The sequence below is a fragment of the Sphingomonas sp. YR710 genome (genome assembly GCF_900101455.1).
Classification (GTDB): Bacteria; Pseudomonadota; Alphaproteobacteria; order Sphingomonadales; family Sphingomonadaceae; genus Rhizorhabdus.
Map to the genome: position 1 here is coordinate 113693 of NZ_FMZJ01000011.1, position 50106 is coordinate 163798.

At 63.7% G+C, this 50106-nt stretch carries 41 protein-coding genes (1 of these 41 running past the window's edge); 28 read left to right on the forward strand and 13 right to left on the reverse strand.

Annotation, left to right across the window (positions count from 1 at the left end):
- The 10 genes from BLS13_RS14055 to BLS13_RS14100 form a co-directional block, all read left to right on the forward strand.
- Positions 1-1182: the 3' portion of a 4-hydroxyphenylacetate 3-hydroxylase family protein gene (locus tag BLS13_RS14055; protein ID WP_305367252.1), read on the forward strand. Its footprint begins 336 nt before the window's first position; the window shows 1182 of its 1518 coding nt (coding positions 337-1518); the start codon falls outside the window, past its left edge; its stop codon occupies positions 1180-1182.
- Between the two features lie 43 nt (positions 1183-1225).
- Positions 1226-2005 (forward strand): ImuA family protein, encoded by a 780-nt coding sequence (locus BLS13_RS14060; protein WP_093453008.1) that lies wholly within the window; start codon positions 1226-1228, stop codon positions 2003-2005.
- Positions 1905-3563, forward strand: coding sequence for a Y-family DNA polymerase (locus BLS13_RS14065; protein ID WP_371128208.1), 1659 nt, complete (start codon positions 1905-1907; stop codon positions 3561-3563). The genes BLS13_RS14060 and BLS13_RS14065 overlap by 101 nt, the downstream gene beginning before the upstream one ends.
- Complete coding sequence (locus BLS13_RS14070; RefSeq protein ID WP_093453012.1) at positions 3560-7093, forward strand: error-prone DNA polymerase; 3534 nt, start codon at positions 3560-3562, stop codon at positions 7091-7093. The genes BLS13_RS14065 and BLS13_RS14070 overlap by 4 nt, the downstream gene beginning before the upstream one ends.
- Before the next feature lie 85 nt (positions 7094-7178).
- Positions 7179-8150 carry a prolyl aminopeptidase gene (pip, locus tag BLS13_RS14075; RefSeq protein WP_093453014.1) on the forward strand — a complete coding sequence of 324 codons (972 nt, stop codon included), beginning with the start codon at positions 7179-7181 and terminating at the stop codon, positions 8148-8150.
- A gap of 204 nt (positions 8151-8354) precedes the next feature.
- The gene (locus BLS13_RS14080) at positions 8355-9839 is read left to right on the forward strand and encodes an MFS transporter (RefSeq protein WP_143011962.1); all 1485 of its coding nucleotides are present in this window, start codon (positions 8355-8357) and stop codon (positions 9837-9839) included.
- A 194-nt stretch (positions 9840-10033) separates the two neighbouring features.
- Positions 10034-10687 (forward strand): FABP family protein, encoded by a 654-nt coding sequence (locus BLS13_RS14085; RefSeq protein WP_093453018.1) that lies wholly within the window; start codon positions 10034-10036, stop codon positions 10685-10687.
- Between the two features lie 84 nt (positions 10688-10771).
- A complete protein-coding gene (locus tag BLS13_RS14090) occupies positions 10772-11707 on the forward strand; it encodes an ABC transporter ATP-binding protein (protein WP_093453020.1) in 936 nt (311 codons plus the stop codon).
- A 144-nt stretch (positions 11708-11851) separates the two neighbouring features.
- Positions 11852-13438: an L-aspartate oxidase gene (nadB, locus tag BLS13_RS14095; RefSeq protein ID WP_093453022.1), complete on the forward strand. Its 1587-nt coding sequence runs from the start codon at positions 11852-11854 to the stop codon at positions 13436-13438.
- A 112-nt stretch (positions 13439-13550) separates the two neighbouring features.
- On the forward strand, positions 13551-15152 hold the full coding sequence (locus tag BLS13_RS14100) for an FMN-binding glutamate synthase family protein (protein WP_093453024.1): 1602 nt from the start codon (positions 13551-13553) through the stop codon (positions 15150-15152).
- Between the two features lie 147 nt (positions 15153-15299).
- Here the strand turns inward: BLS13_RS14100 and BLS13_RS14105 are convergent, their stop codons facing one another.
- Positions 15300-15668, reverse strand: a complete 369-nt coding sequence (locus BLS13_RS14105) for a hypothetical protein (protein ID WP_256325880.1) — start codon at positions 15666-15668, stop codon at positions 15300-15302.
- A gap of 69 nt (positions 15669-15737) precedes the next feature.
- A complete protein-coding gene (locus BLS13_RS14110) occupies positions 15738-16496 on the reverse strand; it encodes a class I SAM-dependent methyltransferase (RefSeq protein ID WP_093453026.1) in 759 nt (252 codons plus the stop codon).
- A 358-nt stretch (positions 16497-16854) separates the two neighbouring features.
- On the opposite strand from BLS13_RS14110, the gene BLS13_RS14115 reads away from it, so the two are divergent.
- The 4 genes from BLS13_RS14115 to BLS13_RS14130 all read left to right on the forward strand — a co-directional run bounded on the left by BLS13_RS14115 (position 16855) and on the right by BLS13_RS14130 (position 19957).
- On the forward strand, positions 16855-17286 hold the full coding sequence (locus tag BLS13_RS14115; protein WP_093453028.1) for an RcnB family protein: 432 nt from the start codon (positions 16855-16857) through the stop codon (positions 17284-17286).
- An 83-nt stretch (positions 17287-17369) separates the two neighbouring features.
- Positions 17370-18092, forward strand: a complete 723-nt coding sequence (locus BLS13_RS14120; protein WP_093453030.1) for a response regulator — start codon at positions 17370-17372, stop codon at positions 18090-18092.
- Positions 18093-18219: 127 nt separating this feature from the next.
- Positions 18220-19581, forward strand: coding sequence for an ATP-binding protein (locus BLS13_RS14125; RefSeq protein WP_093453032.1), 1362 nt, complete (start codon positions 18220-18222; stop codon positions 19579-19581).
- Between the two features lie 115 nt (positions 19582-19696).
- Positions 19697-19957, forward strand: coding sequence for a hypothetical protein (locus BLS13_RS14130; protein WP_143011963.1), 261 nt, complete (start codon positions 19697-19699; stop codon positions 19955-19957).
- Between the two features lie 299 nt (positions 19958-20256).
- On the opposite strand, the gene BLS13_RS14135 is transcribed toward BLS13_RS14130, so the two are convergent.
- The 4 genes from BLS13_RS14135 to BLS13_RS14150 form a co-directional block, all read right to left on the reverse strand.
- Positions 20257-21687, reverse strand: a complete 1431-nt coding sequence (locus BLS13_RS14135; RefSeq protein WP_093453035.1) for an efflux transporter outer membrane subunit — start codon at positions 21685-21687, stop codon at positions 20257-20259.
- Between the two features lie 12 nt (positions 21688-21699).
- On the reverse strand, positions 21700-24873 hold the full coding sequence (locus tag BLS13_RS14140) for an efflux RND transporter permease subunit (protein ID WP_093453037.1): 3174 nt from the start codon (positions 24871-24873) through the stop codon (positions 21700-21702).
- Positions 24874-25036: 163 nt separating this feature from the next.
- Positions 25037-26302: an efflux RND transporter periplasmic adaptor subunit gene (locus tag BLS13_RS14145; protein WP_093453039.1), complete on the reverse strand. Its 1266-nt coding sequence runs from the start codon at positions 26300-26302 to the stop codon at positions 25037-25039.
- Between the two features lie 18 nt (positions 26303-26320).
- Positions 26321-26710 (reverse strand): hypothetical protein, encoded by a 390-nt coding sequence (locus BLS13_RS14150; RefSeq protein WP_256325881.1) that lies wholly within the window; start codon positions 26708-26710, stop codon positions 26321-26323.
- A gap of 101 nt (positions 26711-26811) precedes the next feature.
- On the opposite strand from BLS13_RS14150, the gene BLS13_RS14155 reads away from it, so the two are divergent.
- Positions 26812-27435 carry a TetR/AcrR family transcriptional regulator gene (locus BLS13_RS14155; RefSeq protein WP_218123294.1) on the forward strand — a complete coding sequence of 208 codons (624 nt, stop codon included), beginning with the start codon at positions 26812-26814 and terminating at the stop codon, positions 27433-27435.
- Positions 27436-27519: 84 nt separating this feature from the next.
- Here the strand turns inward: BLS13_RS14155 and BLS13_RS14160 are convergent, their stop codons facing one another.
- Positions 27520-27876 (reverse strand): hypothetical protein, encoded by a 357-nt coding sequence (locus BLS13_RS14160; RefSeq protein WP_093453041.1) that lies wholly within the window; start codon positions 27874-27876, stop codon positions 27520-27522.
- 209 nt (positions 27877-28085) lie between these two features.
- Between BLS13_RS14160 and BLS13_RS14165 the strand changes: the two genes are divergently transcribed.
- The 3 genes from BLS13_RS14165 to BLS13_RS14175 are packed head-to-tail and all read left to right on the forward strand — an operon-like array spanning position 28086 to position 31039.
- Positions 28086-28613 (forward strand): Ros/MucR family transcriptional regulator, encoded by a 528-nt coding sequence (locus tag BLS13_RS14165; RefSeq protein WP_093453043.1) that lies wholly within the window; start codon positions 28086-28088, stop codon positions 28611-28613.
- Positions 28614-28625: 12 nt separating this feature from the next.
- Positions 28626-29705 carry an AI-2E family transporter gene (locus tag BLS13_RS14170; RefSeq protein WP_093453045.1) on the forward strand — a complete coding sequence of 360 codons (1080 nt, stop codon included), beginning with the start codon at positions 28626-28628 and terminating at the stop codon, positions 29703-29705.
- 59 nt (positions 29706-29764) lie between these two features.
- Positions 29765-31039, forward strand: coding sequence for a Xaa-Pro dipeptidase (locus tag BLS13_RS14175; protein WP_093453047.1), 1275 nt, complete (start codon positions 29765-29767; stop codon positions 31037-31039).
- Positions 31040-31099: 60 nt separating this feature from the next.
- On the opposite strand, the gene BLS13_RS14180 is transcribed toward BLS13_RS14175, so the two are convergent.
- Together BLS13_RS14180 and BLS13_RS14185 are read right to left on the reverse strand one after the other, a co-directional pair.
- A complete protein-coding gene (locus BLS13_RS14180; RefSeq protein WP_093453048.1) occupies positions 31100-31570 on the reverse strand; it encodes an NUDIX hydrolase in 471 nt (156 codons plus the stop codon).
- Positions 31571-31575: 5 nt separating this feature from the next.
- Positions 31576-33126, reverse strand: a complete 1551-nt coding sequence (locus BLS13_RS14185) for a S10 family peptidase (RefSeq protein ID WP_093453050.1) — start codon at positions 33124-33126, stop codon at positions 31576-31578.
- Between the two features lie 200 nt (positions 33127-33326).
- Here BLS13_RS14185 and BLS13_RS14190 point away from each other — a divergent pair, with 200 nt between their 5' ends.
- From BLS13_RS14190 to BLS13_RS14215, 6 genes are all read left to right on the forward strand, one after another.
- Positions 33327-33647, forward strand: coding sequence for a DUF6481 family protein (locus BLS13_RS14190; protein WP_093453102.1), 321 nt, complete (start codon positions 33327-33329; stop codon positions 33645-33647).
- 25 nt (positions 33648-33672) lie between these two features.
- Positions 33673-34626: an oxygen-dependent tRNA uridine(34) hydroxylase TrhO gene (locus BLS13_RS14195; protein WP_093453052.1), complete on the forward strand. Its 954-nt coding sequence runs from the start codon at positions 33673-33675 to the stop codon at positions 34624-34626.
- A complete protein-coding gene (locus BLS13_RS14200) occupies positions 34619-35260 on the forward strand; it encodes a glutathione S-transferase (protein ID WP_093453104.1) in 642 nt (213 codons plus the stop codon). Before BLS13_RS14195 ends, BLS13_RS14200 begins: the two co-directional genes overlap by 8 nt.
- Before the next feature lie 3 nt (positions 35261-35263).
- Entirely contained in the window at positions 35264-36082 is an 819-nt protein-coding gene (locus BLS13_RS14205; protein WP_093453054.1) for a TrmH family RNA methyltransferase, read from the forward strand.
- A complete protein-coding gene (locus BLS13_RS14210) occupies positions 36083-36550 on the forward strand; it encodes a YbaK/EbsC family protein (RefSeq protein ID WP_093453056.1) in 468 nt (155 codons plus the stop codon).
- Between the two features lie 272 nt (positions 36551-36822).
- Positions 36823-37527: an Npun_F0296 family exosortase-dependent surface protein gene (locus BLS13_RS14215; RefSeq protein WP_093453058.1), complete on the forward strand. Its 705-nt coding sequence runs from the start codon at positions 36823-36825 to the stop codon at positions 37525-37527.
- Positions 37528-37531: 4 nt separating this feature from the next.
- On the opposite strand, the gene BLS13_RS21100 is transcribed toward BLS13_RS14215, so the two are convergent.
- Positions 37532-38218, reverse strand: coding sequence for a phosphatase PAP2 family protein (locus BLS13_RS21100; protein WP_256325882.1), 687 nt, complete (start codon positions 38216-38218; stop codon positions 37532-37534).
- Positions 38218-40506, reverse strand: coding sequence for a TonB-dependent receptor (locus tag BLS13_RS14225; RefSeq protein WP_256325883.1), 2289 nt, complete (start codon positions 40504-40506; stop codon positions 38218-38220). Before BLS13_RS14225 ends, BLS13_RS21100 begins: the two co-directional genes overlap by 1 nt.
- A 272-nt stretch (positions 40507-40778) precedes the next feature.
- Here BLS13_RS14225 and BLS13_RS14230 point away from each other — a divergent pair, with 272 nt between their 5' ends.
- The 4 genes from BLS13_RS14230 to BLS13_RS14245 all read left to right on the forward strand — a co-directional run bounded on the left by BLS13_RS14230 (position 40779) and on the right by BLS13_RS14245 (position 47999).
- Positions 40779-43301, forward strand: a complete 2523-nt coding sequence (locus BLS13_RS14230) for a TonB-dependent receptor (protein ID WP_256325884.1) — start codon at positions 40779-40781, stop codon at positions 43299-43301.
- 139 nt (positions 43302-43440) lie between these two features.
- A complete protein-coding gene (locus BLS13_RS14235; RefSeq protein ID WP_093453061.1) occupies positions 43441-45825 on the forward strand; it encodes a TonB-dependent receptor in 2385 nt (794 codons plus the stop codon).
- Positions 45826-45961: 136 nt separating this feature from the next.
- Entirely contained in the window at positions 45962-47071 is a 1110-nt protein-coding gene (locus BLS13_RS14240; RefSeq protein WP_093453063.1) for a glycerophosphodiester phosphodiesterase, read from the forward strand.
- 61 nt (positions 47072-47132) lie between these two features.
- Entirely contained in the window at positions 47133-47999 is an 867-nt protein-coding gene (locus tag BLS13_RS14245) for a kinase (RefSeq protein ID WP_256325885.1), read from the forward strand.
- 146 nt (positions 48000-48145) lie between these two features.
- Here the strand turns inward: BLS13_RS14245 and BLS13_RS14250 are convergent, their stop codons facing one another.
- A complete protein-coding gene (locus tag BLS13_RS14250) occupies positions 48146-48994 on the reverse strand; it encodes a dienelactone hydrolase family protein (protein ID WP_143011965.1) in 849 nt (282 codons plus the stop codon).
- A gap of 54 nt (positions 48995-49048) precedes the next feature.
- Positions 49049-49729: a GntR family transcriptional regulator gene (locus BLS13_RS14255; protein WP_256325888.1), complete on the reverse strand. Its 681-nt coding sequence runs from the start codon at positions 49727-49729 to the stop codon at positions 49049-49051.
- Positions 49730-50106: the final 377 nt, after the last annotated feature.

Consider the following 50106-nt stretch of genomic DNA (forward strand, 5'->3'; position numbering starts at 1 on the left):
GGCCAGTTGACCGGCACCTGTTTCCAGCGCTGCGCCGGGCTCGACACCATCAGCGTGCTGCATTCGATCACCTATGACATCGATGCCAGCCACGGGACGTCCTATCACGCGCGCTACCTCGAATTCATGCGGCATGCCCAGCGCAACAACGTGATCATCGGTGCCGGCATGACCGATCCCAAGGGCGATCGATCGAAGCGGCCAAGCGAACAAGCCGATCCCGACCTGTTCATGCATGTCACGCGCCGCACCGAGCACGGTCTCTATGTCAAAGGTGCCAAGGCGCACATGACGGGCGGGCTGAACTCGCACTGGATCTGCGTCATGCCGACGATGAATATGGGCCCGAACGATCGCGATTATGCGGTGGTGGGCATGGTGCCTGGCGACGCCCCGGGCCTGACCTACATCTATGGCCGCCAGTCATGCGACACGCGGGCGATGGAAAAGGGCGATATCGACAAGGGCAATGCCCGGTTCGGCGGACAGGAAACGCTCGTCGTGTTCGACGATGTGTTCATCCCGTGGGAGCACGTGTTCATGGACGGCGAATATGAATTCGCGCAGGACATGGTTGCGCGCTTCACCGCCTATCACCGGGCGAGCTATGTCTGCAAAACCGGCCTGGGCGACGTGATGGTCGGCGCCGCGGCCGCGATCGCCCACTATAATGGCGCGGATCAGGCCAGCCACGTCAAGGACAAGCTCGTCGAGATGACGCATCTGAACGAGACGATCTATTCATCGGCGATCGCGTCCAGCCATGAAGCGAAACCGTTGCCGTCGGGGATCTTCATGAACGATGCGATGCTCGCGAATGTCTGCAAGCACAATGTCACGCGATTTCCCTATGAGATCAGCCGGCTCGCGCAGGATCTGGCCGGCGGCCTGATGGTGACATTGCCGTCGCAGGCCGATTTCGAGAATGAGGTGACCGGCCCGATCCTCCAAAAATATCTCCAGGGGCGTTCGAACGTCCCGGTCGAACATCGCCAGCGGATGTTGCGGTTGATCGAGAATATGACGCTGGGGCGTAATGCGGTCGGCTATCTCACCGAATCGCTGCATGGCGCGGGCAGCCCGCAGGCGCAGCGCATCCAGATTTTGCGCGGCATGGAGGTCGAGCGGAAGAAGGGATATGCGGAGGCGCTGGCGGGAATAGAACGGGAGGGCAGCGATTGACTCCCCCCGGGGGAAAGGGTGTATAAGAACAAAACAGGAACATATGGATGAGTCGCACGCCATAATCGCCGCCCTGCGGCAGCGCATCGGCGCGATCGAAGGGGTGAAGCCGCACGGCCTGACCGATCGATTCGCGATCGGCGATGCCCGGCTCGATGCGCACCTCGGCGGCGGGTTGCTGCGCGGACGGCTGCACGAGCTGTTCGCGGCGGAACCGGATGATGCGGCGAGTGCGGCGGGCTTTGCGCTGATGCTGGCGATGCGGGTGGGCGATGGCCCGATTGTGTGGCTGCGCGAGGAACGGGCCGAGCGGCGGCAGGGGCAGCTCCACGGGCCGGGGCTGATCGAGCTCGGGATCGATCCCGGGCGGATCATCTCGTGCCTCGTGCCCGACGAGACGGCACTGCTGCGGGCTGCAGGCGATGTCGTGCGCTGTGCCGAGGTGGCGATGCTGATCGTCGAGCCGTGGAAGGCGGCGCGGGCGCTCGATCTCACCGCGAGCCGGCGGCTGGCGGTCGCGGCCGAAAAATCGGGCGTCACCACCTTGCTGCTGCGGGTGGATGCCGATCCGCAGCCAAGCGCGGCGCAAACCCGGTGGGAAATACGCGCCGTCGCCTCGACCGCGCTGGAGGCGGATGCCCCGGGGCCGCCCGCCATCGACCTCAGCCTGTTGCGGCATCGCGGGGGGCTGGCGGGGGTGCGCTATCGATTGGAATGGGATCGTGACACACGCAGCTTCCGAGACTCGCCGCTATCTGGCGCTCTGGTTTCCGTTCCTGCCGGCGGATCGCTGGCGGCGGGAGAGGGGAAGCGGGTGGCGTAATTCCCCCTCGCCCCCTTTAGGGGGAGAGGGACGGGGAGAGGGGGCAGAGCGGGAGACTTTGCTGCGCCCTTATTCCCACGTGGCCCCCCTCTCCCAACCCTCTCCCCCTAAAGGGGGCGAGGGCTTTAGCGCCCCCTTCGCCTTCGTCGAAAAACAAAAGGGCGCGATGCGGCTCGTCGCTGTCGACCCTCATGCTCTCGCCCTCGGTATCGTACCCGGTCTGAGCCTTGCCGACGCCCGCGCCCGTGTGCCGGAACTGGAAGCGATCGATTACGACCCGCAAGCGGACAAAACCTGGTTGGAGCGCATCGCCGACGGCTGTGATCGCTATACGCCGATGGTGGCGATCGATCCGCCCGATGGGCTGTTGCTCGATATCAGCGGCTGCGCGCATCTGTTCGGCGGCGAACAGGCGCTGGTCGATGATATCCAGACCCGGCTGGACCGGCTGGGCATGACGGTGCGCATCGCCTGCGCGGCCACGCCCGATGCGGCGCATGCGCTTGCCCGTCATGGCGGCAAGGAAGACGGGATCGGGGCGCTGCCGGTATCGGCCTTGCGATTGTCGTCGGAGGAGACAGTCGCGCTGCGGCGCGCGGGCCTCAAGCGGATCGGCGATCTGACCGCGCGCGCATCCGCGCCGCTGGCCGCGCGCTTCGGCGAATCGGCACCCGAATTGCTCGCGCGGCTGGCGGGCGGGCGCGATATCCGCATCACGCCACGCCGGCCCGAACCCGCGCTCGTCGTCGAACGGCGTTTCGCCGAGCCGATCGGCCATGTCGATGCGGCGCTTGCCGCGATCGAGTATCTGGCACGGCAGGCGGCGCAGCGGATGCAGCAAGCCTGGCGCGGCGGGCGCCGGTTCGAGGTGCTTTTGTTTCGCACCGACGGGCTGGTGCGGCGGCTACGGATCGAGACCAGCCTGCCCAATCGCGATGTACCGTTGCTGATGCGCCTGTTCCGCGAGCGGATCGAGGCGCTCGACGATCCGATCGATCCGGGCTTCGGCTTCGATCTGGTGCGGCTGGCGGTGCCTGTGTTCGAAGACCTCGCGCCGGTGCAATTGCCGCTGGACGGCGGATCGATCGCCGAGGGGGAAATGGCGGCGCTGATCGATCGGCTGTCGACCCGGCTTGGCCGCGGGCGGGTGCGGCGGCTGGCGGCGCGCGACACCCATTGTCCCGAACAGGCGGTGCTGGCCTTCCCGGCGGTGGAGGCGGCCCCTGACACGCACTGGCCGGCGCCCGAACCCGGCGAGCCGCCGCTCCGTCCAATCCATCTGTTCGATCCGCCGCAGCGGATCGAGGTGATGGCGCAGGTGCCCGATGGGCCGCCCTTGCGCTTTCGCTGGCGCCACGTCCTGCACGAGGTGGCGCGACATGAGGGCCCCGAGCGGATCGGCGCGCTCTGGTGGCGCCGCGCCGACAATAAGGGTCTGACGCGCGATTATTATCGGATCGAGGATCTGGCCGGCCACCGCTTCTGGATCTTCCGGCACGGGCTTTATGGCGCCGAAGCCATCAATCCCGACTGGTACATGCACGGCCTGTTCGCATGACCGCTTTTGCCGGGTTCGCCTTTGCCGAACTGGTCGCGGCCAGCAACTATTCGTTCCTGCGCGGCGCCTCGCATCCGGCCGATATGGTCGCGGCGGCGATTGCGGCTGGCCACAGGGGTATCGGCATCGCCGATCGCAACACCGTGGCCGGGGTGGTGCGTGCGCATGTCGCGCTGAAGGAGGCGCAGGAGAAAGCAAGCGAACCGATCCCGTTCCGGCTGATCGTCGGCGCGCGGCTGGTCTTCGCCGACGGCACGCCGGATATCGTCGCTTATCCGGCGACGCGCTTCGGCTGGGGACGGCTGACGCGGCTGCTGAGCGTTGGGAATTTGCGGACGAAGAAGGGCGATTGCGAGCTGCGGTTTGACGATCTGCTGGAGCATATCGAGGATCTGCTGCTGATCGTGATGCCGGATGTGAGTGAGGGATTCGTCCGTCATCCCGTCTCATATCGTCATCCCGGCGAAGACGGTGCTTCTCTCTCTCCTGCGCCCGTATCCATGGGTCCCGGCTTTCGCCGGGATGACGAGGGGGGGAGTGGCCCCCGCCTCATCGTCGACAACACCCTTTCCCGTCATCCCCGCGACGATTTTGGGGAGAGACTCGCCAAACTCACCGAAGCTGCCCCCAACCGCGTCTGGCTCGGCGCCACGATGGCGCGGAGCGGGCGCGACCGGCGGCGGCTGGCACGGCTTGCCCGGATGGCCGAGGCGGCGGGCGTGCCGATGATCGCCACCAACGACGCGCTGTATGCCACGCCCGAGCAGCGCCCGCTCCACGACATCGTCACCTGCATCCGTGAAGGCGTGACGATCGCCGAGGCCGGGCGCCGGCTGGAGGCCAATGCCGAGCGCCACGTGAAGAGCGGGGCCGAGATGGCGCGGCTGTTCGCCGATCATCCCGAAGCCATCGCCGAGACTGTGGCGTTCCTCGATCGGATCGGCTTCACGCTCGATCAGCTCCGCTACGAATATCCCCATGAGCCTGTGCCCGATGGCTGGACCCCGCAGGCGTGGCTCGAGCATCTGGTTGAGGAGGGCATAAAAGAGCGCTATCCGGCCGGTGAGCCTGACGGGTTGCGCCGCATCCTCGACGAGGAACTGCACCTCGTCCGGAAGGTCAAATACGCTTATTATTTTCTGACCGTCCATGACATCGTCCGCTTCGCCCGCAGCAAGGACATCCTTTGTCAGGGGCGCGGATCGGCGGCCAATTCGATCATCTGCTATCTGCTGAACATCACCGCGGTCGATCCGCTGCATCACAAGTTGCTCTTCTCGCGCTTCATCTCCGAGGATCGCCGCGAGCCGCCCGATATCGATGTCGATTTTGAACATGAGCGGCGCGAGGAGGTGATGCAATATATCTATGAACGCTATGGCCGTGAGCGCGCGGGCATCGCTGCCACCGTGATCCATTATCGCCCGCGCAGTGCGGTGCGCGAAGTGGGCAAGGTGCTGGGGCTGAGCGAGGATGTGACGGCGCGGATCAGCTCGACCGTCTGGGGCAGCTATGCATCGCACATGGAGGAGGGCCGCTTCCACGAGAGCGGCTTCGATCCCGCCAATCCCGATATCGCCCGGCTGGGCATGCTGGTCGCGCAACTGCTCGAATTTCCGCGCCATCTGTCGCAGCATGTCGGCGGCTTCGTGCTGACCGAGGACCGGCTCGACGAGACCGTGCCGATCCACAATGCGGCGATGGAGGATCGCACCTTCATCGAATGGGACAAGGACGATATCGATGCGCTCGGCCTGATGAAGGTCGATATACTGGCGCTCGGCATGCTCACCTGCATTCGCAAGGCGTTCGACCTGATCGATACGCATCTCGGCATCCGCTACGACCTCGCGAACGTGCCGGGCGAAGACAGGGCGGTCTATGACATGCTCTGCAAAGGCGACAGCATTGGCGTGTTCCAGGTCGAAAGCCGCGCGCAGATCAACATGCTGCCCCGCCTGAAACCGCGCACCTTCTACGATCTCGTCATCCAGGTGGCGATCGTGCGGCCGGGGCCGATCCAGGGCGGTATGGTTCATCCCTATCTGCGCCGGCGGCAGGGGATCGAGGCGGTCTGTTTTCCGTCGCCATCGCCCGCATGCGGGCCGGCGGACGAACTGGTGGGCGTGCTGGGCAAGACCCTGGGCGTGCCCTTGTTTCAGGAGCAGGCGATGAAGCTGGCGATCGTGGCCGCTGGCTTCACGCCGGCGGATGCGAACCGGCTGCGCCGGGCGATGGCGACCTTTCGTAACGTCGGCACGATGCCGCAATTCGAGGCGCAGATGGTCGGCGGGATGGTCGGGCGCGGCTATGATCCCGATTTCGCGCGGCGCTGTTTCGATCAGATCAAGGGTTTCGGCAGCTATGGCTTTCCCGAAAGCCACGCCTTGTCGTTCGCGCGGCTCGTTTATGTGTCGTCTTACCTCAAGCAATATTATCCGGCGGTGTTCGCCTGCGCCTTGCTCAATTCGCAGCCGATGGGTTTCTATGCGCCGGCGCAGATCGTCCGTGACGCCCGCGAACATGGGGTGGAGGTGCTGCCGGCCGATGTGAATGCGAGCGGGTGGGATAATTCACTGGAGTGGAAGGGCGATGTGCTCGCGCTGCGCATAGGCTTGCGCCAGATCGATGGATTCCGGGAGGAGTGGGCCGACGCCATTAAGCCCTCGCCCCCTTTAGGGGGAGAGGGTTGGGAGAGGGGGAAGTCGGGCGAATCGGAGCGCGCGCTTGCCTCCAGCACTGCCCCCTCTCCCCGACCCTCTCCCCCTAAAGGGGGCGAGGGAGGATTCTGTACCATCGAATCGCTCGCCCGCCGCGCCAATCTCCCGCCGCGCGCGTTGCGGCTGCTGGCCGATGCCGATGCGTTTCGCTCCATCGGGCTCGATCGGCGCCAGGCGCTGTGGGAGGTACGGCGCACGCCGACCGGTGCGCTGCCCTTGTTCGCGGCGGCGCGCGCGCGCGAACTGGGCGAGGAGCCCGATGCCGCTTTGCCCGCGATGCCGCTCTCCGAACATGTCGCCGCCGATTATCAGACGACCCGGCTGTCGCTGAAGGATCATCCGATGGCCTTCCTGCGCAGCCTGTTCCGCAGCGAGAATGTGGCCAGTTGCAGGGAGGTGTCGGAGGCGCACAACGGGCGCCGCATCCGCGTGGCCGGGATCGTGCTCGTCCGCCAGCGACCGGGCGAGGGCAAGGCGATCTTCATCACGCTGGAGGATGAGACCGGCATCACCAACGTCCTGTTATGGGCGCGGCTGTTCAGGATACAGCGGCGCGAGGTGATGGCGGCGCGGCTGATGGAGGTGGAGGGCGAAGTCCAGCGCAGCCCCGAGGGCGTCGTCCATCTGATGGGCGTGCGCGTCCATGATCGCACCGCCGAACTCGATCGCCTGTCGGAGGATCACCAGCCGACGATCGCCTTGTCGCGCGCCGACGTCTTCGAACATCCGCAGCCGCCGCGCGATCATGTTCCCCGCGGCAGCCATCCGCGCGACGTGCGGATTTTGCCCAGGTCGCGCGATTTCCATTAGCGCTTTTCCGTAGGATCGCGGCAGCCGAACGGATATCATTGCAGTTGAAAATGCAGCGCCTGCACAGGTGACGACGGAGGACCACATGCCGCAAACGGAGGCGGGCGCATTGCGCACACTCTACCCCCCGATCGAACCTTATGCCTCGGCGATGCTCGATGTCGGCGACGGCCACAGCATCTATTATGAACGTGCGGGCACGGCCGGCGCGAAGCCCGCGATCTTCCTGCATGGCGGACCCGGCGGCGGCATTGCGCCCGAACATCGCCGCCTGTTCGATCCGGCGCTCTATGACGTGATGCTGTTCGATCAGCGCGGCTGCGGGCGATCGACGCCGCATGCCGGGCTGGAGGCGAACACCACCTGGCACCTCGTGGCCGATATCGAGCGGTTGCGGCAGATCATGGGCGTTGAAAAATGGCTGGTGTTCGGCGGCTCCTGGGGATCGACGCTGGGCCTCGCTTATGCCGAAACCCATCCCGAGCGGGTCAGCGCGCTGATCCTGCGCGGCGTCTATACGGCGACGCGGCCCGAACTCGACTGGTATTATCAGTTCGGCGTGTCGGAGATGTTTCCCGACAAATATGAAGCGTTCCAGGCGCCGATCCCTGAGGCCGAACGCGGCGCGATGATGGCCGCCTATCGCAAATTGCTGACCGGTGACGATCGGAATACGCAGATAGAAGCCGCCAAGGCATGGAGCCTGTGGGAAGGCGAGACGATCACGCTGCTACCCAGTCCGGGGCTGACCACCGCGCATGGCGACGATCATTTCGCGCTCGCCTTCGCGCGGATCGAAAATCACTATTTCGTCCATGACTGCTGGCTCGAACCCGAGCAGCTGCTGCGCAATGCGGGCCGCCTGCGCGGCATTCCCGGTACGATCGTGCATGGCCGCTACGACATGCCGTGCCCCGCGCGTTATGCGTGGGCGCTGCACAAGGCCTGGCCCGATGCGGACTTCCACCTGATCGAGGGCGCCGGCCACGCTTATTCGGAGCCGGGCATCCTCGATCAGCTGATCAGGGCGACCGACCGTTTTGCCGCGTCCGCGTGAACGTCCAGCCCGATCCGTCCCAATGCGGCAGATCGGGCAGTTTCAGGAAGATCCGGCATGCACCAACGGCGCTTTTAAGGCGGCTTTCAACAGGGTGATTTTTGGCCGCGAACGGCGGCGTTGTTCGCGCGAGCCAACATGTCGCGCGTCCGTCGATCATTCCTGCGAGGATTAGTTCCCGCTCCGCGATAACGCGTACCTGCGTTGACTGGCCTGTCAGCCGTCTGCCACCATGACAGCGAATATACTGGGGATGACAACGATATGGCGCGGGGCGAGGGCAAAGCGGCGGACTTTCAGGCGGACGGACTGCCTACGCCGCGCCGATGGTTCGCGATCATATCGGTCTCGCTGGGCACGCTTGCCTCATGCCTCGATTCGGGCATGCTCAACGTGGCGCTGCCGACGCTTTCACGGGAACTTCATGCCCCGCCGTCTTCGGTCGTCCTGCTCGTCACCGTCTATCAACTCGTGATGATCATGGCGGTTCTGCCCTTCTCCGCGCTTGGAGAACGGATCGGTTTGCGCCCGCTCTATAGGATGGGTTTGGTCGCATATGCCGGCGCAACGTTGCTGTTTTTTGTCGCCGATTCGCTGCCTGCCTTGATCGCAGTACGCACGTGTCAGGCGCTCGGTGCAGCGGCGACGTTCAGCGTCGCATCGGCGATTGTGCGGTCGATCTATCCGCAGGCCACGCTCGGTCGCGGCATCGCGTTCAACGGCGCGCTCGGCACGATCTCAGCCTCATTGGCGCCGGGCTTGGGCGGCATCTTGCTGACCTACATGGACTGGCGCTGGCTGTTCATGGTCGGTTTGCCGATCAGCCTGCTCTCGCTCGCCTTCGGGCGACGGGCTCTGCCCGACCCCCATGGACACAGCGAACCTTATGACTTTGTGGCCGCGGGGCTTTGCGCGCTCACGTTCGGCACCACTGTGGTCGGGCTTGAGAGCGCTGTTCACGGGGGTTCGCGAGTTGCCGCCGCCGGGCTGGTCGCGATCGGTGTTGTGATCGGCACATTCTTCATCCGCCGGGAGAGCCGGCAGGCGAAGCCGGTATTCCCGGTCGACATCCTGAAATACCGGCCGGTGGCGCTGACAACGCTGGCATGGTTTGCTTCCGCGGTGGTTAGCATGGTGGTGCTCGTCACCCTGCCGTTCCGGCTTCAGCATCAGTATCACTACTCGCCGCTCGATGTCGGCATCGTGCTTGCCGCCTGGCCGTTTGCCATGGCGGTCGCGGCGCTCGTCTCCGGATCGCTTTCGGACCGTATCAGCGCAGGCATTCTCGGCGCCGTCGGCTTGGCGATTACGGCAATCGGTACGATGCTGCTCGCCTTCCTCCCACCCGATCCGTCGCAATTCGATTTTGTCTGGAGGATGATGCTCGCATCGATCGGCATCGGTATATTCAACTCACCGACCTCGCGGTTTATCGTTCTTTCCGCCCCGCGACCGCGCGCCGCTGCCGCTGGCGGTCTGAGCCAGACCTCCCGTCTGGCCGGCCAGACGGTAGGTGCCACACTCTCTGCCGCGCTGCTCGCGATGGGAGTCGGCGAGGGAAGCGTGCCGCCGCTGATCTCTTGCGCGCTGAGCATGTTCGCCTTGCTGTGCTGCCTCCTGGCCTGGCGGGCGGCGGCCCGCGGCCCGGCAACGGACGAGGCAGTCGCCACCGAACTCACAGTGGCCTAATCGGATATATCGCGCGCGGCAGGTCCGATCCTTTCTGATCCTCACCCGCCAGGGAGAGGAGTCGGCCGCAGCCCATCGCTTTCCCCGCGATTCACCCGATTGGCCTGTGTCGGCGCGGTTCCGCTATTTCCCATCCCGCGCAACATGGCTATCCCGAAACGATCGGCCAAAGGCGGACATAGGGAGATAAAAGCGTGAGCGATTTTCCGGATGATATTTTCACCGAACCCGAGGATGTCGATCCCGATGCCTTGTCCAATCTCGGTCCGCTGCGGCGCCTGGCCGGGGTCTGGGAAGGCCAGCGCGGGGTCGATATCAATCCGAAGGCGGATGGGCCGGAACAGCGCGAATATTTCGAGCGGATCGAGTTCCACCCGATCGATCCGCAAGCGAATGGGCCGCAACTGCTCTACGGGCTGCGCTACCATGTTCATGTCAACACGCGCGAGGAAGACGCAACCTTCCACGATCAGGTCGGCTATTGGCTGTGGGAGCCGGCGACCGGGCTGGTCCTGCAGACGATCGCCATCCCGCGGGGCCAGGTGGCGATCGCCGCCGGCCATGCCGATGCCGATGCGCGATCGCTGGTGCTGACGGCGGAACGCGGCCAGACCGAATATGGCATATGTTCGACCACCTTCCTCGAACAGGCGTTTCGCACCGATAGCTATCGGATCGAGGTCATATTCAACGACGATGGTTCGTGGAGCTATGTCTCCGACGTCACCTTGATGGTGCGCGGTCAGGCGGAGCCGTTCCTGCACCGCGATCGCAACACCTTGTTCAAGGTCGCCGAGCCGGAGCCGAATCCGCTCGCGCAGATTGTGGCGGCATCCGGCGCGAACTGAGCCGTTGCCTCCCCCTTTGGCGTCGGCCGGCGCGCGCAGGATCGCCCTTTGCACGCCGGCCGGCACCCGCTATGCCGCAGGACCATGAGCGACGCAGCCATCAGCATTTCCGGCCTCTCGAAAATCTACAAGGGCGGCAAACAGGCCCTTTTCGACGTCGATCTCGAAATTCCGCAGGGCCAGATCTTCGGTCTGCTCGGGCCGAATGGTGCGGGCAAGTCGACGATGATCAACATCATGGCGGGCCTCGTCAACAAGACCGCCGGCAAGATGGTGATCTGGGGCTTCGATATCGACAAGGATCCGCGCAACGCCAAGGCGTCGATTGGGATCGTGCCGCAGGAGATCGTGTTCGATCCCTTCTTCACGCCGCGCGAGACGCTGGAAAATCAGGCCGGCTTCTATGGCGTCCCCAAGGGGCGGCGCCGGACCGAGGAATTGCTGCGCGCGGTGCATCTGATGGACAAGGCCGATGCCTATGCGCGCTCGCTGTCGGGCGGCATGAAGCGCCGGCTGCTCGTTGCCAAGGCGATGGTGCACAGCCCGGCGGTGCTGGTGCTCGACGAGCCCACGGCCGGTGTCGACGTCGAATTGCGTCAGCAATTATGGGCCTATGTCCGCGAACTCAACGCAGCCGGGGTGACGGTCGTGCTGACCACGCACTATCTCGAGGAAGCCGAGGAACTGTGCGATCGCATCGCGATCATCAACCATGGCAAGGTGATCGCCAATGAGCCCACCCGAGAGCTCGTCAATAAGGCGCATGAAAAGGCGGTCGAGGTGATTGTCGATCGCGACCTGGAAGCCGCACCGCAGGCGACCTGCTTCGACAAGGTTGAACTGACCGGGCCCCGCACGATCCTGATCACCTATTCGAAGGACAAGGTGAATGCCGGCGAGGTGCTGGCGGCAGTGACGCGCGACGGGCTGGGAATCGTCGATGTGTCGACCCGCGAGGCTGATCTGGAAGATGTGTTCCTGAGTCTTACGCGGGCTAATGATGGTCGGGCGACGGCATAAGATCAAAACATCATTCCTGTTTCAATTTCCACTCTTCAACGCCTACAGGCTTACTTGTGGCGCAGTGAATACTGGACAGCGGAGCAGTCGGCTGACCAGCATGACGACAGAGAGTTATAATGACGGTTTGGAGAGTGAGTGGGAATGGCTGAATACAGCTTCGACATTGTCGTGATCGGTTCCGGCGCCGCGGGGCTTACCGCGGCGCTGAACCTCGCCGATCGCTACAAGGTCGCCGTACTCGCCAAGGCCGGAATCTCGGATGGATCGACCGCCTGGGCACAAGGCGGAATCGCGGCGGTGCTCGAGGAAGGCGATACGTTCGAATCGCATATCGAAGACACGATGGTCGCCGGCGCCGGCCTGAACAATCGCGCGACCGTGGAATTCGTCGTTGAAAACGCGCCGAAGGCGATCGAGAAGCTGGCGGCGCTGGGCGTGCCCTTCAATCCCGGCGGTGACGAGCGCTGGCACCTGACGCGCGAGGGCGGGCACAGCCACAGGCGGATCGTCCATGTCGACGATGCGACCGGCCAGGCGGTGCAGCGCGCGCTCGAGCAGGCGGCGGTGGCTCACCCCAACATCAGCCTTTTTCCGGATCGGGCGGCGATCGACCTGATCACCGGCAAGCATTGCGCGCGTTATTCGGGCGATGGCCATGTCTGGGGTGTCTATGCGGTCGATCGGGCGACGGGCACGATCGAGACGTTCACCGGCCGTGCGACGATTCTCGCCACCGGCGGCGCGAGCCGCGCCTATCTGTTTTCGACCAGCCCGCGCGGATCGACCGGCGATGGCATCGCGATGGCGTGGCGCGCCGGCTGTCGGGTATCGAACATGGAATTCAACCAGTTCCATCCGACCTGCCTGTTCAACACCGAGGTCAAGAATTTCCTGATCACCGAAGCGATGCGCGGCGAGGGCGGCCTGCTCAAGCTGCCGACCAACGGGCGTCGCTTCATGCCCCGCTTCGACAAGCGCGCCGAACTCGCGCCGCGCGACATCGTCGCGCGGGCGATCGATCATGAGATCAAGCGGCTGGGCCTCGATTATGTTCACCTCGATATCAGCCACAAGCCGGCCGAATTCATCGAGGCGCATTTTCCGACGATCCATGCCCGGCTGCTGGCGATCGGCATCGACATCACCAAGGAGCCGATCCCGATCGTGCCTGCGGCCCATTACACATGCGGCGGCGTGCTGATCGACATGAAGGGCCGGACCGACCTGCCGGGGCTCTATGCGGCGGGAGAGGTCACCCAGTCGGGCCTCCACGGTGCGAACCGCCTCGCCTCCAATTCGCTACTCGAATGTTTCGTGTTCGGCGATGCGGCGGCGGAACATATCAAGCGCCACTTCGACGAAATGCCGACGCCGCCGGCAATTCGGCCCTGGGACGAAAGCCGGGTCACCGATTCGGACGAAGAGGTGATCGTCCAGCACAACTGGCGCGAGATCCGCCGCTTCATGTGGGACTATGTCGGTATCGTCCGCACTACCAAGCGGCTCGAACGTGCGCAGCACCGTGTGGCCCTGCTCCGGCAGGAGGTCGCCGATTATTATGGCAATTTCCGCGTAACGCCGGACCTGATCGAGCTGCGCAATCTGGTCGATGTCGCCGATCTGATCGTGCGTTCGGCGCTCCATCGCAAGGAAAGCCGCGGGCTGCATTATACGATCGACTATCCCGACATGCTCGATGAGGCGGTCGACACCATTTTGGTGCCATAAGGATCGGGCGATCGCTGGCGTCGTGGGGGATTGACCGAAGCGCCGGCATGGCGTCCAACGCGGGCGATGAGGCCGGGTTTTGCGTCCGGCCGCCAGCGGAGAAGATCGCAACATGCCCGTCCATGTGAGCCGTTTCTCGACGTTATATTTGTGTGCGTTGATCACTTTGGTGGCGGTCGCACTGTTCCCCTTCCACCACTGGCTTTGGGTGCCCGCGCTGATCGCGTTGCTCCTCACGATGGTGGGCGTTCGCGATCTGGCGCAGGTCCATCATTCGATCCAGCGCAACTATCCGATCATCGGCCATATCCGCTGGTTTGCCGAGCTGGTACGGCCCGAGCTTCGCCAATATCTGTTCGAGGCGGATGAGGAGGCGGCGCCGTTTTCGCGGTCGCAGCGGTCGCTCGTCTATCGCCGTGCCAAGGGCGAATCGGGCGAGCATCCGTTCGGGACATTGCTCGACGTCTATCGCGAGGGTTACGAATTCATCGGCCATTCGACCCGCCCGGTCACGGCTAGCGATCCGACGACCTTCCGCATCACGATCGGCGGCGATCAGTGCAGCCAGCCTTATTCGTCGTCGGTGTTCAACATTTCGGCGATGAGCTTCGGCTCATTGTCCGCCAACGCGATCCGCGCGCTCAACAAGGGTGCGGAGATGGGCGGTTTCAGCCATGATACCGGCGAAGGCAGCATCAGCCCGCACCACCGCGAATTTGGCGGCGACATCGTGTGGGAGATCGCCAGCGGCTATTTCGGCTGCCGCGACGAGGATGGTCATTTCGATCCGGCCCGCTTCGCCGCGCAGGCGATCAGCCCGCAGGTCAAGATGATCGAGATCAAGATGAGCCAGGGCGCCAAGCCGGGCCATGGCGGAATATTGCCTGCGGCCAAGGTGACTCGCGAGATTTCGGAGACGCGCGGCGTGCCGATGGGCCGTGACTGCGTATCGCCCGCGACGCACAGCGCCTTTTCCACGCCGCTCGAAATGATGGCGTTCATCGCGCAGTTGCGCGCGCTTTCGGGTGGCAAGCCGGTGGGCTTCAAGCTCTGCCTCGGCCATCCTTGGGAATTCATGGGGATCGTCAAGGCGATGCTGGCGACCGGCATCTATCCCGATTTCATCGTCGTCGACGGGGCCGAGGGCGGGACCGGCGCGGCTCCCGTCGAATTCAGCGACCATATCGGCGTGCCGATGCGCGAGGGGCTATTGTTTGTCCATAATGTGCTGACCGGCACCAATTTGCGCGACCGGATCAGGATCGGCGCGGCCGGCCGGATCGTCAGCGCCTTCGATATCGCCAGCGTGCTCGCAATCGGCGCCGACTGGGCGAATGCCGCGCGCGGCTTCATGTTCGCGATCGGTTGTGTCCAGTCCCTGTCGTGCAACACCAATCGCTGCCCGACCGGTGTGGCGACGCAGGACCAAAGGCGGCAGCGCGCTCTGGTGGTGCCTGACAAGGCGGATCGCGTCCGCAATTTCCATGCGAACACGTTGCGGGCTTTGTCCGACATGCTGGCGGCGGCGGGCTTGCGCCATCCGTCGGACCTTGGCCCGCACCACCTCGTGCGGCGCGTCAGCGCGACCGAGGTTCGGCTGTTTGCGGATCTCCATGTTTTCCTGAAGCCGGGCGAACTGCTGACCGGCGAGACGGATAACGCCTTTTACCAGCGCAATTGGGACATGGCGCGGGCCGAGACGTTCGGGGATTGAACGAAATTCCTCCCCGAGCTTGCTAGGGGAGGGGGGCCGCCCGCGTAGCGGGTGGTGGTGGGGCCGGCGGAACCGTCCCGCGTACCCCTCCGTCAGCGCTTCGCGCTGCCACCTCCCCGAGCAATCTCGGGGAGGAATTGAACTACATCAAGCCTTGCCGACGCTCAGCGTGGGCCCTTCATATTTCGGATTGGCCGGATCGAACACGGTGTTCGCGGTAAAGGATTGCGGCGTCAGCGAGATGCCGGAGAGGCCGGCCAGCTTGAAGGTGCTGAGTTTAACCTCCTTCGGTGGCTTACCTTCGCGTTCGATGACGACCGCGTCGATGAACAGATCGTCATGCTTGGTGTAGGCGATCTGGGGGGCGAGCGTCATTGGCGTCTTGTTGTAGACCACGGCGATGCAGATCTTGCGCGTGATCGCTTCCACGATCATCGGCGGCAAGTCGGCAAGCGGGCCGGTCAGGTCTTCGGTGCGCGCGAGACGGGCGCTGAGGGTTTTACGAGGCTGTTGCATTGCAGCGCGCCTTATCGATATGCGCGGCCGGTGGCAATGCCCTCGCCTATGCAGGCGAGGGCGGCGGGGCTATTTCGGCTTGCGGAACTTGAAGACGAAGCGGTCGGTCTTGCCGCGCACTGCGGCATCGAACACCAATTTGCTATGATCGTCCTGCCCGGTCATCAGCAACGGCGATTCCCCAACCAGTTCGAATCCCGCGCGCTTGAAGTCGGCTTTCACGACGGTCGGGTCGATGCGATGCAGCTTTTCGACGGCCGCGCGGGTATCGGCGTTCGGTTCGGCGACATGATCGACGACACCGACGATCGCGCCCGGCTTCATCGCCGCATAAAGCCGTTTGAGCACCTCGTCCGGGTCGCAATGCGGATAATGATATTGAGCGCTCTCCCAATAGAGGTCGTGATAGATCAGGTGGAGCAAGGCGAAGTCGAAGCTCGCCGGGGCGAAGGCGGGATGCGCGATGTCCCCTCCCACGAAATGGACGTTAGGATTGCGTTCCTGCAATTTCTTCCAGGATTCGCGCTCCTTGGTGGCGCTGCCATCCTCGCCGATCGGCAGATCAAACGCGATCACGCTGCCCTTGGGGCCGACGGCCTTGCCGATCAGCTCGGAATAATAGCCGCCGCCGGCCATCAGATCGAGCACGCGCTCGCCGGGCTTCACGTCGTAGAAATTGAGTAGCTCGATCGGCCGCCGGCCGGCATCGGCGGCATGCGCGGCATCGGATCGGCCTTGCGATTGCAGGATGTCGGGCGAGACCGCGGCGAATGCGGTAGAGGAGAGGGCAAGCAAGGCGGTGAGGGCTGGCACCAACAGGTAGCGCATGTGCTTTCCTTTATAGCGAAACGCCGAAGCTAACCGGGCGCTGTTTACACGAATAGTGTCGCTGGTCGAAGTTCGCGTGCCGTTCGTCGAAAGAAATGATCTGGTGCTGAGCTTTACGCGGGCGACTTTCAACCCCACCGTCATCCCCGCGAAAAGCGGCGACCCACGGTTACGGGGCGAATGAAGCTGGCGGTGCCGCCCTCCATGGGTCCCCACTTTTCGCGGGGATGACGAATGGGGGACGGGAATTTCCGATACAATTTGCGACAATTTCCCGCCTCCATCGACAAACATAAGCGACAGCCAGGCTCCATCTTCCCATCAACGCCAGAAACGGCGCTGACCAAGGAGATCTAAAATGAAGAAGTTCATCATCGCGACGCTCGCCGCAACGGTTGTCGCCACCCCGGTGCTGGCAGCCCCCAATCAGGGCCAGAACGACAATGGCCGTTACGAACAGAATCGTGGCGATCAGGGCGGTCGTGGTGACCGCAACGATCGCGGTCAGATCGACCAGCGCCATGACGACCACCGCAACGAGCGCGGCAATTCCGATCGGCGCGATTATCGCGGCGCCTATGGCCATCAGGTCCAGCATCGCAACTGGGCGCGCGGCGAACGCTTCGACTATCGCTATGCGCCGAACTACCGGGTGATCTACAATCCCGGCCAGTATCGCCTGCACGCTGCACCGCGCGGCTATCGCTGGGTCCAGTCGGGCAATGATGCGGTGCTGATCGGCCTGACCAGCGGACTGATCGCGACGGTGCTCGTGAACAGCATCCACTGACAAGATGCGAGGCCCCGGACGAAGGTTCGGGGCCTTGCCATGCCCGCCATTTGCCAGTCACCCGAAATCGCCTAGGAAACAGCATGGCCGACGACCCCCATATCCTGATCGTCGATGACGAGCGCGACATTCGCGATCCGCTGGCATCCTATCTCGGCAAGAATGGGGTGAGGATCACCAAGGCCGAAAGCGCGGCGGCGGCGCGGGCGATCCTGGCGGTGCACGCGATCGATCTGGTGCTGCTTGATATCATGATGCCGGGCGAGGACGGGCTGGCACTGGCCGGCTTCATCCGGGCGACGACAACGATCCCCGTGATCCTGCTGACGGCGAAGTCGGAAGAGATGGACCGCATCCTCGGGCTCGAAATCGGCGCCGACGACTATGTGACCAAGCCCTTTTCCCCGCGCGAACTGCTCGCGCGGATCAAGGCGGTGCTGCGCCGGACTGCGGCCGGGCCGGCAAGTCCGGTCCATGCGCCCGATGCGGCGGGCTTTGCTTTTGCCAACTGGATCCTGCGGACGGGGGAGCGCGAACTGGTCGATGCCGATGGCGTCGCGGTGCCGCTGTCGACCGGCGAATATAATCTGCTCCACGCCTTCGTGACCCATCCGAAGCGCGTGCTGACCCGCGATCAGTTGCTCGATCTCAGCCAGGGCCGCGAACTGGCGGCGTTCGAACGCAGCATCGACAATCATATCAGCCGCCTGCGCCGCAAGGTCGAGGTCGATCCGTCCGATCCCAAGCTGGTCAAGACGGTGTGGGGCGGCGGCTATATGCTCGCGGCGGATGTGCGGCGGATATGAGCGTGGTGCACTTGGATAGGCCCCACCCCAACCCCTCCCCTAAAGGGGAGGGGTATTTCGATCTTAAGCCCCTCCCCTTTAGGGGAGGGGTTGGGGTGGGGCCTATCCTCCTCGCTGACCGAATCTCATGAAGCGCTTCCTCCCGCACAGCCTCGCGGGCCAGATGGCCCTGCTGGTCGGATTGGCGCTGCTGATCGCGCAAATCGCCAATTTCGCTTTGATCCTCAACGAGCGTCAGAAGCTGAGCCTCGCCCAGAATGAGGGGCCGGCGATCACCCGTTTCGCCGGCGTCGCGGCCGATCTCGCACAAGCGGCACCCGAGTTTCGGGCGGATCTGATTGCCGACAATTCGCACCGCGGCGCGCGCTTCGCGTTGGCGGCCGATAGCGGCGTCGCCGCCAACGACCGCGATACGGCGATCGAAGCGAAGCTGAACGACGCGCTCACCGATCTGGCTTTGCCCGCGAGCGCGGTGCGCGCGGCGATCGGCGGCGGCACTGCCGATTTCGGGCGCGATCGCGGTCGCAACCCGCCATCGGACATGCAGGTGGTGCGGCTCGCGGTGCAGGGTGCCGATCACCAATGGCTGACCGGTCGCATATTGACGCCACGCCGCGATCCCTGGCTCACCATGCGGCTCGGTGCGGCAACGCTTTTGCTCTATCTGATCGTGCTGGGTGCATCGCTGTGGCTGACACTGCGGATCGCCAGGCCGCTGCGCGACCTGACCCGCGCCGCAGAACGCTTCCAGGGCCGTGCCGATCCGATCGTCGTCGAACCGAGCGGCCCTGATGACCTGCGACTGGCGATCGAGGCGTTCAACGCTATGAACCGCCGTGTCGTCATGCTGATCGACGAGAAGGATCATATGCTGGGCGCGATCGGCCATGATCTGCGCACGCCTTTGGCGTCGCTGCGCATCCGGATCGAAAGCATGGAGCCCGAGGACGAGCGCGATGCTGCCATCGTTAAGATCGGCGAGATGGCTGCGATGCTCGAAGACATCCTCGTCCTCGCCCGCTCGGGCCGGGCGCGCGAGGAGCTGCGGCGGATCGATGTGAGCGCGCTCGCCGAGGCGGTGACCGAGGATTATGTCGAGCTGGGCAGGCCGGTGACGTTCGAACCGTCGGAACGGTACGTGCTGGAGGTGCAGCCCAATCTGCTGCGGCGGGCGCTGCGCAATTTGCTCGACAATGCGGTGAGCTATGGTGGTTCGGCGCGGGTTGATGTGGTGGCGGTGGATGGCGGTGTCGAGATCCGGGTGATGGACGCCGGGCCGGGGATCGCGGTGGAGGATTTGGAGCGGGTGCTGCAGCCCTTCCACCGTCTCGAATCGTCGCGCAATCGCGATACGGGGGGAACAGGGCTCGGCCTCGCCATTGCTCAGAGTATCGTCGAGAACCACGGCGGGCGGCTGCGCTTGTCGCAAGCGGAGCCAATGGGGTTGGTGGCTGCAATATTCCTGCCGTTCGTTGTCGAGAACGCGTAAATGCTCGATAGGTAAATCTTGCCCATAATATTATATATTTACTGAGCATGAACTATACCGGTCGTTCCTCGTTGGTGTCTCAAGAAGATTGGAAACGCCGATCAGGAGCCCGATAATGAAGAAATTAATGGCAGCGGCCTTGCTTGTTGTAATGCCAGCAGGCGTATTCGCTCAAATATTGCCAGCACTGACGCGTGATGCAGGCAATGCGCAATCCTACACCGTGGATCATCCAATGGCGCGGCCTCACATGATCGGCAATATCCAGGCGCGCTCGGTGCGCGTGGGCGGTCATACGTTGATGCTGGTCGATGGTATCGCTCCGAAGCCCAACAACGTTGTCGCCGCGACCGAGTTTGTTGCTTCGGGGAGCTGATTCCCCCTCCGGGTTCTTGTAAGTTTGCTGGGCTAATCGGGCGAACCGCCAAAGCCAATGGGGGCTCTGCATTGCGCAGCAACCCGCCACGCCTTCTGGTTCCGATGGCGCACAGCTTGCAGTGGGCCGTCGGAGACCTTCTCAAATAGCGGCCCGCTATCTCCTCGGAAGAAGTGGGCTATCTGCTTGGAATATCGGTCGGTCACGCATCTAAATTGCTACGGAAAGTGGATCGGCCACGGATCAAGTGGCCATTTTTGAAACCTCGAAACAACCATTAGCAACAATCGAGGGCTCGATTACCGCGCCGCCACCTCTACCCCCTGCGTCTGCCACCCGCCGCCGAGCGCCCGGAACAGATCGACCTGCGCCGTCGTCACACGCGCGTCGGACTCCGCCAGATCGGCCTCCGTATTCGCCAAGGTCCGCTCCGCATCGAGCACGACGAGAAAGTCGGTCCGTCCTTCGCGCAGTTGCGCGCGGCTGATGTTCGCCGCCGTCCGCGCCTCGTCGCGCGCCGACGTCAGCGCTTGCCGCCGTTCCAGCTCGTGTTGATAGGCCGACAAGGCCGTCTCGGTCTCCTGCAACGCGCGCAAAACGGTGCCGTCGAAGGTCGCGAGTGCCGCCTGCGCCGAGGCGTTGGCGCCGGCGATGCGGGCGCGGCCGGCCTCCTGGTTGGGGAAGTTCCAGCTGATCAGCGATCCGAACAGCCAGCGGAATGGGCCGCCGCCGAACATGTCGGCGATCGACGTGCCGGTCGATCCGATCGATCCGCCCAATGTGATGCGCGGATAGAGATCGGCAATCGCGACTCCGACCCGCGCGGTCTCCGCCGCCAAGGTGCGCTCCGCCTCGCGCACGTCGGGGCGCCGTGCCAGTAGCGCGCGACCATCGCCGACCGGGATAGGGCGGTCCAGTCGAAGCGTGGTCGCGCGCTGGCCGACCTCGGGGGGAAGGTCGGCCGGGGTCCGTCCGGTCAGGGTCGCCAGACGGAACAGGGCTGCGTCGCGGTCTGCGCGCAAGGGGGGAAGGGTGGCGCGCTGCTGATCGCGCAGCGCGGCCGAGCGGGATACGTCGAGCTTGGTCGACCGGCCCGCGTCGAAGCGCTTGGTCGTCAAGGTGACGGTCTGATCGAGCAGGTCGACCGTATGCTGGGCGACGGTCAGCCGCTCGGCCGCCGCCGACGCATCGGCATAAGCCCGCGCGGTTTCGGCGGCGACCCCGACGCGCGCGACATCCAGCGCGGCGGCGGCTGCATCGGCATCGCCACGCGCGGCCTCGACCGAGCGGCGGACCCGGCCGAACAGATCGACCTCATAGGATATGCTCAGCCCCGCATCGATCGACCAGGCCTGCTTGTCGGCGCCCGGCGCGCGCTGGCTTTCCGGCAGGCGGCCATAGGTCGGGTTGGCCGTCAATTGCGTTTGCGGCAGCCGATCGGACCGGCTGAGCCGCAAGGAGGCGCGTGCCTTGGCGAGATTGGCCTGCGCCACCGCCAGATCCTTGTTCGCCGCGAGCGCATCGCCGACGAGCCGGTCGAGCACCGGATCCTGGTAGAGCTGCCACCAATTGTCGTTCGGTGCCTCGGCGGTCACCACCGGCGATTGCCCACCGATAAAGGGCGCGGCCGCGCTCGCCGCGGTTTGCGGGCGGACATAATCGGGGCCGGCGGCGCCGCACGCGGCGAGCGTCAGCAGGCTTGCGAAACCGAGCAGGGCTTTGCGGATCATCTTCTGTCTCCCTTATTCAGCGGGAACGAGTGCGGGCGTCGATGCCGGTCCGTCGCGCAGGCGCGCGATGCGCCCCGACAGCGAACGGGCGGCGACGTAGAAGGTCGGCGTGAAGACCAGTCCGAAGAAGGTCACCCCGATCATGCCGGAGAAGACCGCGGTGCCGAGTGCCTGGCGCAGTTCGGCGCCGGGGCCGGTCGCGATCACCAACGGCACCACGCCGAGGATGAACGCGAATGAGGTCATCAGGATCGGCCGCAGCCGGGTCTGGGCTGCGCGGACCGCGGCCTCGATCGGCGACAGCCCTTCGTCTTCGGCCTGCCGGGCGAATTCGACGATCAGGATCGCGTTCTTGGCAGCCAGGCCGATCAGCACGACGAGGCCGATCTGCGTCAGGATATTATTGTCCATGCCGCGCAGGTTCACGCCGGCCATCGCCGCGAGCAACGTCATCGGCACGATCAGGATGATCGCCAATGGCAGCATCAGGCTTTCGAACTGGGCGGCGAGCACCAGGAAGACGAACAGCACGGCCGCCGCGAACACGATCAGCGCCGCACTGCCCGCCGCCTTCTGCTGGAAGGCGATCTCGGTCCATTCGGCCGAGAAGCCCGCCGGGAGTTTCGCGGCCAGCATATCCATCGCCGCCAGCGCCTGACCCGACGAATGACCCGGCGCCGTCTCGCCCTCGACCTCGATCGACGGGTAGAGATTGTAGCGCACGACCCGATACGGCCCGGTCTTGTTGCTGAAGTTGGCCACCGCCCCCACCGGCACCATCGCGCCGCTGTTCGAACGGGTCTTGAGCTGGGCGATGTCGGCCGGATCGCTGCGATATTGCGTGTCGGCCTGCGCAGTCACCCGATAGGTGCGACCCAACAGATTGAAGTCGTTGACATAGGCCGATCCCAGATAGACCTGCAGCGCCTCGAAGATGCGCGCCGGCGGCACGCCCAGCATGTCGGCCTTGGCGCGATCGATGTCGGCAAAGATGCGCGGCGTCTTGTCGTTGAACAAGGTATAGACGCGGGCGACGTTCGGGTTTCTGTTGGCCTCGCCGATCAACTGGCCGGCCGCGGCGGTCAGCGCCGGGAAGCCTTGGCCCGAGCGATCCTGCACCATCAGCTTGAAGCCGCCGCCGGTGCCGATGCCGCGGATCAGCGGCGGCGGCAGCACGAAGGTCTGCGCCTGATCATAATGGCTGGCGATCTTGCGTAGCTCGCCCATGATCTGCGCCTCGGTCTGCCCCTTTTTGGCGCGGACGTCGAACGGATCGAACACCATGAACGCGGCGGCGGAGTTGGGGGCGCTGGTGCCGGTGGGGCCATGGAAGCCAGCGAGCATCACCGCACCCTGGACACCAGGAACCTTGAGCATCTCCTTTGCTTCCTTGCGCAGGATCGCATCGGTCTGCGGCAGCGAGGTGCCGGGCGGCGTGAAGATCGCCGCGAGCGCATAGCCCTGATCCTGCGCCGGCACGAAGCCGGTGGGGGTGGCCGCGAACACGGCGACAGCAAGTGCGATCAGTCCGGCATAGCCGAACAGCATCCGCTTCGGCCGCGCGAGCAGGCGGCGGGTCGTGCTCGCATAGAAGGTACTCAGCCGGTCGAAGCCCTGGTTGAAGCGGCGCCCGCCGATCGCGACCATCCGCCGCCAGCCATTGGCCGGCAGTTCATCGTCCTTGGGGCGCAGCAGCAGGGCCGCTAGGGCGGGCGACAAGGTGAGTGACAGCAACAGCGAGATGATCGTTGCGCTGGTGATGGTCACCGCGAACTGGCGATAGAATTCGCCGGTCAGGCCGGTCAGGAACACGGTCGGGATGAACACCGCGCACAGCACCAGCACGATCGCCACCAGCGCGGTCGAAACCTCGTCCATAGATCGGTACGCGGCCTCGGCCGGGCTCAGTCCATGTTCCAGATTGCGCTCGACATTTTCGACCACGACGATCGCGTCGTCGACGACGATGCCGATCGCGAGCACCAGCCCGAACAGCGACAGGTTGTTGAGCGAATAGCCGAAGGCGGCAAGCACCGCGAAGGTGCCGATCAGCGAGACCGGGATCGCGACCACCGGGATGATCGCCGCGCGCCAGCTCTGCAGGAACAGCAGGATCACGAGTACGACGAGCACGACCGCTTCGAGCAGGGTGTGCTGGACGGCGGTGATCGATTCGCTGATGAACTGGGTGGGGTTGTAGATCACCCGATATTCGAGGCCCTTGGGGAAGCTCTTCGACATCGTCGAGAGTTCCTTCAGTACCGCGTCGGCCGAGGCGAGTGCGTTCGATCCGGGCCGCTGGAAGATCGCGATGCCCAGCGACTCCTGGCCGCTCAGATACATGTTGATGCCATAATCCTGCGCGCCCAATTCGACGCGGGCGACGTCGGACAGCCGGGTGAGCCGGCCCTGAAGATCGGTCTTGATCACGATATTGGCGAACTGTTCGGGCTGGGTCAGCCGGCCCTGCGTTTCGACATTGAGTTCGAACGCGGGTCCGGTCGTCTGCGGCGGCTGGCCGACCGCACCGGCGGCAACCTGGACGTTTTCAGCACGCAGCGCGGAGACGATTTCGCCGGCGGTCAGGCCGCGTTCGGCGGCGCGGCCGGGATCGATCCAGATCCGCATCGAATAGTCCCGCGCGCCGAACAGCCGCACCTCGCCGACGCCATCGATCCGCGACAGCCGATCGCGCATCTGGGTCAACGCATAGTTCGAGATATAGCCGCGATCGAGCGAATGATCGGGTGAGATCAGATTGGCGACGAGCAGGAAGTCAGGCGAAGTCTTGCGGGTGACGACCCCCTGCCGGCGCACCTCTTCTGGCAGCCGCGCTTCGGCGATCGCGACCCGGTTCTGGACGAGCACCTGCGCCTTGTCGAGATCGGTGCCGAGCTTGAAGGTCGCGGTGATGACGAGGCCGCCATTGCCGGTCGACTGGCTCGACAGATAGAGCATGTTGTCGACGCCGTTGATCTCCTGCTCCAGCGGGGCGGCGACCGTGTCGGCGACGGTTTCGGCCGACGCGCCGGGATAGGTGGCGCTGACCGTGACGGTGGGCGGCACGACTTCGGGATATTGCGACACGGGCAACCCGAAAAAGGCCAGCGCGCCGACGATAGTGATGATCACCGCGATCACACCCGCGAAGATCGGGCGTGCGATAAAAACATGGCTCAGACGCATGACGGTTTTCCTCGTCGCAAATATTCGGCGGACGGCGCGCAGCACCCGCCGTCATTCCCGTAGCGGTACCAGTTCCTCCCCGAGCAAGCTCGGGGAGGAATTAGGTGTCTCTTGTCGGACGCATCTTTCGTTCAAAATCAGCGCTTATGAATCGCGGCCCGCCCTAGCGTGTGGCGATCGTCGCCTGGCTGGCGACCGGGGCCTGTGCCTCGACCGTCGGCGCCGGGCCCGCTTCGGCAATCGCGCCATTGCGTGCCATCACCGGCGTGCCGGGCGGCGCATATTGGACGCCCTGGATCACCACCTTGTCGTGGCGGTCGAGGCCGCCCCGGATTACGCGCAACCCGTTGACCAGCGGGCCGATCTGCACCGGCTTTGCGGCGACCACGCCGTCCTTGTCGACGACATAGACGACCTTGCGGGTCTGATCGACCTGCACCGCCGCATCCGGGATCAGCAGGGCATCGTGCGGTGCGCCGGCGGTGAGCCGCATATTGCCGAACATGCCGGGCTTCAGGAAATAGCCGGGATTGGACACCACCGCGCGGGCGCGCATCGTGCCCGATCCGGTATCGAGCGCATTGTCGGTGAAATCCATCCGGCCCGACCATTTATAGCCGGCTTCGTCCTGCAGGCGGATCTGCACCTGCCGCGCCTGTCCCTGATTTTCGCGCAACTGCTTGAGGTAGAGCGCTTCGGATCCCTCGAACGCGAAGTAGATCGGATCGAGCGCGTTGACCGTCGTGAGCAGCGTGGCACCCCCGGCCGCTTCTGCCGCGACCAGATTGCCGATATCAACCTTGCGATCGGAGATGCGCCCGGCGATCGGCGATCGCACCTGCGTGAATTCGACGTCGAGCGCACGCGCCTGCACCTGTGCCTTTGCCGCGGCGAGCGCGGCCTCGGCCGAACGGGCGGCCGCGCGCAGGCTGTCCACTTCCTCCTGGCTCACGGCCTGATCGGCGACGAGGCGATTGGCGCGCGCGAGTTCGCTGCGGGCGAGGGCCAGTGCCGTCGCGGCGCTGGCCTGCTTCGCGCGCGCTTCGGCCAGCGCCGCCTGAAACGGGCGCGGGTCAATCGTGAACAGCAATTGGCCCTTGCGGACGATGTCGCCATCCTTGAAGTGGATCGCCTGCAATGCGCCGGAAACGCGCGGCCGGATCTCGACTGCCTGGCTCGCCTGGAACCGGCCGACATAGTCGTCCCATTCGGCGATATGCCGGACCAACGGTTCGCTGACGGTGACGGATGGCGTGGGCGGGGTATCGGCATGGGCCTTGTCAGGAGCGCCAAGGCTCTTCAGTCCGAACGCCGCGACCGCCAGTAGCGGGAGCGCGACATAGGCAGCCTTGCGGGTCCACCGTCGCGGCGGCACGGGCGCGGAGTGGGGGGGCGCTGCGGGCGCGACCTCGATGGGTGAATGAAGCATGGTGGTATTTCCTGAATTTCAAGCGGCGATCAGCGGCGCACTGCGCTGGCGATCGGAAAAATAGCCAAGCAGGCCATAGGTCTGGCCAGTTGTGAAGCCGGCCGAAAGCAGGGCTTCGATCTCGTCTTCGCTGAGCCGGTCGGGATGGTAGCGGGCCAGCGAGGCGAAGCGCCGCAGATGCTCGAGCCGTGGGTTAGCAAGCGGGCGGGTCGGCTTGATCCCGAACACCCGTTCCAGCAAGCGGGCGGTGCGGGACTGCGCGGCGACTTCATGTGCGATATCGCTCCGCTCGCCGAGCGCGATGACGCGCAGCTCGAGTGGCGAGAAATTGGCGGCATCCTCGACGGTCGCTTCAGGCCGCGTGATTGCCCCGGCGGTTTCCCAAGGCGCGAATGACATATAGGCCATGATCGGCCTCCCTGCTATAAATGTGACTGAACGGTACGTCCTTGATGTTCACGTACCGATCTGTTACATGGAGGTCAAGTGGCGTATGAGGACGATCGTCGGTGGGACTGAAAAAAATTCTGTCAGGGTGTGAAGCAGAGGCTTCCGGGCCACGGAAGACTGCCGCCGAACGCGTATTCGAGACGGCACGTGATCTCTTTTATCATCGTGGCATCCGCGCTGTCGGCGTCGACGAGATCGTGTCGCAGGCAGGGGTCACCAAGCCCAGTTTGTATCGTGCCTTTGCCTCGAAGGACGATCTTGTCGCGGCCTGCCTCGAGCAAAGCGGTCGCGAAGGCCGGGCGGAACTCGATGCCTTGGTTGCGGTAGCTCCGGACGATCCCGGAGAGCAGTTGCGCGTTATCGTCCGTTACTTTGCCGAAAAAATGGCCAAACCCGATTTTCGCGGCTGCCCCATGAGCAATACTGCGGTAGAATTTCCCGAACCCGGACATCCCGGACGTATCGTTCTCGAAGCCTGCAAGACCGAATTGCGAGCGCGACTGGGCGAACTCGCGCGAAAGCTGGATGTTGGCGAACCGGAAGGGCTTGCCGATGGACTTGTGCTCATCATCGAGGGCGCGATGGCCAGCCATCATATCTTTGGAAGCCAGGGGCCGTCGGCGGCGATGCTGGTGACGGCGGATGCGCTAATTAATGCTTATAAGGCGATGGACAGAGACTGAGAGTCTGTTTGGAAATGCGCTCTTTCGCGCATTTCCAAACAGACTCTGAAGGCCGGGAAGACTATTCGCACCTGGCTTCTTCTTTCAGCGAGGCCTGCCGAACCTTGTGTTTTCGAAGGCGATCGCGGCCTCGCCATTCTCGCCTAAAGGAATTTGGGCGGTCCCGTAGACGCCGCGAGATCCCGCGGTTCCAATCATCATGCCGACGCTGCCATGAATTTGGCGATCGCCGCCCGCCGTTGCCTGCGCGAGCGCCATATCGACCTTTTCTTCTGTGCCAGCCGCCGCCAATTCGGCTTTCTGCTCGGGCGTAAGGCGAACAATTTGCGCAGTATTGGGTTCGGCGATCTGCGCCATCACCGTTGTCGGCACGAACAGCATGGCGCCGAATACGGCCGCACCTTTGAGAAAAATCGCAGAATTCAGCTGTCTTGATGTCATGGCAGGGTTTTGCCGGCCTCTTTCTGAAGCGGAGATGAATGAAGTCGAAGTGCGTTCGTCACGACCGGAATCGCGATGGACAATTTGTTAACACTCTATCTTTCTATTTACGTAATGACAAAACCCTTTTAGGGGCGCTCTTCACATTTGTTTCATGCGTGCTAAAAGTAGTTATCTCGCAAAGAGTCGATCATCCCGAAAGGTTAACAATGTCAGAACCGCTCGATAATTCAACAGATCTGCTGGAGCTTACGGCAGATATCGTCGCTGCCCATGTTTCGAACAATAGCGTGTCTGTCACCGATCTTCCCGGGCTGATTTCAGCCGTACATCAGTCTTTATCCGGATTGGGTACGGTCGCACAGCCCGTAGAGGAGGAACAGGCACCTGCGGTTCCGATCCGCTCATCGATAAAGCCGGCATATATTATTTGCCTCGAAGATGGCAAAAAGTTGAAAATGCTGAAGCGTCATTTGATGACGCATTACAAGCTGACTCCGGATGCCTATCGCGCCAAGTGGAAGCTGCCTGCCGATTATCCGATGGTCGCTCCCAATTATGCCGAGCTGCGGCGTTCACTTGCGCACAAGATCGGTCTCGGTCGCAAGGCTGCGGCACCGGCGCTTGTAGCGGCGCCTGCCGCGGCCGCCGCGATATCGGCTGCCCCGGCCAGGAAGCCGCGCGCAACCACCAAGAAAGCGGCTGCGCCGAAGGTAGCAAAGAAGCCTGCCGCCTGATAACAGGCGCCCATGTTTGACGCGCAAAGTCCGGCGAAGGTTGCCATCGCCAAGGCAGTATTGGCGACCGCGCTGGGCCTGCTTGGTCTATGGGTAGCGTCGAGTTTCATTCCCGCGCTGATCTGGTCGATCGTGATCGCGGTCGCGATCGACCCGCTCTATGCCCGGGCCGAAAAGAAGTGGGCGAGCAGCACTGGCCGGAACTGGCTGGCCGCGTTCGTCACACTCGCTGTTGCCTTGCTGGTGGTCGTGCCGATCGTGATCGGTATTACGCAGATCGCCGGTGAGGCCTATTCGGTTGCGACTTGGCTCTCGTCCGCCCGGGCCAACGGCATCCCGGTGCCGGACTGGTTGAAGCAATTGCCATTCGGCCGCGAAGCGCTGACCGAATGGTGGCAGTTCAATCTCACCACGCCGGAAGGCGCGGCCCAACATCTCCACCATCTGAGTGGATCGGCATTGATCGCGAACTCGCGACTGATCGGCAGCGGGCTGATTCACCGCGTCGTGATCTTCGCCTTCACCTTGATTAGCCTGTTCTTCATGCTGCGCGATCGCGGCGCCTTGCTCGAGCAATATCATGTTGCCAGCAGCCGACTGCTCGGCCCGGCCGGCAAAAGGATCGGTTATCAGGCGATCCGATCGGTGCGCGGGACCATCGACGGACTGGTGCTCGTCGGGCTTGGCGAAGGCGTGGTGATGACGTTGGTCTATGCGTTGTTCAGTGCGCCGCACGCGTTGTTATTGGGGGCGATTACCGGCGTTGCTGCGATCATTCCGTTCGGAGCCGCCCTGCTGTTCGCGGTGGCAGCGATCCTCCTCGTCGGTAAGGGCGCAGTCCTTTCGGCGATCGCGGTCGTTGTCATCGGCCTGGCGGTGGTCGGCATCGCCGATCATTTCGTGCGACCCGTGCTGATCGGCAGCGCGACACGCCTGCCCTTCTTGTGGGTGCTGATCGGCATCTTGGGAGGCGTGGAAACGCTGGGTCTGCTGGGCTTGTTCGTCGGGCCGGCAACGATGGCGGTCCTGGTGATGCTATGGCGTGAATTTCTTGAGGATGGGCCTGACGCAACCGATTGCGCGACCGGATGATTGATATAGGCTCGCGCTGTTCTGGCCGATGAGGCGGCCGGACGGCGAAGGGCAGGTGTATGCGAAAGATCGTGATTGTTGCCGGCCTGATATCGGCCGTTCTGGCACCGCCGGTTTGCGCGGCTACGGTGGTGGTGACGGCGGCCCACATGATCGATGTGATCGGCGGCAAGACGGTCGATCGGCCGCAGGTGACGATCGTCGACGGGCGCATCGCGGCGGTGGGGCATATCGGCGATGCGGTGCCGTCAGATGCCCGGAAGATCGAGCTGGGCGCTCGCACAATCCTGCCCGGCCTGATCGACATGCACGTCCATCTGACCGCCGATCCGACGCTGAGCGGGTATCAGGGCCTCGAATATACCGATAATTTCTGGACAGTCGTGGGTGTCGCCAATGCGAAGAAGACGGTCGAGGCCGGCTTCACCACGGTCAGGAACGTCGGCTCTGGCAATTATGACGATGTCGCGCTCAAGCAGGGCATCGAGCATGGCTATATTCCCGGCCCGCGGATCGTGCCCGCCACTTATGCGATCGGCGCAACCGGCGGGCATTGCGATTCCACCGAATTTCCGCCGTCCGTCACGATACCCAGCCCGCAGATCGGCGACACTCCCGATCAGGATCGCGCATTGGTCCGCAAATTGCGCAAATATGGCGCCGAGGTGATCAAGGTCTGCATGACCGGCGGCGTGCTGTCGAAAACCGACTCGGTTGGTGCGCAGCAGCTCAGTTTTTCCGAGATCAAGGCGATCGTCGACGAGGCGCACATGCTCGGCATGAAGGTGGCGGTGCATGCGCATGGCACCGATGGCATCAACGATGCGCTGCGTGCCGGCGTCGACACGATCGAACATGCGAGCCTGGCCGATGCCCTGAGCTTCAGGCTCGCGAAGGAACATGGCGCCTGGTTCGACATGGATATCTATGACGATGACTATATCCTGGCCGAAGGCGCGAAAAATGGTGTGTTTGCCGAAAGCCTGGCCAAGGAAAAGATGATCGGCCGCAAGCAGCGCGAAACGTTTCGCGCGGCGCATGCCGCGGGCGTGAAGATGTTGTTCGGCACCGATGGCGGTGTGTACCCGAACGGATTCAACGCGCGCCAGTTCGCAACGATGGTCGAATGGGGCATGACCCCGATGGAGTCGATCCAGGCGGCGACCAAGAGTGCGGCCGAAGCTTTGGGCAAGACCGGCGATGTCGGCGCGATCGAGACGGGGCGCTATGGGGATATCATTGCGGTCGATGGCGATCCGCTGGCCGATGTGAAGCTGCTGCAGAAAGTGAGCTTCGTGCTGAAAGGTGGCGAGGTGGTGAAGGCTGTGGAGTGATCGCGGGGGGCAATCGCTCGTGTCGTCGGAATTTCTCCCCGAGAAAGCAGGGGGGAGAAATTAATCGGTGGCGCCAGATCGATCCCACGCCCCAGCGCCGGTCAGCATATCCGCCAGATCCTCCGGCCACACCTGTTCGTCCGCTGCGCGCAGGTCGGTCGCGGACCACCAGCGATGGGTGTCGAGTATATCGCGTTCGAGCTCTGTCCATTCCGCGTTCGATACCTGCAGATCATCGACCTCGACGATGAAGAAGTGATCATCGGCCTCGATCATCTCGCCGGACGGCAACCGAAAAGTTGACGTCCGCTGCGCGATTTCCGGGCCGGGATGATCGATGGCCAGCCCGGTTTCCTCGCGCAGTTCGCGACATGCCGCCATCTCGAAGCTCTCGCCCGGATCGACTTCGCCGCCCGGCGTCGCCCAGAAGATGTTGCCGGCCAGCGGGCCACTGCGGAATTCGAACCGGAACAGCAGCAATTGCCGTTTCCGGTTCAGAACGAGCAGACGCGCTGACGGGCGTATCCGCATTGCCGTCAATGCGCGCCTTCCTGGATGAACCGCTCGACGTCCAGCCGCATTTGATGCAGCGCGAGCGGGTTCAGATAGACCATGTGGCCGGCAGGATAATAACGGAATTGCAGGTTGGGTCGCAGTGCCGGCTCCAGCATCATATGTTTGAGGTCGCGCTCGGTGGAGAAGAACGGCGTCGCCATGTCGTAATAGCCATTGAGCGAGAGCACGCGCAGATGCGGGTTAGAGCGCATCGCCGCGGAGAGGTCGGCGGTGACATCCGCTACATTCTGCGAGCGGCGATCGGGCCCCTTGTGCGACCAGTCCCATTTGAATTCGCCGGCCTCGCTTGCGCTCAGCCGGTAGGTGAGATCGGTGTCATAGCCGAGCCTGCGGCTGACCTCGTCGAGGAAGCTGCCGACATAGAGGCCGGTGATCGCCGTGCTCGACGCATCGAAATCCGGATTTTCGCCGGCGGCGTCGTCGTCGATGCCGGTATAGCGCGAATCGAAGCGGCCGATCGTCTCGCGGCTGTCGCGCAGCAACTCCTTGCGGAAGCGGCTGAGATCGACCCGCAGGTTCGCGCGCTTGAGATAATCGACCGACAGGCCGGTGAAGCCGCTCATCTGGCGCGCGACCGCATCTTCTTCCTCGGCCGACAGATCCTGCCCCTTGGCGAGCGCGGCGGCATAGGGGCCGTTGGCGAAGGCGCGCGCCTGATCGACGAAGGTCGCAACGTCGGCCGGGCGGTTGGGGATGCGATTATGATACCAGGCGGCGGCGGCGTAGCTCGGGATATAGCCGATGTGGATGGTATCGAAGCCCGTCTGGCGCACGCCATAGTTCATGATCGAGGAGAGCAGGATGACGCCGTTCAGCGCCATGTCCTGGTCTTCGAGCTTGTAGCTGAGCGCACCCGATCGCGTGGTGCCATAGCTTTCGCCGAAGATATATTTGGGATCGCCCCAGCGCTTATATTTGCTGACATAGCGGGTGATCGCCTTGGCGAAGGCGTCGACATCCTGATCGACCCCGTAGAAATCGGCCGGCTTGGCGTCGCCCAAGGCACGCGAATAGCCCGAGCCGACCGCGTCGAGGAATACCATGTCGGTGGTCGGCAGCAATGTATCGGGATTGGGGCCGACATCGAACGGCGCGGGCGCCACCGCTTTCGGATCGGTAGTGCGCACCTTGATCGGCCCGAACGATCCCATGCGCAGCCACAGGCTCGCCGAGCCCGGGCCGCCATTGTAGAAGAAGGTCACCGGCCGGCGCTTGCCGGCCGCCGGCATCGTATAAGCGGTGTAGAAGATGCTCGCGATCGGCTTGCCGGCGGCGTCGCGAATGGTGAGCGTGCCCGCGGTCGAGGTGTAGGCGAGCGTGCCGGTCTTCTGCTCACGCGTCTTCGTCACTTCCTGCACAGGGGCGCTGACCCAATTGTCGGCGATTTCGGTGGCGACCTTCTTGTCATGCTCCTCGGCCGGGCTTTTCGCGCCGCCATCGCTTTTCTGGGCGAAGGCGGACGCCGAGGATAACAGGCACAGGGCGATAAGGGGGAGGGAGCGCAAACGCATATGGGAGAATTCCACACGATTGAGGGATGGTGTATCATGCGCATAAGTGACCGCAGGGCAAGGGCGCAGGAATCCGCACCGAATCCAGCAATAGCGGCGACTTTGCGGTCCTGCTTCGCTGCCATGGGTTGAATGATGGCGGGGAAAGGGGCACGGGGGCCGGATATCCGGCCAGTATCGGCCGCTTGAGGAGTTGAATGATGCCGTCTTATCGTGATCCCGCCTTTCAGGATCGCATGGCCGCCAGTGCCGATGCGCGCAAGAAGGCGCTGGACCGTCTGAAGGCGAAGCCGCCGATCGATCCCGCCGTCGTCGCGGCCAAGCTCGCCGCAGCCGCGGCGAAAGAGGCTGCCGCCGCCGAAAAGCGCGCGGCGAAGAAGCTGGCAGCCGAAGAGGCCGCCGCCGCCAAGGCCGAAGCCGCGCTGCTGGCAAAGCCCGTCGAGGCACCGAAGCTGACCGAGGCCGAACTCAAGGCTGCGCGCGACCTGCGTTACGCGATGCGCAAAGCCCGCAAGAAGTAAGCCGCTCGGTCAGGCACGGGCTGACATGACCGATCCGGCATTTCCGATCCGCGTCGCGGCCTTATACCGCTTTACGCCGATGGCCGATCTTGCGGCCGTGCAGGCGCCGCTCGCCCATATCTGCTGCGCGAACGGCGTGAAGGGCACCTTGCTGCTCGCGCCCGAAGGGATCAATGGGACGATCGCCGGATCCGATTCCGCGATCGCGGCGGTGATCGATCATATCCGGTCGCTGCCCGGCTGCAGCGATCTCGACGTCAAGGACAGCCGCGCGGCCGCGATGCCGTTCCACCGGATGAAGGTGCGGCTGAAGCGCGAGATCGTAACGATGGGGCAACCCGGGATCGATCCGCTGAAAGATGCCGGCCATTATGTCGATCCGCAAGACTGGAACGCGCTGATCAGCGATCCGGACGTCATCGTGATCGATACGCGCAACGATTATGAGGTGGCGATCGGCAGCTTCGCCAACGCGATCGATCCGAAAACGGTCACCTTCGGCGAATTTCCGGCGTGGTTCCGCGCCAGGCGTGCCAGCCTGATCGGCGATGGGGCGCCGCCGAAGATCGCGATGTTCTGCACGGGCGGAATCCGCTGCGAGAAATCGACCGCCTTTTTGAAGTCCGAAGGGCTGGACGACGTCTATCATCTCAAGGGCGGCATCCTCAAATATCTCGAAACCGTGCCGGCCGATCAGAGCCTTTGGCAGGGCGAATGTTTCGTCTTCGATCAGCGGGTCGCGGTGACGCATGGCCTGGCGCCGGGCACGCACACGATCTGCCATGGCTGCCGAATGCCTGTGAGCCCGGCCGATCGCGATTCGCCGCTCTACGTCGAGGGCGTGAGCTGTCCGGCCTGCCACGCCGATCGCACCGCCGAGCAGCGCGCGGCCTATGCCGAACGCCACCGCCAGACGCTGCTCGCAGAGCAACGCGGCGAGGTGCATGTCGGTGCCGTCATTCGCCCGCGCGATGGCTGAGGCGCCGATACTCTACAGCTTCCGGCGCTGTCCTTATGCGATGCGTGCGCGGATGGCGCTGCTCGTCAGCGGTATCGATTGCGAAATTCGCGAGATCGTCCTGCGCGACAAGCCGGCCGAGATGATCGCTGCATCGCCCAAGGCGACGGTGCCGGTGCTCGTGCTGCCGGACGGACGGGTGATCGACGAAAGCCTCGATATCATGCGCTGGGCTTTGGCCCGGAACGATCCGGAACAGTGGCTGGCGGATGCTGCCGATGGTGAGGCGTTGATTGTCGCCAATGACGGGCCGTTCAAGCATCATCTCGATCGCTACAAATACCCCGATCGCCACGGCAGCGATCCCATCATGCATCGGGGCGTTGCGACCGTTTTGCTGAAGGCGCTGGAAACGCGGCTCGACATGACGGCCTGGCTCTGCGGCGATAGCTGTTCGCTGGCCGATATCGCGATCATGCCGTTCGTCCGCCAGTTCGCGGCCGTCGATCCGGCGTGGTTCGGGCTGCAGCCGTTGCCGGCCTTGCGCGGTTGGCTGGCCCGCCTGACGGGAACGCCGCTGTTCGCTCGCGCCATGCGCCGACTGCCAATCTGGCAGCCGGGCAATTGCCCCACTTTGTTGTCGGAGTTGCGCTGAGCCATGGCGATGATCGTGCCGATCGACGATCCATCGGACGATCGGATCCATGCCTATCGCGACATACGCGAGCGCGACCTGGTCGGCCGGGATGGGCTGTTCGTCGCCGAAGGCAAGGTCGTCCTGGAAAAATTGCTCATATCCTCCGCATATCGGCCATGCTCGCTACTGATCGCCGCACACCGGCTGGCAGCGCTCGCCGATCTGATCGATCGCGTGCCCGATGACGTTCCGGTGTTCGTCGCCGCGCAAGGCATTTTGGACGATATTGCCGGCTTTGCCCTGCACCGTGGCATATTGGCGATCGGGCGGCGGATCGATCCGCCGACGCCTGACATGCTGCTCGCGGGGCAACCCGAACGCTCGATCGTTCTGCTTCTTTCGGCCATTGCCAATCACGACAATATCGGCGGGATTTTCCGCAACGCGGCAGGCTTTGGCGCGGATGCGATCCTGCTCGATTCGGACTGTTGCGATCCGCTTTATCGCAAGTCGATCAGGGTCTCTGTGGGCGCGGCCTTGCTCGTGCCGTTCGCCAGGTTGACGCGTGGCGAGGATGCCGTCGCACTGCTGGAGCGCCATGGCTTCGCGCCGGTCGCGCTCAGCCCGGCCGGTACGGTCGACCTGATCGATTTCGTTCCGCAAGGCCGGACGGCAGCGATCTTCGGAGCGGAAGGGCCGGGCCTTGCCCCGGATCTGATCGCCGCATCGACCAGCGTGCGTATCCCGATGGCGGCGGGATTCGATTCGCTGAACGTGGCCACCACCAGCGGGATCGTGCTCCACCATCTGGCGGCCGCCCGGCGCAAGGGAGACGTGTAAGTGAGCCTTGAATCGGTCCGCGCCTTTCTGGCGGAAAAGGCACCTGACATTGCCATCATCGATCAGGGTGCCAGCACGGCGACGGTTACCGAGGCGGCACAGACACTTGGCGTGCTGCCGGGGCAGATCGCCAAGACATTGTCGGTGCGGATCGGGGATGAGGTGGTGTTGGTCGTTACGCGCGGTGACGCGCGGCTCGACAATCGCAAGACCAAGGCGGCGCTGGGCGGCCGGCCGCGCATGCTGGGCGCCGACGAGGTGCTGGCGCTGACCGGTCATGCGGTCGGGGGTGTCTGTCCGTTCGGGCTGGCGACGCCGCTCCGCGTCTATTGCGACATTTCGCTGAAGGATTTTGCCGATGTCTATCCCGCGGCCGGATCGACCACCAGTTCGGTGCGGATCACGCCCGATCGGCTGGCGGCGTTGGTCGGCGCTTCATGGGAAGATCTGTGCAACCGAGCGAACTGACATGGCCCGATCCCACAGATCGCTCCATCGGTCATCCGCAACGAACAAAAAAAGGCCGGCACTAGGCCGGCCTGAAGTTTTAGGAGAGGATGCCTGAAAGGCACCCTCTTTGTGCAATGCAGCAGAAGTTCTTGCAAATGCGCAGGTCGGCGACGCGATTGCGAAACGCGCATTCGCACATTGTTGGGGAGGGCTGTGGTAGGATGCGCGACGCAGGTCGATTCGTATTGCGGCGCGCCTGGCCGGGATGGTTCGCTCTTTTGAGGTAGGGAATGCAACGTTCGATACTGTCATGGATCGTCCTGTCGATCCTGAGTGCGGTTGCGGCTGCTCCGGCGGACGCGCTCGTCACGGTCTCGATCGAGGCGCCCGGCGCGACATCGACAACGATCACCGGCTTCAATTTCGCCACCGATCCTCTGGATAGCGAGCCGAACGGCGTTCCTGTAGTCCATTTCGGCGGGTCGTCGATCACCGGCACGACGACGGGTTTCATCAATATCGGTGCGGCCAACGTCTATGGCGGGGCCGGTGGTATCGGGTCGTTCGGCACGGTCTCCGCCGATGCGTCGATCCAATTGTCTGGCGCCGTCAATTATTTCGGCTTGTGGGGTTCTGCGCTCGATGGCCAGAATAGCGTGGAGCTCTATTCGGGCAACACCCTGCTGGGCAGTTATGCCCTTCAGTCGATCCTCGAAACGTCGCCAGGTTTCACCAGCGCCTATCGCGGCAATCCTCTGACCGGCGGGAATAGCGCCGAAGATTATGCCTATTTCAACTTCCTGAGCGATACTGCGTTCAACCGGATCCGTCTGGTTGAAAATGGCGGCGGCGGTTTCGAATTCGACAATCTCACAATCGGTACCGTCTCTGCGGCACCCGAACCCGCGAGTTGGGCGATGCTGCTGATCGGCTTCGGCGCGATCGGCTGCGCCCTGCGTTCGGCGAAACGCAGGACGCCGACGGTGAGAGTTTAGGCGATCAACGGACGACCGCGTCGAGTTCCTGCTTCGCCATGTCGAACTGTTTGCGGAACGCGGCATCCTGCATCAGCCGGTCGGCGACAACCATGCCGAGCGCTTGTCCGCCGATCACGTCGCTGCGGAAGTGAACCTCGCAGATGATCCGGCTCTGCGCATAGACGGCGGCGCGCTGCATGATCGTCGGCGCGTGTGACGGCACGAGCCGGGCGAGGATCGCCGCCATCGAATAGCCCATCGTCGCATGGCCGCTCGGATAGGATGTCAGTGGCTCATCGTCGGTGGAGCAGGAGGCGACCGTGGGGTCGGCGATCCACGGGCGTTTGCGCTTGAACAGATCCTTGGCGGCATCGGCATCGCGCTTTTCCTCGGCGCGGACCATCGCGAACAAGGCTGCGGTCGCGGGCATCTTCAGCAGATCGATGCCGGGGCCGACTGCCGCGTTGAACACGGAGACGTCCTTGGTCTTGCTGTCGGATTTGGCGCGCTCGATATCGGCCGGTGTGCGGACCGCCTGGATGCGATGCAATTCGCCCAGTTCCTCGATCGCGACCGCGCTGCCTTCGGCGGGCGGCGGCGGCAGGACGAGCGCGGGATTGATCGCGTCCGTGGGCAAGGGCGGCGGAACGCCGGGCCCGGCTGCCGTCAGCAGCAGGGTGGCGGTGAGGGCGAGAGCGAGACGGCGCATCAGAACTTCACCGTGATTTCGCCGGTGACCGAACGGCCGGGCTGGTAGAAATATTGGTCGAACAAGGCGGTCTTGCCGGTGTTGATGTTGGTGACCTTGGTCGAGTCGAGCAAGTCGTTGATCATCAGGCCCACCCGCGCGATGCCGAAGTCATAGCTGATCGAGAGGTCGGCACTGTTATATGGGGAGATCCGATAGGCAGCGGGTTCGCCATCGGTGGCATATTGAGCGCCCGTATATTTATCGATCAGCGAAGCGCGGATGGGGCCATGTTTGTAGAGCAGACCGCCCGCCGCCGTCATCACCGGTGCGTTGGGCACCTGCGTGTGTACGATGTCACTAGCATTGTCGGTCTTCGCATAGTTGCGCGAGACGTTGGCGAAAATGGCCACCCCATTCTCGAACGCGTAGGTCGCCTGCGCTTCGGCGCCCTTGTAGCTGACCGCGCCGAGATTGATGAACACCGTGCCTGCGCTGGCCGGCGCCGTTGTATCCTGCGCGAACTTGTTCTTGAAGTTGATGATATAGACGTCGGCGTCGATGCTCAGATGGCTGCCATGATAGACGATACCGGCCTGATAGTTGGTCGAGCGCTCGGGCTTAACGGTCGAAAGGTCGGGGTTGGCGACATAGAGATCGGCCAGCGGCGGCATCAGGAAGCCGCGGGCATATTGGCCGTAGATCGATAGCTGGTCGGTCGGCTGGTAGTTGATCGTGGCGAATGGCAGGGTCGCGGTATAGGTCGCGCTGATGTCCTGGGCGAAGCGCGTTGTCTGGTTATAGTCGGCGCTGATCGAGCGCTTGAAGCTGACATGCTTGATGCCAGGGGTGATCGTCAGGCCCGCAACCGGGCGTAGCTCCAGTTCGGCGAATTCCTCGAAATGTTCGATATGCGAATTCTGGTCGAACTTGATGTCCGAGGGTGTCTTGGCACTGGTTACAGGATTGGTGACGGCCTTTTCGATGTAATTGGGCTGGCCTGTGATGAGGTCGACATCGCGCTGTTGGCGATAGGTGTTCGAATGCTCGTACCATCCGCCGGCAGTCAGAGTGGCGAAACCGAAATCGAACTTCGCTTTCGCGATATCGCCATAGACGCGATATTTGTTGGTCTTGGTATAGCCGGGAACGCCGGCAACCGCCGGGGCGGTGGTGGGGGTGAAGACCGGCGTCGCGGACAGGCGGACGACGTTGGCGGCGGCGATCTGGGCCGGCGTGGCGGTCGCGTACAAAGTTACGTCGTTGCCGCTCAGCGTCTCATTGTCATAGCTGTAGGTATAGCTGCGATTGTCGAGCGTGATCGAGGGCGAGACATTGGCTTCGAGCTTGACGATCTCGAAGTCGGTCGTTTTGTGGGTATGGTTATAGCCATAATAGGTCTGGCTGGTCGGGTCGTTGTTCAGGCTGAAATTCTTGCCGAACGCGGCAACCTGCGAGAGCGTCGCGCCATCCTTGTCGGGCTGATTGAACTTGTTCTCGTTATACATACCGAGCACGGTCAGCTTCACGTCAAGCCCGATCGGGATGACGGCCTTGCCGAAGATATTGTCGGCCTTGAACGGGCTGTAGCTGCGGGCGCCATCGGACTTGATGTGCTGGGCGTTGAGCATGAATTCGCTGTCGTTGAGCGCGGCAACCTTGCCGCTCTGGAGCACGGCGCGCAGCAAATAGGTGTTCCAGGTGCCGTAGCTGCCCTTCAGCTCGGCGCCCATGTCGGGGCGGGTCTCGCGCGAGAACATGTTGATGTTGCCCCCGAAGGTCGCCTGGCCGAGCTGGCTGGCATTGCCGGGGCCGCGATCGACGACGAGCGTTTCGATCGTGTTCGATGGGAAGAAGGTGTTCGAATGGTGGGTCGGATCGTTGGTGTCGCCGAACGGCACGCCATCATAAGTGATATTATATTCACCGTCCTGGAAACCGCGGATCTGCGCCTTGGATTCGCTGAGGCCTGGGCCGTTGGTGCCGCCATAGTTGGAGACGCTCGGCGAAATCAGCGCGATCGCGTTGAAATCGGTGGTCGCGGGCAGCGAATCTTCGATGAACGATCGCGATACGATCGCCTGCGGCTGGGTCGCCTGCAGCGAAGCCGTGACCGGCGCGATTTCATTGGCGGCGGTGGCGGTGACGACGATGGTGCTGCCTTCGGCGATATCGCTCCCATCTCTGCCGGCGTCGGTGCCCGCCGCGGCTGTCTCGGCCGCTTGCGCGGGGACGGCCGTCGCCACGATCATTGCAATCGGCGCAATGCCGGCCAGCATGCCCCGATGCCAGCTCGAAAGCTTCGTCATTGAATTGCCCACCCTTGATTGTTGATTCTGGTGGGCCGTCCCCTGCACAGGTGAGTGCGACAGTTGGGCGATGGATTGGAGACATTATGATGACAGTAAGTTTCCTTAACACATAATGCGGCAAAAATGCCGCACTGCCGCATCATTGCGCCGTGGGCTCGGCCGAATATGTCGATCCTGAAATTCGCAGCGAAGATTGTCGGATATAGCGACGGCTCGTTTGCAGACCGTCACAATCCGGTGGCACTGCCGCCGTCATGGGTTGCTTATTGATGAAACAGACGTTGCTGGCGCTGACGGGGGTTGCCCTGTGCGCCATGGCCACCGGTTTGGCGGCGCAAACCGTGCCGGGTACGACCGCAGCGCCGCCAAAATCGCAGCGCCCGCCGGCGGCGGATTCGGATGAAGGCGAAATCGAGGTGATCGGCCGCCGCCTGCCGGGCGCCGTCATCTCGGATATTCCGCCGGAGGTTCAGCTGACACCGGCCGACATCCGCTCCTTCGGCGTCAGTTCGGTATCCGAACTGCTCGACGAACTCGCGCCGCAAACCAATAGCGGGCAGGGGCGGGGCGGCGAGGCGCCGGTCGTGCTGCTCAACGGCCGGCGCATTTCGGGCATGGCGGAGATTCGCGATATCCCGACCGAGGCGATCCGCCGGGTCGATATATTGCCCGAGGAGGTCGCGCTCAAATATGGCTATCGGCCAGATCAGAAGGTCGTCAATTTCGTCCTCCGGCCGCGTTTTCGCGCCGCCACCGGCGAACTGGAAGGCGGCACGTCCACCGAGGGCGGGCGCGACGCGAAAGAAGCCAACCTCTTCCTGCTGAAGATCCAGGGAGACAATCGCATCAATGTCGGTATCCGCTATCAGGATGCCGACAAGCTGGAAGAGAGCCAGCGCGACATCATCTCCAGCGCGCAGGGGGCGAGCCAGACCAATGCCGCCGATGCTGCGCGCTATCGATCGCTGGCGCCGGCGACCAGCAATCTGGCGGTCAATGCCGTGCTCAGCCGGCCGGTGTTCGGCAATGTCCAGGCAACGCTCAACGCCAATGCCGGTCGCACGACCAGCGACAGCGATCTCGGCCTGCCCCCCGCCAGTTTGACCCTTCCGGCCGGGGGCTACGATGTTCGGGGGCAACGGACGATCGGCAATAGCCAGCATCTGGGCTTCACCCTGAACGATCAGATCGGCCAGTGGCGCTGGACCGCGACGGGCAATTATGATCGCGCCGAAACCCGCACGCGCACCGATCGCGGCTTCGACGTGTCGCAGGCGCGATCGATCTCGAATATCGGCAACCTCCAGTTTGTTGCCGCCGGCCCGTTGATCGCGGTGCCGGCCGGTTCGTTGACGACGAGCATCAAGGTCGGCGCCGAGGCGAGCGGGTTTGACGCGCGTTCGACGCGGAGCGGGGTCACAACGCCCGGCAGCGTTTCGCGCAATATCGGCAGCGGGCAGCTGAGCTTCGATCTGCCGCTGGCCAGCACGCGCAACAATGTGCTGGCGGCGATCGGCGATCTTTCGGCCAACCTCAACCTTGCGGCCGATCGGGTATCGCATTTCGGCACGCTCAAGACGATCGGCTACGGGGTCAACTGGCGCCCCCGCACGGGCATCAACCTGATCTGGTCGATGACCGACGATCATGGCGCGCCGACCGTGCAGCAGCTCGGCAACCCGCAAGTGACGACGCCCGACGTCCGCATCTTCGATTTCGCCAGCGGCCAGACCGTCGACATCACGCGTATTTCCGGCGGCAATCCGGGTCTTTTGGCCGATCATCGCCACGTCATGAAGATCGGGCTGACGGTCAAGCCGCTGGCGAAGACCGACCTGACGATCACAGCGACCTATATCGACAGCCGCACGCGCAATCTGGCGGCGGCGTTTCCGGTGGCGATCGCCCAGATCGAAACAGCCTTTCCCGATCGTTTCACGCGCGATGCGGATGGCAATCTGGTGTCGATCGACAGCCGCCCGATCCAGTATCAGCGCGAGGACCGCCAGCAATTGCGCTGGGGCATCAACTTCTCCAGGCCGCTGCGCACCAAGGCGCAGGCTGCGTTCGAAGCGATCCGCGCCGCGCGTCGTGCCGCCGCCGAACGCGGCGAGGTGCCGCCGGGTCTGCCGGAAGGCACGCCGCCCGGCCAGACACCCGGCGGCGATCAGCCCGCGCCGCGCAACGGCTTCGCCGGCGGCGGCGGGGAGGGGCAGGCACAAGGGCAAGGCCCGGGACGCGGTTTCGGCGGCCCCGGCGGCGGCCGTGGCTTTGGTGGTGGCGGCGGCGGCTTTGGTGGCGGGCGGCTGCAATTCGCCGTCTATCACACCTGGTATTTCAAGGACGCGATCCTGATCCGCGACGGGCTGCCGGTGCTCGATCTGCTCGGCGGTTCGGCGACGGGATCGAACGGCGGGCAGCCGCGCCATGTGATCGACGTCCAGGCCGGATATACGAAAGGCTGGCTGGGCTCGCGCCTGAGCGCGACCTGGCAGGCGGGTACCACCGTCCGCGGCGGCGCCGCGCTGTCGGGCAGCAGCGGGGATCTCAATTTCTCGCCGCTCACCACGATCAATCTCAGAGTGTTCGCCAATCTGGCCCAGGCGCCGGGGCTGATGCGCGATCATCCGTGGGTGCGTGGCATGCGGATCAGCTTCAACGTCAACAATCTGCTCGATCAGCGCGTGAAGGTGCGCGACAATGGCGGCCTGACGCCGCTTAGCTATCAGCCTGGCTATGTCGATCCGGTGGGGCGTACGGTCCGGATCGGGATCCGCAAGCTGTTCTTCTGAGGGGGATTCGATGCAGGTCGGTCCGGCTCGGAAAGTGGCATGATTCCGCCATAAATATGTAATCGCTGCGTCGCACAGCGCTTCTACTCGCCCTTGGACAGTCCGCGCTGCGACGGACATTCCACCAAGGGGTTTAGCTATGTTGCCGACATTTCATCGGACGTTGACGCTTGCGCTGGGCACCGCCGCCTGCATCGTGCTGATGCCCGCCGTGGCGATGGCGGGCGAGACCGCTGCCGCCGAAGAGGCTGCCGCGACCGCGCCGGCCGACGATAGCGATACCGCCGGCACGATCGTCGTCACCGGCAAGGTCACGCGCTCGGTGACGCAGGTGACTGCGGTCGAAATCCAGAAGGTCTTGCCCGGCATCAGCCCGCTCAAGGCGATTCAGACATTGCCCGGCGTGACCTTCCTGACCGCCGATCCGTGGGGCAATAACGAACAGAATATCTCGCTGTTCGTCCATGGGTTCAACGCGCAGCAGCTCGGTTACACGCTCGATGGCGTGCCGCTCGGCGACCAGACCTATGGCAATTACAATGGCCTCTCGCCGCAGCGCGCGATCATCTCCGAAAACGTCGGGCGCGTCACCTTGGCGTCCGGCGCGGGCGATCTCGGGACCGCATCGACGAGCAATCTCGGCGGCACGATCGATACTTTCTCCAGCGACCCGCGCGACGAGCGTGGCGGCACCATCGCGCAGACCTTCGGCAGTCACGAGACCTTTCGTACCTATGTCCGGCTCGACAGTGGCACGTTCGGCAGCGGCAATGCCTTTTACGTGTCGGGGTCGCGGCAGGATGCGAAGGCGTGGGATTTCAACGGCAAGCAGGGCGGCTATCAGGCCAATGGCAAATTCGTCCATGACGACGCCACCGGCAAACTGACGCTGTACGGCGCCTATTCGGACAAGACCGAACCGAATGAGGATGCGACCGTCATCACTGTCGCCAATCGCGCGACAGCGCCTTATGCGCGGCCATTCTTCTATCCGGACTTTACCGGTGCATTGAACTATCTCGCCTCGGGCGCCTACAAGGCCGCCGGCTCCAATTATCGCAACTATTATAGCGATGCGCAGCGCACCGATTATCTCGGCTATGCCAAATATGACTGGCATGTCAGCGACCGGATAAGCTGGAGCAACCAGGCCTATTATCATCATGACGACGGTGTCGGCGTGGTCGCCGGGCCGATCGATGTCGCAGGGCTCCCGGGCCTGTTCGCTTTCTATTATCCGGGCCAGAATCTGACCAACGTGTTCGGCGGGTCGGGCCTCGCGACGCGCACCACCGAATATCGCATCGATCGCGGCGGGCTGATCTCGGTCGCGCAGGTCGAACTCGGCAATCACAGGATCGAATGGGGCGGCTGGTACGAACATCAGAGTTCGTCGGCGATCCGCCGCTGGTATCCGCTCAACGTCAACAATCCGTCGACGCCCTATCAGCGCCCGCATGACAGCCTGACGCCGTTGATCACCCAATATTATAGCGAGGTCCGTGTCGACGAATATCAGACGCACGTCCAGGATAGCTGGCAGGCATTGCCGTCGCTGACGATCCTCGGCGGTTTCAAGAGCACCTTCCAGAAGGCGACCCAGCGTGTGCCGGTCCAGCCGATCCCGGGCTCGTTCACCGGATCGACCGCTTTGCCGGTCGGCAAGCTCAACACCAGCGAGGCGTTCCTGCCGCAGCTCGGCGCGCTGTGGAAGCCGACCGATCATGAGCAGGTCTTCGTCAACGCCCAGAAGAATATGCGCCAGTTCCAGACGAGCGCGGCCTCCGGCCTGTCGCCGTTCGCGCTGGGCAGCCAGCAGGTGTTCGACGCCTTCAAAGCGAACGTGAAGCCCGAGACGAGCTGGACCTATGAGATCGGTGCACGCACGCAGCGCAGCTTCGATTTCGGTCCGATTACCGGCTATGAGGGCCAGATCAGTTACTATCATGTCGATTTCAGCAACCGCCTATTGGCGATCAGCCCGACTGTCGTAATCACCTCGATCGCCAGCGGTGCTGCGGTGATCCAGAATGTCGGCAGCGTGAAAACCGACGGCGTCGATATTGCCGGCACCCTGCATTTCGGGCCGCATTTCTCGCTGTACGATGCGCTGTCCTATAACAATTCGCGCTTTCAGGACGATTATGTCGTCGGCGTCGCGAAGACTGTCGTGCCGACGGCCGGCAAGCGCGTCCCCGGATCGCCCGACTGGCTGAACAAGACGGTGGCGACCGCCAGCTATGGCATGTTCGACGTGCAGGTGATCGGCGACTTTATCGGCCGGCGTTATGCGACCTATACCAACGATCTGTCGGTGCCGGCTTACTTCACCATGTCGGCGCGGATCGCCGCGAAGATCCCGATGCCGGGGCTGGTTCGTGACATGACGGTCAGCGTCAACGTCACCAACCTGACCGACAAGCGCGCCGCCTCGACGCTGAGCATCGGTGCGGCGTCGGGCACGTTCAACGAATTTCCCCTTGCGCCGCGGCAAGTGTTTGGCACGCTGAGCATCGGCTTTTGAACGTCGTCGTCATTCCCGCGAAAGCGGGAACCTACGGTTGCGGCACGCGGGAAGCAGCAGGTGCCGCCGTCCATGGGTCCCCGCTTTCGCGGGGATGACGATGGGGGGATAGCATCCCGTTGACACAAGAAGGGCTATGACAGCGATGACCAGACGAGACGCGATTCGCACGACTGGCGCCGCCATGATGGTCGCGGCCGGCGGAGCCGCCATGGGGGCCGCGCCGCCGCGTCCCAAGCCCCTGGTGTTCGGCCATCGCGGCTGTTCGGCATTGCGGCCCGAACATTCGCTGGGCTCTTATGCCAAGGCGGTGGCCGACGGCGCCGATTATATCGAACCCGATCTGGTGATCACCAAGGACGGCGTGCTGGTCGCGCGGCACGAGAATAATATCGTCGAGACCACCGATGTCGCGGCCCATCCCGAATTTGCCGGGCGGCGGACCAGCAAGACCGTCGATGGCGAGGTCCAGACCGGTTGGTTCGTCGAGGATTTCACGCTGGCGGAACTCAAGACCTTGCGCGCGATCGAGCGGCTCGGCGCGCTGCGGCCTGAAAGCCAGAGCTATAATGGCAAGTTCCAGGTTCTGACCTTCGAGGAGATCATCGATTTCGCCGCCGCCGAATCCGCCGCGCGGGGCCGGACGATCGGGTTGGTGCCCGAGCTCAAGCATTCGACCTATTTTACCGGGATCGGCCTGCCGCTGGAGGACCGCTTCCTCGCGACGATCGCCGCGCATGATTATACGCGGCGCTTCTCGCTGGAGATCCAGTCGTTCGAGATCGCCAATTTGCGCTATTTGCGGCAGAAGCTCGGCCGTCCCGACAATGTTCGCCTGATGCAATTGATCGGCGATGGCTCGGTTCGCCCTGCCGATGTCGTCGCGGCGGGCGGCACGCTGACTTTTGGCGCGATGATGAAGCCGGCGGGGCTGGCCGATGTCGCGGCCTATGCCGATGTCATCGCACCTTCGACGCGCGCGGTGATCCCGCTCGGCCCCGATGGCCGGCTGGCCGCCCCGAGCAAGCTTGTTGCCGATGCCCACGCCGCCGGGTTGCTGGTGCGGGTGTGGACCTTCCGGCCGGAAAATCACTTCCTCGCCGCCGATTTCCGCAATGCCGAGGGGGATGGCGCCCGCAATCCCGCCGGATCGATCGCCGAGATTCGCCGCTATCTGGCGACCGGTCTGGACGGCTTTTTCACCGACGATCCGGCTTTGGGACGTGCGGCGGTGGACGGCCTGTAAGGTTCCTTCGCACGGCATAAGCCGTTAGACGCTGCGGCTCATGCCTTCTGCGGAGATTCTCGTGTCGCCATCATGTCGGGATGCGTTGGCGGCATTGGCGGATCGGGAGCGGCTGCCGGCCGAGTTCGGGACGACGTTTGAACTGTTCTGGCGGCCACATGCCGAAGCGATCCTTGCGCGCAGGGCGGCGCAATCGGCGATGCTCGTCGTGGGGCTGTGCGGGCCGCAAGGCTCGGGGAAGAGCACCATCGCAAAGGCGCTGCAATTGCTGCTCGAAAATGGCGGCGCACACGCGGCCATATTGTCGCTGGATGATCTCTATCTGGCGCGCGCGGAACGGGCGCAGCTTGCCGCCTTCGTCCACCCGTTGCTGCAGACGCGCGGCGTGCCGGGAACGCATGATGTCGCGATGGCAATGGATGTGATCGACAGGCTGGGCGCGGCGGAGCCGGTGGCGATGCCGTGCTTCGACAAGGCCATGGACGATCGGGTTGATGCCGCCGCATGGCCGATCGTGCGCGGGCCGATCGACATCCTGATCTTCGAAGGCTGGTGCGTGGGCGCTCGTCCGCAACAGGATGATGCGCTCGCGGCGCCGGTCAACGCGCTCGAAGCCGAAGCTGACGCTGCCGGTATCTGGCGCCATTATGTCAACGATCGGCTTGCCAGTGATTATGCGGCGCTGTTTGCCCGGATCGATTATCAGATCCTGTTGCGCGCCCCGTCGTTCGAGATCGTGACCCGATGGCGGATCGAGCAGGAACATAAGTTGCGCGCGCGGCTGGGCGATCGGGCGCGAACCATGAGCGATGACGAGATCGCGCATTTCGTGCGGCATTATGAGCGGCTGACCCGGCATATCGCCGCCGAAATGCCGGGGCGGGCGGAATTGGTGGTCGATCTGGGTGAGGCGCGGCAAACGCCGTGAGATAACGGCGCAGAGCGAGGCATATTCATTCTCGTCATTCCAGCGCAGGCTGCCCTCCAAGTTCATCTCATGAAGCAGACATTGGAGGGATCCCAGCCTGCGCTGGAATGACGGTCAAGCGAGAGAGAGGCCGCGATTGAGGGCGCTTATGCCACCCCATTCGCCTTGAAATGTGCGAGCATCCGTTTCCAGCCATCCTCGGCCGCCGCCGCGTCATAGCTCGCCCGATAATCAGCGTGGAAGCCGTGGCCGGCCTCGGGATAGACGCGCAGATCCGATCCGCTCTTGCCAGCCGCCTTCAGCGCGGCGCGCATCGCCTCGACATCGGTCACCGGGATGCCCTGATCTTTGCCGCCATAGAGGCCGAGCACCGGCGCGTGCAGTTCGCCCGCGCGCGCGATCAGCGGTGAAAGTTTGCCGTACCAGGCGACGCCGGCCTTGATGTCGGGATCGACCATCGCCGATCGCCATACGACGGCGCCACCCCAGCAGAATCCGGTGATGCCGATCTTCGCGGGCGCGGCAAAGGCCTGAGCCCTCACCCAATTGGTCGTCGCGCGCACGTCGCCGTCGACCTGCGCGTCGCCGGCCTGCTGAACGACAGGCATGATCTTCGAAAAGTCGCTGATCGCCGGCAGATCGATTCCCGAGCGATAAAAGAAAGCGGGGGCCACGGCGACATAACCGAGCTTCGCGAGCCGGCGGCAAATGTCCTTGATATAATCGTGGATGCCGAACACCTCGTTGACGACCACGATCACTGGACGGCGGCCGGCGCTTTTCGGGCGGGCGACATAGGCTGGCAGCGGCTGCGGCGCGCCATTGGGGATCAGGACTTCATCGATGATGATACCGTCAGGCGGTGTCACAATCGGGGCGGCTTCGGCGGACAAAGCGGCGACGGCATAGCCAGCGAAGAACATGCTGGTCAGCGTGCGGCGGCTGATATGGAAATCCCGGGGCAGCGATCCCTCGGGGCGGGTCAGATCCAGCACTTCAGCTCTCCTCGACATGGACGAATCAAATTCACGCGATAGCGCGAAACGCAATCAGGCGCTGACGGTTTCGATCCCGCCCGCCGGCGCCGACGATCCGAGCTGGCTGGCGCACAATTCCTCGAAGCTCTGCTCGACCAGGGTCACATGGTGGAGCATCGCGGCATGCGCCCCCAGCGCATCGCCGCGGATGATTGCGGAGACCACCACATCATGTTCGGCATGCGATCGCGGCGGCCGGCCCTCAAGCTGGAACTGCGCGCGGCGGAACGGCGAGAGGCGCCGCCGCAGCGCGCCCGTCGCGTCGGCGATCACCGCATTATGTGCACCGGCGTAGATCATCGTGTGGAGCAGGTGGTTGGCATCGGCGAAGGCCACCGCGTCGTTCTGGTCGGCCATCACGCCCATGCTGTCGTGCAGCGCCTGCAGCCGACGGCGCTCGGTCGGCGCCATCGACAGCGCGGCGAGGCGCGCGCAGGTCGCTTCCAGTTCGCCCATCGCCACGAACAGTTCTTCGAGCTGCGCGGGACTCACACGGGCGACGATCGCGCCGCGCCGCGGACGGACTTCGATCAGCCCGGTAGTGGCCAATTGACGTAGTGCCTCGCGCACGGGCGTGCGCGACACTGCATAACGTTGAGCGAGAATCTGTTCGTCGAGTCGGGAGCCTGGCGCGAACTCGCCGGAAAGGATCGCTTCCGCCATGTCATCGGCCAGCTTTTCCACCGTCGTCACGCTCAAGATATGATCTCCTTCGGCCGCGCATCGCTCCCGAATATAGCCCCGGGATCGCGGCTCCCAAGTCTCGCATACAAAAATGACATCCCGGCAACAATCCCGTTGCCGACTCGCTTTTTGTATGCAAGATTTCGTTTGCGCATACAGAATTGCTTTTTATGCAATCATGCGTGAGTTCGCACCTGGGGGGGTGTCTGGGCGCAACCAAAACAGGGAGCGACCCATCATGCGGACAATTTACGCCATTTCGGCGCTGCTTCTCAGCGCGTGCAGCACAGGTGCTTTGGCCGATGCACCGGCCTGGAGCCTGCACGGTTTCGGGGACGTATCGGTAAAGAATGATTATGTGACGCCACGCGGCCTCGTCGTGACGA

What these genes read in the sequence shown, in the direction of transcription:
- BLS13_RS14060 (WP_093453008.1), top strand. Translation starts at nt 1,226, where the DNA reads ATGGATGAGTCGCACGCCATAATCGCCGCCCTGCGGCAGCGCATCGGC.
- BLS13_RS14070 (WP_093453012.1), top strand. Translation starts at nt 3,560, where the DNA reads ATGACCGCTTTTGCCGGGTTCGCCTTTGCCGAACTGGTCGCGGCCAGC.
- pip (WP_093453014.1), top strand. Translation starts at nt 7,179, where the DNA reads ATGCCGCAAACGGAGGCGGGCGCATTGCGCACACTCTACCCCCCGATC.
- BLS13_RS14090 (WP_093453020.1), top strand. Translation starts at nt 10,772, where the DNA reads ATGAGCGACGCAGCCATCAGCATTTCCGGCCTCTCGAAAATCTACAAG.
- nadB (WP_093453022.1), top strand. Translation starts at nt 11,852, where the DNA reads ATGGCTGAATACAGCTTCGACATTGTCGTGATCGGTTCCGGCGCCGCG.
- BLS13_RS14100 (WP_093453024.1), top strand. Translation starts at nt 13,551, where the DNA reads ATGCCCGTCCATGTGAGCCGTTTCTCGACGTTATATTTGTGTGCGTTG.
- BLS13_RS14105 (WP_256325880.1), bottom strand. Translation starts at nt 15,668, where the DNA reads ATGCAACAGCCTCGTAAAACCCTCAGCGCCCGTCTCGCGCGCACCGAA.
- BLS13_RS14110 (WP_093453026.1), bottom strand. Translation starts at nt 16,496, where the DNA reads ATGCGCTACCTGTTGGTGCCAGCCCTCACCGCCTTGCTTGCCCTCTCC.
- BLS13_RS14115 (WP_093453028.1), top strand. Translation starts at nt 16,855, where the DNA reads ATGAAGAAGTTCATCATCGCGACGCTCGCCGCAACGGTTGTCGCCACC.
- BLS13_RS14120 (WP_093453030.1), top strand. Translation starts at nt 17,370, where the DNA reads ATGGCCGACGACCCCCATATCCTGATCGTCGATGACGAGCGCGACATT.
- BLS13_RS14125 (WP_093453032.1), top strand. Translation starts at nt 18,220, where the DNA reads ATGAAGCGCTTCCTCCCGCACAGCCTCGCGGGCCAGATGGCCCTGCTG.
- BLS13_RS14130 (WP_143011963.1), top strand. Translation starts at nt 19,697, where the DNA reads ATGAAGAAATTAATGGCAGCGGCCTTGCTTGTTGTAATGCCAGCAGGC.
- BLS13_RS14135 (WP_093453035.1), bottom strand. Translation starts at nt 21,687, where the DNA reads ATGATCCGCAAAGCCCTGCTCGGTTTCGCAAGCCTGCTGACGCTCGCC.
- BLS13_RS14140 (WP_093453037.1), bottom strand. Translation starts at nt 24,873, where the DNA reads ATGCGTCTGAGCCATGTTTTTATCGCACGCCCGATCTTCGCGGGTGTG.
- BLS13_RS14145 (WP_093453039.1), bottom strand. Translation starts at nt 26,302, where the DNA reads ATGCTTCATTCACCCATCGAGGTCGCGCCCGCAGCGCCCCCCCACTCC.
- BLS13_RS14150 (WP_256325881.1), bottom strand. Translation starts at nt 26,710, where the DNA reads ATGGCCTATATGTCATTCGCGCCTTGGGAAACCGCCGGGGCAATCACG.
- BLS13_RS14160 (WP_093453041.1), bottom strand. Translation starts at nt 27,876, where the DNA reads ATGACATCAAGACAGCTGAATTCTGCGATTTTTCTCAAAGGTGCGGCC.
- BLS13_RS14165 (WP_093453043.1), top strand. Translation starts at nt 28,086, where the DNA reads ATGTCAGAACCGCTCGATAATTCAACAGATCTGCTGGAGCTTACGGCA.
- BLS13_RS14170 (WP_093453045.1), top strand. Translation starts at nt 28,626, where the DNA reads ATGTTTGACGCGCAAAGTCCGGCGAAGGTTGCCATCGCCAAGGCAGTA.
- BLS13_RS14175 (WP_093453047.1), top strand. Translation starts at nt 29,765, where the DNA reads ATGCGAAAGATCGTGATTGTTGCCGGCCTGATATCGGCCGTTCTGGCA.
- BLS13_RS14180 (WP_093453048.1), bottom strand. Translation starts at nt 31,570, where the DNA reads ATGCGGATACGCCCGTCAGCGCGTCTGCTCGTTCTGAACCGGAAACGG.
- BLS13_RS14185 (WP_093453050.1), bottom strand. Translation starts at nt 33,126, where the DNA reads ATGCGTTTGCGCTCCCTCCCCCTTATCGCCCTGTGCCTGTTATCCTCG.
- BLS13_RS14190 (WP_093453102.1), top strand. Translation starts at nt 33,327, where the DNA reads ATGCCGTCTTATCGTGATCCCGCCTTTCAGGATCGCATGGCCGCCAGT.
- BLS13_RS14195 (WP_093453052.1), top strand. Translation starts at nt 33,673, where the DNA reads ATGACCGATCCGGCATTTCCGATCCGCGTCGCGGCCTTATACCGCTTT.
- BLS13_RS14200 (WP_093453104.1), top strand. Translation starts at nt 34,619, where the DNA reads ATGGCTGAGGCGCCGATACTCTACAGCTTCCGGCGCTGTCCTTATGCG.
- BLS13_RS14205 (WP_093453054.1), top strand. Translation starts at nt 35,264, where the DNA reads ATGGCGATGATCGTGCCGATCGACGATCCATCGGACGATCGGATCCAT.
- BLS13_RS14215 (WP_093453058.1), top strand. Translation starts at nt 36,823, where the DNA reads ATGCAACGTTCGATACTGTCATGGATCGTCCTGTCGATCCTGAGTGCG.
- BLS13_RS21100 (WP_256325882.1), bottom strand. Translation starts at nt 38,218, where the DNA reads ATGCGCCGTCTCGCTCTCGCCCTCACCGCCACCCTGCTGCTGACGGCA.
- BLS13_RS14225 (WP_256325883.1), bottom strand. Translation starts at nt 40,506, where the DNA reads ATGACGAAGCTTTCGAGCTGGCATCGGGGCATGCTGGCCGGCATTGCG.
- BLS13_RS14230 (WP_256325884.1), top strand. Translation starts at nt 40,779, where the DNA reads ATGAAACAGACGTTGCTGGCGCTGACGGGGGTTGCCCTGTGCGCCATG.
- BLS13_RS14235 (WP_093453061.1), top strand. Translation starts at nt 43,441, where the DNA reads ATGTTGCCGACATTTCATCGGACGTTGACGCTTGCGCTGGGCACCGCC.
- BLS13_RS14240 (WP_093453063.1), top strand. Translation starts at nt 45,962, where the DNA reads ATGACAGCGATGACCAGACGAGACGCGATTCGCACGACTGGCGCCGCC.